This window comes from Pseudoalteromonas lipolytica (genome assembly GCF_900116435.1).
Lineage (GTDB): Bacteria > Pseudomonadota > Gammaproteobacteria > Enterobacterales > Alteromonadaceae > Pseudoalteromonas > Pseudoalteromonas lipolytica.
The window spans coordinates 1-57671 of sequence record NZ_FPAZ01000012.1 but is presented as its reverse complement, the minus strand read 5'-3'; the positions used below and the strand labels follow the sequence as shown (position 1 = coordinate 57671).

53 protein-coding genes and 2 tRNA genes (1 of these 55 running past the window's edge) are annotated in these 57671 nt (G+C 40.7%); 33 read left to right on the top strand and 22 right to left on the bottom strand.

The features are described from left to right. A protein-coding gene (gene rluC, locus BM378_RS13560; RefSeq protein ID WP_074989394.1) for a 23S rRNA pseudouridine(955/2504/2580) synthase RluC crosses the window boundary here: on the top strand, positions 1-152 show its 3' end. 817 nt of this gene lie to the left of the window's left edge; the window shows 152 of its 969 coding nt (coding positions 818-969); its start codon lies beyond the left edge, outside the window; the stop codon is at positions 150-152. Next, the gene (locus BM378_RS13555) at positions 139-831 is read left to right on the top strand and encodes an HAD family hydrolase (RefSeq protein WP_074989393.1); all 693 of its coding nucleotides are present in this window, start codon (positions 139-141) and stop codon (positions 829-831) included. The genes rluC and BM378_RS13555 overlap by 14 nt, the downstream gene beginning before the upstream one ends. Here the strand turns inward: BM378_RS13555 and BM378_RS13550 are convergent. Next, positions 767-1375, bottom strand: coding sequence for a Maf family protein (locus tag BM378_RS13550; RefSeq protein WP_036967964.1), 609 nt, complete (start codon positions 1373-1375; stop codon positions 767-769). The two genes, BM378_RS13555 and BM378_RS13550, sit on opposite strands and share 65 nt — an antisense overlap. Before the next feature lie 141 nt (positions 1376-1516). Between BM378_RS13550 and yceD the strand changes: the two genes are divergently transcribed. The 14 genes from yceD (at position 1517) to BM378_RS13480 (ending at position 13218) form a co-directional block, all read left to right on the top strand. Continuing rightward, a complete protein-coding gene (yceD, locus tag BM378_RS13545; RefSeq protein ID WP_036967966.1) occupies positions 1517-2041 on the top strand; it encodes a 23S rRNA accumulation protein YceD in 525 nt (174 codons plus the stop codon). Positions 2042-2051: 10 nt separating this feature from the next. Beyond that, positions 2052-2222 carry a 50S ribosomal protein L32 gene (gene rpmF, locus BM378_RS13540; protein WP_036967969.1) on the top strand — a complete coding sequence of 57 codons (171 nt, stop codon included), beginning with the start codon at positions 2052-2054 and terminating at the stop codon, positions 2220-2222. Between the two features lie 11 nt (positions 2223-2233). Next, entirely contained in the window at positions 2234-3262 is a 1029-nt protein-coding gene (gene plsX, locus BM378_RS13535) for a phosphate acyltransferase PlsX (protein ID WP_036967971.1), read from the top strand. A 71-nt stretch (positions 3263-3333) separates the two neighbouring features. Next, a complete protein-coding gene (fabD, locus tag BM378_RS13530) occupies positions 3334-4260 on the top strand; it encodes an ACP S-malonyltransferase (protein WP_036967973.1) in 927 nt (308 codons plus the stop codon). An 11-nt stretch (positions 4261-4271) separates the two neighbouring features. After that, a complete protein-coding gene (gene fabG, locus BM378_RS13525; protein WP_036967976.1) occupies positions 4272-5018 on the top strand; it encodes a 3-oxoacyl-ACP reductase FabG in 747 nt (248 codons plus the stop codon). A gap of 238 nt (positions 5019-5256) precedes the next feature. Next, the gene (gene acpP, locus BM378_RS13520; protein ID WP_016707440.1) at positions 5257-5493 is read left to right on the top strand and encodes an acyl carrier protein; all 237 of its coding nucleotides are present in this window, start codon (positions 5257-5259) and stop codon (positions 5491-5493) included. A 117-nt stretch (positions 5494-5610) separates the two neighbouring features. Then, the gene (gene fabF, locus BM378_RS13515; protein ID WP_036967982.1) at positions 5611-6849 is read left to right on the top strand and encodes a beta-ketoacyl-ACP synthase II; all 1239 of its coding nucleotides are present in this window, start codon (positions 5611-5613) and stop codon (positions 6847-6849) included. Positions 6850-6908: 59 nt separating this feature from the next. Further along, positions 6909-7721: an aminodeoxychorismate lyase gene (pabC, locus tag BM378_RS13510; RefSeq protein ID WP_074989392.1), complete on the top strand. Its 813-nt coding sequence runs from the start codon at positions 6909-6911 to the stop codon at positions 7719-7721. Then, complete coding sequence (gene mltG, locus BM378_RS13505) at positions 7718-8698, top strand: endolytic transglycosylase MltG (protein WP_074989391.1); 981 nt, start codon at positions 7718-7720, stop codon at positions 8696-8698. The genes pabC and mltG overlap by 4 nt, the downstream gene beginning before the upstream one ends. A gap of 15 nt (positions 8699-8713) precedes the next feature. Continuing rightward, positions 8714-9340: a dTMP kinase gene (tmk, locus tag BM378_RS13500; protein WP_036967991.1), complete on the top strand. Its 627-nt coding sequence runs from the start codon at positions 8714-8716 to the stop codon at positions 9338-9340. A 1-nt stretch (position 9341) separates the two neighbouring features. Continuing rightward, on the top strand, positions 9342-10235 hold the full coding sequence (locus BM378_RS13495; protein WP_074989390.1) for a DNA polymerase III subunit: 894 nt from the start codon (positions 9342-9344) through the stop codon (positions 10233-10235). Positions 10236-10243: 8 nt separating this feature from the next. Beyond that, the gene (locus BM378_RS13490; RefSeq protein WP_036967997.1) at positions 10244-10570 is read left to right on the top strand and encodes a PilZ domain-containing protein; all 327 of its coding nucleotides are present in this window, start codon (positions 10244-10246) and stop codon (positions 10568-10570) included. A 12-nt stretch (positions 10571-10582) separates the two neighbouring features. Then, positions 10583-11362, top strand: coding sequence for a TatD family hydrolase (locus BM378_RS13485; protein WP_036968000.1), 780 nt, complete (start codon positions 10583-10585; stop codon positions 11360-11362). A 2-nt stretch (positions 11363-11364) separates the two neighbouring features. Continuing rightward, entirely contained in the window at positions 11365-13218 is a 1854-nt protein-coding gene (locus BM378_RS13480; protein ID WP_036968003.1) for an alkaline phosphatase D family protein, read from the top strand. On the opposite strand, the gene BM378_RS13475 is transcribed toward BM378_RS13480, so the two are convergent. After that, complete coding sequence (locus tag BM378_RS13475) at positions 13215-14030, bottom strand: polysaccharide deacetylase family protein (RefSeq protein WP_074989389.1); 816 nt, start codon at positions 14028-14030, stop codon at positions 13215-13217. The two genes, BM378_RS13480 and BM378_RS13475, sit on opposite strands and share 4 nt — an antisense overlap. A 309-nt stretch (positions 14031-14339) precedes the next feature. After that, positions 14340-15779, bottom strand: a complete 1440-nt coding sequence (rsmF, locus tag BM378_RS13470) for a 16S rRNA (cytosine(1407)-C(5))-methyltransferase RsmF (protein WP_036968006.1) — start codon at positions 15777-15779, stop codon at positions 14340-14342. Positions 15780-16060: 281 nt separating this feature from the next. Between rsmF and BM378_RS13465 the strand changes: the two genes are divergently transcribed. From BM378_RS13465 to prpF, 5 genes are all read left to right on the top strand, one after another. Then, a complete protein-coding gene (locus tag BM378_RS13465) occupies positions 16061-16762 on the top strand; it encodes a GntR family transcriptional regulator (protein ID WP_036968009.1) in 702 nt (233 codons plus the stop codon). Positions 16763-16849: 87 nt separating this feature from the next. Further along, entirely contained in the window at positions 16850-17725 is an 876-nt protein-coding gene (gene prpB / locus BM378_RS13460) for a methylisocitrate lyase (RefSeq protein WP_036968012.1), read from the top strand. Between the two features lie 24 nt (positions 17726-17749). Beyond that, on the top strand, positions 17750-18874 hold the full coding sequence (gene prpC / locus BM378_RS13455; RefSeq protein WP_074989388.1) for a bifunctional 2-methylcitrate synthase/citrate synthase: 1125 nt from the start codon (positions 17750-17752) through the stop codon (positions 18872-18874). Between the two features lie 116 nt (positions 18875-18990). After that, a complete protein-coding gene (acnD, locus tag BM378_RS13450; RefSeq protein WP_074989387.1) occupies positions 18991-21582 on the top strand; it encodes a Fe/S-dependent 2-methylisocitrate dehydratase AcnD in 2592 nt (863 codons plus the stop codon). A gap of 2 nt (positions 21583-21584) precedes the next feature. After that, positions 21585-22754: a 2-methylaconitate cis-trans isomerase PrpF gene (gene prpF, locus BM378_RS13445; protein ID WP_036968023.1), complete on the top strand. Its 1170-nt coding sequence runs from the start codon at positions 21585-21587 to the stop codon at positions 22752-22754. A gap of 19 nt (positions 22755-22773) precedes the next feature. Here prpF and BM378_RS13440 read toward each other — a convergent pair whose 3' ends face one another. Continuing rightward, the gene (locus BM378_RS13440; RefSeq protein ID WP_036968026.1) at positions 22774-23682 is read right to left on the bottom strand and encodes a substrate-binding periplasmic protein; all 909 of its coding nucleotides are present in this window, start codon (positions 23680-23682) and stop codon (positions 22774-22776) included. 291 nt (positions 23683-23973) lie between these two features. On the opposite strand from BM378_RS13440, the gene bla reads away from it, so the two are divergent. The 6 genes from bla to BM378_RS13410 all read left to right on the top strand — a co-directional run bounded on the left by bla (position 23974) and on the right by BM378_RS13410 (position 32987). Further along, positions 23974-24726 carry a subclass B1 metallo-beta-lactamase gene (gene bla, locus BM378_RS13435; protein WP_218158195.1) on the top strand — a complete coding sequence of 251 codons (753 nt, stop codon included), beginning with the start codon at positions 23974-23976 and terminating at the stop codon, positions 24724-24726. Positions 24727-24990: 264 nt separating this feature from the next. Next, positions 24991-27681, top strand: a complete 2691-nt coding sequence (locus tag BM378_RS13430) for a TonB-dependent receptor (protein ID WP_074989385.1) — start codon at positions 24991-24993, stop codon at positions 27679-27681. A gap of 60 nt (positions 27682-27741) precedes the next feature. Beyond that, positions 27742-28518, top strand: coding sequence for a family 16 glycosylhydrolase (locus tag BM378_RS13425; protein ID WP_074989384.1), 777 nt, complete (start codon positions 27742-27744; stop codon positions 28516-28518). A 35-nt stretch (positions 28519-28553) separates the two neighbouring features. Then, positions 28554-31085, top strand: a complete 2532-nt coding sequence (locus BM378_RS13420) for a glycoside hydrolase family 3 protein (RefSeq protein ID WP_074989383.1) — start codon at positions 28554-28556, stop codon at positions 31083-31085. Positions 31086-31143: 58 nt separating this feature from the next. Then, positions 31144-32199: a sensor histidine kinase gene (locus BM378_RS13415; RefSeq protein ID WP_227006816.1), complete on the top strand. Its 1056-nt coding sequence runs from the start codon at positions 31144-31146 to the stop codon at positions 32197-32199. Continuing rightward, positions 32196-32987 (top strand): LytR/AlgR family response regulator transcription factor, encoded by a 792-nt coding sequence (locus BM378_RS13410; RefSeq protein WP_074989382.1) that lies wholly within the window; start codon positions 32196-32198, stop codon positions 32985-32987. Before BM378_RS13415 ends, BM378_RS13410 begins: the two co-directional genes overlap by 4 nt. 81 nt (positions 32988-33068) lie before the next feature. On the opposite strand, the gene BM378_RS13405 is transcribed toward BM378_RS13410, so the two are convergent. The 15 genes from BM378_RS13405 to BM378_RS13335 form a co-directional block, all read right to left on the bottom strand. Further along, positions 33069-33725 (bottom strand): LysE family translocator, encoded by a 657-nt coding sequence (locus tag BM378_RS13405; protein ID WP_074989381.1) that lies wholly within the window; start codon positions 33723-33725, stop codon positions 33069-33071. Between the two features lie 32 nt (positions 33726-33757). Next, the gene (locus BM378_RS13400; protein ID WP_074989380.1) at positions 33758-34528 is read right to left on the bottom strand and encodes a class I SAM-dependent methyltransferase; all 771 of its coding nucleotides are present in this window, start codon (positions 34526-34528) and stop codon (positions 33758-33760) included. Positions 34529-34868: 340 nt separating this feature from the next. Next, the gene (locus tag BM378_RS20540) at positions 34869-35060 is read right to left on the bottom strand and encodes an NADPH-dependent FMN reductase family protein (RefSeq protein WP_074989379.1); all 192 of its coding nucleotides are present in this window, start codon (positions 35058-35060) and stop codon (positions 34869-34871) included. Positions 35061-35226: 166 nt separating this feature from the next. Then, positions 35227-35922 (bottom strand): DUF4336 domain-containing protein, encoded by a 696-nt coding sequence (locus BM378_RS13390; RefSeq protein ID WP_036968043.1) that lies wholly within the window; start codon positions 35920-35922, stop codon positions 35227-35229. Between the two features lie 152 nt (positions 35923-36074). Continuing rightward, complete coding sequence (locus tag BM378_RS13385) at positions 36075-36479, bottom strand: MerR family transcriptional regulator (protein ID WP_065978471.1); 405 nt, start codon at positions 36477-36479, stop codon at positions 36075-36077. A gap of 110 nt (positions 36480-36589) precedes the next feature. Further along, positions 36590-37591, bottom strand: coding sequence for a LacI family DNA-binding transcriptional regulator (locus tag BM378_RS13380; RefSeq protein WP_036968046.1), 1002 nt, complete (start codon positions 37589-37591; stop codon positions 36590-36592). 34 nt (positions 37592-37625) lie between these two features. Beyond that, on the bottom strand, positions 37626-39158 hold the full coding sequence (locus BM378_RS13375) for an MFS transporter (protein WP_036968049.1): 1533 nt from the start codon (positions 39156-39158) through the stop codon (positions 37626-37628). A 17-nt stretch (positions 39159-39175) separates the two neighbouring features. Further along, on the bottom strand, positions 39176-40504 hold the full coding sequence (locus tag BM378_RS13370) for a GH1 family beta-glucosidase (protein WP_074989377.1): 1329 nt from the start codon (positions 40502-40504) through the stop codon (positions 39176-39178). A gap of 409 nt (positions 40505-40913) precedes the next feature. Further along, entirely contained in the window at positions 40914-42401 is a 1488-nt protein-coding gene (locus BM378_RS13365; protein ID WP_074989376.1) for a tryptophan halogenase family protein, read from the bottom strand. A gap of 9 nt (positions 42402-42410) precedes the next feature. Next, positions 42411-43937, bottom strand: coding sequence for a tryptophan halogenase family protein (locus BM378_RS13360; protein WP_074989375.1), 1527 nt, complete (start codon positions 43935-43937; stop codon positions 42411-42413). Between the two features lie 201 nt (positions 43938-44138). Then, positions 44139-47111: a TonB-dependent receptor gene (locus BM378_RS13355; protein ID WP_036968060.1), complete on the bottom strand. Its 2973-nt coding sequence runs from the start codon at positions 47109-47111 to the stop codon at positions 44139-44141. Between the two features lie 464 nt (positions 47112-47575). Then, positions 47576-47652: transfer RNA gene (locus tag BM378_RS13350), tRNA-Val, on the bottom strand. Positions 47653-47678: 26 nt separating this feature from the next. Further along, positions 47679-47755 (bottom strand) — tRNA-Val (locus BM378_RS13345). 113 nt (positions 47756-47868) lie between these two features. Beyond that, a complete protein-coding gene (locus BM378_RS13340) occupies positions 47869-48837 on the bottom strand; it encodes a DUF3080 family protein (protein WP_177222589.1) in 969 nt (322 codons plus the stop codon). Between the two features lie 28 nt (positions 48838-48865). Next, entirely contained in the window at positions 48866-50221 is a 1356-nt protein-coding gene (locus BM378_RS13335) for an MATE family efflux transporter (protein ID WP_074989373.1), read from the bottom strand. A 97-nt stretch (positions 50222-50318) separates the two neighbouring features. Here BM378_RS13335 and BM378_RS13330 point away from each other — a divergent pair, with 97 nt between their 5' ends. Further along, complete coding sequence (locus tag BM378_RS13330) at positions 50319-50948, top strand: riboflavin synthase subunit alpha (RefSeq protein ID WP_074989372.1); 630 nt, start codon at positions 50319-50321, stop codon at positions 50946-50948. Here BM378_RS13330 and BM378_RS13325 read toward each other — a convergent pair. Together BM378_RS13325 and BM378_RS13320 are read right to left on the bottom strand one after the other, a co-directional pair. Then, positions 50945-51148 (bottom strand): CPXCG motif-containing cysteine-rich protein, encoded by a 204-nt coding sequence (locus BM378_RS13325; protein WP_036968072.1) that lies wholly within the window; start codon positions 51146-51148, stop codon positions 50945-50947. The two genes, BM378_RS13330 and BM378_RS13325, sit on opposite strands and share 4 nt — an antisense overlap. Positions 51149-51360: 212 nt before the next feature. After that, complete coding sequence (locus tag BM378_RS13320) at positions 51361-52221, bottom strand: fructosamine kinase family protein (RefSeq protein ID WP_074989371.1); 861 nt, start codon at positions 52219-52221, stop codon at positions 51361-51363. Positions 52222-52332: 111 nt separating this feature from the next. Between BM378_RS13320 and BM378_RS13315 the strand changes: the two genes are divergently transcribed. Continuing rightward, complete coding sequence (locus BM378_RS13315) at positions 52333-53028, top strand: hypothetical protein (protein WP_036968078.1); 696 nt, start codon at positions 52333-52335, stop codon at positions 53026-53028. A 47-nt stretch (positions 53029-53075) separates the two neighbouring features. Here BM378_RS13315 and BM378_RS13310 read toward each other — a convergent pair whose 3' ends face one another. Beyond that, positions 53076-53438 (bottom strand): DUF3718 domain-containing protein, encoded by a 363-nt coding sequence (locus BM378_RS13310; RefSeq protein WP_036968081.1) that lies wholly within the window; start codon positions 53436-53438, stop codon positions 53076-53078. Positions 53439-53802: 364 nt separating this feature from the next. Here BM378_RS13310 and BM378_RS13305 point away from each other — a divergent pair, with 364 nt between their 5' ends. The 4 genes from BM378_RS13305 to BM378_RS13290 all read left to right on the top strand — a co-directional run. After that, positions 53803-54588, top strand: a complete 786-nt coding sequence (locus BM378_RS13305) for a hypothetical protein (RefSeq protein WP_074989370.1) — start codon at positions 53803-53805, stop codon at positions 54586-54588. Between the two features lie 114 nt (positions 54589-54702). Continuing rightward, complete coding sequence (locus BM378_RS13300) at positions 54703-56085, top strand: amidohydrolase (protein WP_036968087.1); 1383 nt, start codon at positions 54703-54705, stop codon at positions 56083-56085. 11 nt (positions 56086-56096) lie between these two features. Continuing rightward, positions 56097-57323 carry an amidohydrolase family protein gene (locus tag BM378_RS13295; protein WP_036968090.1) on the top strand — a complete coding sequence of 409 codons (1227 nt, stop codon included), beginning with the start codon at positions 56097-56099 and terminating at the stop codon, positions 57321-57323. Positions 57324-57442: 119 nt separating this feature from the next. After that, on the top strand, positions 57443-57671 hold a 229-nt coding region (locus BM378_RS13290; protein ID WP_218158194.1), incomplete at its 3' end, for a transposase domain-containing protein.

Sequence of the window (57671 nt, the reverse complement as noted above, 5' to 3'; positions counted from 1 at the left end):
AGTTAACGGGGTTAAATCGGTTGTTTTTACATGCGCATGATTTACGCTTTATCCACCCTAAAAACGAAACAACGATGCATGTTGAAGCGCCGTTAGATAAAGCTTTAAGTAATTGTATTAAAAAGTTACGTGCTGATAATGAACAGGTTTAAACTCGCTATTTTTGATTGGGACGGCACAGTCATGGATTCTGTGCCAAAAATTGTGACCTGCCTGCGAAATACTGCGCGAGATTTAGGTATTCCAGTTCCATCAGAGCAACAAGCGAAAGATGTAATAGGTTTGTCGCTAACCAAGGCCACTGAAGTACTTTTTCCTGCTTATTTGCATTTAAACGATGAACTCGTTGCAGGTTATAAAGCACAATATCGTGAATTAGATGTCACACCTACACCTCTATTCGCAGATGTAGAACCTGTACTAACGCAGTTAAGAGACGCAGGTATAGAGCTCGCTGTGGCTACTGGTAAAGGACGCGAAGGCATTGATAGATTACTTCATGAGTCGGGCCTCGGTAAGTATTTTATGAACGTAAAATGCTCAGATGATGCTATGTCAAAGCCATCCCCTGATATGCTTGAGCAAATTTTGCACGAGCAGGGCATAACGAAAAGTGATGCTGTGATGATTGGCGATAGCCAATTGGATATGGCGATGGCGAATGCCGCTGGTATAGCCTGTATTGGTGTGAGCTTTGGTGCCCACAGTAAGGCACAGTTGCAACAACATGCGCCGATTACTGTCGTTGATTCGTATTTGCAGTTACTTAGCGTGTTGACATCTCATGCTGAAGAGTCAGTACATCAACACCAAACTCAGCCAGTACTTTAGTTAATGTGATCAGTGGCAGGCCAATAAGTGTATTTGGGTCATCGCCACTGAGCTTGTCAAATAAGCAAATACCTAATCCTTCACTTTTAAAGCTGCCAGCACAATTGTAAGGTTGCTCAGCATCGCAATATGCGCCAATTTGCTCAAGTGTTAGTGTTCTAAAAGTCACGTCGAATGGCACAACCGTCGTGATTGCGTTATTTGATTCTATATCGAAGACACTCAAACCCGTTAAGAATCTCACAGTATGGCCGCTAAATGCGGATAATTGCGCAACGGCGTTTTCTTTATTGTGTGGTTTACCTAGTATTTTATTGTTGAAAACGGCCACCTGATCAGAGCCTATCACTAAGCCATTGGTAAAATGTTCAACTGCGACACGCGCTTTTTGCTCACTTAGTCGCTTAACAAGTTGCGAGGGCGTTTCATTTTCTAGCGCTGATTCATCGATATCAGGTGAAAAACTTTCAAAAGGTAGATTTAATTTAGTTAATAATTGCTGTCTAAATGGTGAGCTTGACGCTAATATAAGTGTTGGTTTCATAAAATATTCTGGGTATAAAATGTCTTTTGGCAAGGATAAGCCACAATGAATCCGAAAACAAAGCAGAAGATCGTTAAAAACCGACTAAAATTGGTTTTTTACTTTGACTAACCAACTAACTATCTATATGATGCAGCCCCTATGCAAAAGGTGAAAATTCCCATCACTCTTCATCCCAGCAAAGCAGCACAACATCGTTTAACGTATGACGGTATTGTACCGCTTGAAAAACTTTCTCGTTTAGAGCAAGTTGTGCAGGAAGAAGCAGGTGAAATAGCGGTAAAGATTCATTGCAAAATTGATGACCAGGGTTTAGTAGTGATAAGTGGTAATTTATCAGTACATGTAACCGTAACTTGTCAACGCTGCAATGGTGAATTAGGGTTGGATTTGGATCAAGACTTTGTGTATTCGCCAGTCGGTTTGGATGCAGAGTCAGATCATCTTCCTGAAGGTTACGATGAAGTAGAACTGGACGAAAATGGCGAAATCAACGTGTTTGAGTTAATCGAAGACGAACTGATTTTGGCAATTCCTATAGTGCCTACACACAACGAAGCCTCGTGCAGTTATTCATCAGAGCCTACAAGCTTTGGTAAATTATCAGCAAAAGATGACAAACCAAATCCATTTGATATTTTGAAACAACTTAAGAAAGATTCTTAGGAGAAGACTAATGGCTGTACAAAAAAGCAAAAAGTCTCGTGCAAGACGCGGCATGCGCCGTTCACACGATGCGATCAGTGGTCCAACTTTAACTGTAGACCAAGTTTCTGGTGAGACTCACCGTCGTCACCACGTAACTGCTGACGGTTACTATAAAGGCGTTAAAGTAATTTCTAACTAAGAGATTGCTATATGCTGACCAATCTAACCATAGCGTTAGATATGATGGGGGGCGATTACGGCCCCCGTTCATCTATCCCCGCCGCCGTAAGAGCGGTAAATGCTAATACCAACTTAAGACTGATCTTATGTGGTAATCAGCAAGTTATTCTTAAAGAACTTGAAGCGCTTGATTCGCTTTCTCATCCGCGATTAATCATTCGTCATTGTAGTGAAGTTGTTACTAATGCGTGTGAACCCGCTTCAGCTGTTCGTTCAAAAAAAGATTCCTCAATGCGAGTTGCCCTTGATTTAGTTAAATCGGGTGAAGCGCAAGCCTGTGTAAGCTCGGGTAATACTGGCGCGTTATTTTTTATGGCGCATTATGTATTAAAGATGCTACCGGGTGTAAAACGACCAGCCCTTATTTCAGCCGTCCCTACTGAGCGAAAAGATCCCGTTTATCTATTAGATTTAGGGGCCAATGTGCATTGCGATGCGCAAACACTTTATCAGTTTGGCATTATGGGCTCTGTGGTCGCAGGACAAGCGCTTGGCTGTGATAATCCTCGCGTTAGTTTATTAAATATTGGCTCTGAAGACATCAAAGGGCATGAGGGAATAAAGCAAGCTGCACAACTAATGCAGCAATGTAAATATCTCAACTACACAGGTTACAGTGAAGGTAGCGATATTTTCAGTGGCAAAGCCGATGTGATTGTGTGCGAAGGATTCGTAGGTAATGTGGCATTAAAAACCTGTGAAGGGATTGCCAAACTTATCATGCATAAATTAACGAAAGCCTTACACAAACATTTTTTATACAAATGTTTGGCGTTTTTATTGCGTCCAGTGATAAAAAAGCTCTACAAGCGGGTGAACCCCGACCAGTATAATGGCGCAAGTCTGGTAGGATTGCGCGGTATTGTTGTTAAAAGCCATGGTAATGCCTCTGCAAAGGCGTTCCATGCTGCTATAGATGAAGCCGTGCGGGAAGTCGAACGCCAACTCCCTGAAAAAATCGCTGCGATTTTTGAGCAAACACATCCAACAATAAAGTAGTGCAGCATTTAAAAAACTTGTTATGCTGCCTACGAAAGAATTATTTTTTTGTTTAATGATAAGAGCAAAGTATGGCACATAAAATTGCACTCGTATTTCCAGGTCAAGGCTCACAAACTGTGGGCATGGTATCTGAACTTTTAGCCGATTCTGATATTGTTAAAGCAACATTTGCAGAAGCATCAGACGCGCTTGGCTATGATCTAGCTGCACTTGTACTTAATGGTCCAGAAGAAGAATTAAATCAAACCCATCGTACACAACCGGCCTTGTTAACTGCCAGTGTGGCAATTTACCGCCAATGGTTAGCAGCAAACCCTGATGCAGACGTTGTTATGGCTGGCCACAGTTTAGGCGAGTATTCAGCGCTTGTTTGTGCAGGCGTTGTTAGTTTAAGCGAAGCCGTCAAGCTTGTTGAAAACCGTGGTTTATATATGCAAGAAGCAGTACCAGCGGGTACCGGTTCTATGGCAGCTATTATCGGTTTAGGTGATGATGAAATTAAAGCCGCATGTGAAGCATCGGCTAATGGCGAAGTGGTTTCACCAGTTAATTATAATTCACCTGGCCAAGTTGTTATTGCAGGCCACAAGGCCGCGGTAGAGCGCGCATCAGAAGCGTGTAAAGAAGCAGGTGCAAAACGTGCCTTACCGCTTGCTGTAAGCGTGCCTTCACACTGTGAGTTAATGAAACCTGCGGCAGAAAAATTAGCCGCTGATTTAGCCGCTTTAACATTTAATACACCTAAGTGTGATGTAATTAATAATGTTGACGTTAAAGCAGAGCAATCAAGTGAAGCAATTAAAGATGCGCTAGTACGTCAACTATACAGCCCAGTACGCTGGACCGAAACTGTACAAGCCCTTGTAGCGCAAGGCATTACACAAAGCTATGAATTTGGCCCAGGCAAAGTATTAACGGGTCTGGCTAAACGTATTGATAAAGCAATGGTATGCGCAGCGGTAAACACGCAAGCTACGATTGATGAAGCGAAATAAGTAGGAATAGAATGACAAATTTATTTTCTCTTGAGGGCAAAGTTGTCCTTATCACAGGTGCTAGCCGCGGTATAGGTAAAGCGATTGCGAATACCTTAGTGGCACAAGGTGCAAAAGTTGCGGGCACAGCGACAAGCGAATCAGGTGCTGCAAAAATCAGTGAGTACTTAGGCGATAATGGTAAAGGTTATGCGTTAAACGTGACTGATCCAGAGTCGATTGAAGCAACACTTGCTGCGATCAAAGCTGATTTAGGTGATATTGATGTATTAGTAAATAATGCGGGTATTACGCGCGATAATTTACTTATGCGAATGAAAGACGGCGAGTGGGATGACATTATTGACACCAACTTAAGCTCTGTTTTCCGTTTATCTAAAGCTGTTTTACGTCCTATGATGAAAAAGAAAAATGGCCGTATCATCAACATTGGTTCAGTTGTAGGCACGATGGGTAATGCGGGTCAAGCAAACTATGCTGCAGCAAAAGCAGGTGTGATTGGTTTTACTAAATCACTTGCACGCGAAGTGGCGTCTCGTGGTATCACGGTTAACGTTGTAGCGCCTGGATTTATCCAAACAGACATGACTGATGAGCTGACAGATGAGCAAAAAGCAGCCACGCTAGCAAATGTGCCAGCGGGTCGTTTAGGTCAGCCTGAAGAAATTGCAGCCGCAGTGTGTTATTTAGCATCTGACGCAGCTGCGTATGTATCGGGTGAAACATTGCACGTAAATGGCGCGATGTACATGGTTTAATGAATGTTAGCACCAAAGTGCTAACAAAAGATTATCGAAAAATGTTGAATTTTTTGTGATCTTGCTTTAAACATACTTGAATTCGCTATGAAAATAAGCGATAAATGAACAAATACCAATCAAGAGGTTTGACCAGATAAGTAATTATCAGCAAATCCTTGAATCACAGAATTATGCGGCGTAAACTACGCCGCAATCTGAAAATAACGCATTGGCGTATTTAATAAAGGAAAGAAGAATGAGCGACATCCAAGAACGCGTAAAGAAAATTATTATCGAGCAACTAGGTGTTAAAGAAGAAGAAGTAAAACATGAAGCTTCTTTCGTTGACGACTTAGGTGCTGATTCACTTGATACTGTAGAACTAGTAATGGCTCTTGAAGAAGAGTTCGACACTGAGATCCCAGACGAAGAAGCTGAAAAGATCACTACAGTTCAAGCTGCAATCGATTACGTTACAGCTCACGCTGAGTAATCAATCGCATTTTGATTTTAAGGGCAGCTTTAGGCTGCCCTTAGTCTATCTAAAGAATGATACTGAATATTTTGGTATACACCCCACCTAAAATAATTTCCTTATTGGAGGCAACCCGTGGCTAAACGTCGAGTCGTCGTAACTGGCTTAGGAATGTTGACACCGCTAGGTAATGATGTTGAATCTACTTGGCAAGGTTTGTTAAACGGTAAAAGTGGTATTCAAACTATCACGCATTTCGATACCTCAAGTTTCGGCACCAAATTCGCAGGTTTGCTGAATGACTTTGATGCATCAGCTTACATGTCACCGAAAGATGCAAAAAAAATGGATTTGTTTATCCAATATGGCATTGCAGCGGGTGTACAAGCACTACAAGATTCTGGCTTAGAAATCACTGACGAAAACGCGACACGCGTTGGCGTCGCAGTGGGTTCGGGCATCGGTGGTTTAACGTTAATCGAAGAAAACCACGTAAAACTATTAAACAGTGGTCCGCGTAAGCTTTCTCCGTTCTACGTACCGTCGACCATCATTAACATGATTTCGGGTCACTTATCGATCATGCATGGGCTACGTGGTCCTAATATCTCAATTGTTACGGCCTGTACAACAGGTTTGCATAACATTGGTCATGCAGCGCGTATGATTGCATACGGTGATGCTGATGCGATGGTTGCGGGTGGTGCTGAAAAAGCATCTACGCCAATTGGTATGGGCGGATTTAATGCAGCTCGTGCATTATCAACACGTAATGATGATCCACAAGCCGCATCTCGTCCGTGGGATAAAGACCGCGATGGTTTTGTTCTGGCCGATGGTGCAGGTGTTATCGTACTGGAAGAGTATGAGCATGCAAAAGCACGTGGTGCAAACATTTATGCAGAGCTTGTAGGTTTTGGTATGAGTGGTGATGCTTACCACATGACCTCACCGCCAGAAGATGGCGCTGGGGCAGCACTTGCTATGGAAAATGCGTTGAAAGATGCACAAGTAAATGCTGACCAAGTGGGCTACATTAACGCGCATGGTACTTCAACGCATGCAGGTGATAAAGCTGAAACATCGGCTGTTAAATCAATTTTTGGTGATGCAGCAAAAGATGTGATGGTTAGTTCGTCTAAATCAATGATGGGTCATTTGTTAGGTGCAGCGGGCTCTGTTGAGTCTATTATTACTATTTTGTCTTTACAAGACCAAAAAGTAAGCCCAACAATTAACCTTGATAATCCTGATGAAGGGTGTGATTTAGACTATGTACCGCACACGGCACGTGACGCTAAATTGGATTATGCACTGTGTAATTCGTTTGGTTTTGGTGGTACTAATGGCTCGTTGCTATTTAAAAAGGTATAATTGCCGGTAACAACGGACTAAATTAAGAAGAGCCCAGTTGTTTAACTGGGCTTTTTTATATGAGTAAATTTAAACAAACAATAATTATAACCAACGACCACACCATGGTCAGCTTTCAAGATCGTGGTCTTAACTATGGTGATGGCTTCTTCACGACGGCTCGCATTAATGATGCCAGTATAGAGCACTGGCCATTGCATAAAGCCCGTTTAATAGAATGTGCAGCGCGCTTAGCATTCCCAACTTTAGATGTCATGGCAATAGAAAATGCCTCGCTTCAGGCCATAGGCGATATGCAATCAGGCATTTTAAAAATTGTTATTACCCGCGGCAGTGGCGGCCGAGGTTACGGCTTACCTGAAGCGCCTTCGATTCAAGTTCTTATCACGGTATTACCTGCTGTTGCACATTATAAAACATGGCAAGAGCAGGGGGTTTCACTCGCTATAAGCAGTATTAAACTTGCACATCAGCCTGTGCTTGCCGGTTTAAAAACCTTAAACCGCCTCGAGCAAGTGCTCATTAAAAATCAAATGAACACACTTAATTGCGACGATGTTGTAGTGCTTGATATTAATGACAATGTAATAGAAAGCTCTGCTGCTAATTTATTTGCGATAAAAAATGAACAGATTTTTTCGCCACAATTAAATAACTGTGGGATTGCTGGGGTTTACCTAAAATCGTTATGTGCTAAGTTAGCAATTGAGTTTAAACAAATTAGCGTAGAAGAGTTATTAGCGATGGATGCGGTTTTTATGTGTAATAGCTTAATGGGTGTTGTGCCTGTTGCAGCCATTACGGATACACAGTTTGACATTACTCGAAGTAAAGCATTATTAGCGAGCCAGTTTGCCAAGGAGAATGTGTGATAAAAGTCATTGTTAGCGTGCTTTTATTAGCATTGCTATGTTGTGGTATTGGCTATCAACAACTTCAAGCAGCATTGAGTATGCCATTAAATGTTACTAACAGCACACTGTTTAAAGTGGACCGCGGAACAGGATTTAATCAATTATGCAAACAGTGGCAAAGTAAGCAATGGCTTGACAGTTGTTTTAAATTTCAGGTGCTTGCAAAGTTAGACCCGACCTTAACGGATTTAAAAGCAGGCTTGTATGAGCTTGATTCTACCTCTGTAATCGATAATATTCGCCGCATTAATCAAGGCGCTCAAGTCAGCTTTAGTTTTACTATTATTGAAGGGCAACCACTGAGAGAAGTAATTACCAACATTGCTAAGCAAACTCATTTAAAGCAAGACCTTGATGAAGAGAATTTAGCAAAGCAAATTAGCAATAAAGATGAAAATTTAGAAGGTTGGTTATTCCCTGATACGTACCACTATCATAGTGAAGACACGGCCAGCAGTGTATTAAAGCGTGCCTACTCTAAAATGCAAACAGAGCTCGATAATGCGTGGCAAAATAGAGCACACGATTTAATCTTGAACTCACCGTATGAGGCACTGATACTTGCCTCAATTATCGAGAAAGAAACAGGGCTTGCAAGTGAAAGGCCCTTAATATCGGCTGTTTTTACGAATCGGTTAAAGAGCAATATGCGCTTACAAACAGACCCAACGGTAATTTACGGCATCGGAGCCGACTTTGATGGTGATATTAAACGTAAAGATTTAACCACTTACACACCGTATAATACGTATAAAATTAAAGGGCTGCCGCCAACGCCGATTGCCATGCCATCGCGAGCGGCATTACTTGCAGCGGTGAATCCGCCTGAGTCAGAGTATGTTTATTTTGTAGCGAAAGGCGATGGGAGCCATCAATTTTCAAAAACATTGAAAGAGCATAATCGTGCTGTGCAGCAGTACCAATTAAACAAATAACCAGAATAGAGTCATATGACAGCGAAATTTATAGTGATTGAAGGTCTTGAAGGGGCTGGAAAATCAACGGCAATCGCCGTGTGCCAAGCTTACCTACAGCACAAGCAGGTTGAATTTATTAATGTACGTGAGCCAGGTGGTACCCCTGTGGCGGAAGCACTACGTCACATTGTAAAACAGGCCCATGAAGAGCAAATAACGGGTGAGACAGAATTGCTTATTATGTACGCTGCACGGTCTCAACTTGTTGCGAATGTTATTAAACCTGCAATCGATAAAGGGACCTGGGTACTGGGAGACCGTCATGATCTCTCATCGCAAGCCTACCAAGGGGGTGGTCGTGGTATTGAGCAATCAAAACTCTCTTTTTTGGCTGATATGGTTTTAAAAGGCTTAAAGCCAGACTTAACAATATATTTAGATATTGACCCTGCTGTGGGCCTTGCACGTGCGAAGGGACGCGGAGAACTTGATCGAATTGAACAAGAAGCGCTCGGCTTTTTTGAACGTACACGTGAGCGTTATTTGGCACTTGCTGAACATGATCCCAGTATTCAAACTGTTGACGCAAATAAAGCGATGCCTGAAGTGCATGCTGCCATCACCACGGTACTTGATACCTTTTTTGAGAGTTTAAAATAATATGCCACTGCCTTGGCTTGAACCCTTACAACAACAGTTAGCACAGAGCTATTCTCAGCATCGTTTTCACCATGCGCAATTGTTTAATGGTGATAAAGGGGTTGGCAAGCAGCGCTTAGTAGAGCAGCTAGCTGATGGTTTGTTATGTGCCTCAGCCAATAATTTGGTTGCCTGTGGTCATTGTAAAAGTTGTTTGTTAAATCAAGCAGGCACGCATCCCGATAAACGGGTGGTTAAAGTAGACGGGCAAACGATCGGTGTTGATGAAATTCGTGATATTACCGATTTTATCAACCATTCAGCTGCTCAAAACGGTAATAAGGTGGTTGTACTTGAGCAGTGCCATAAAATGACCACAGCCGCTGCCAATGCGCTATTAAAAACGCTTGAAGAGCCAAGTTTACGCCGCTACCTATTATTAACCTGTGAACAAATCGCGCAATTACCTGCGACCATACTCAGTCGTTGTGCTGTGCACGAAGTGAAAGTTAATATAGAAACTACGACACAATGGTTAGCCTCCCTAGATATTCCTAATTATTCTTGGTTAGGTTTGTTTTCGCAACAACCACTCCTTGTAGAACAATGGCAAAATGAACAGCAATTAGAGTCTATTGATACACTCTATAAATTTGCAACTGAGATAAAAGACAGCCATAATTTCAGTGCGTTAGTCGACATACTGAATAAAGATACAAGTTTGGTTAATGTATTTACTTTGTTTTTAACTGAGCATCTAAAAACGCAATTAGTATTGGGAATGGATTTTTTCAGCTATCAAAAAGCGCAATCTGCAATTTCTGAGTTTATTTATAACAGCTCACATGTGCTTGGTTTGAATATGCCGCTGGCCATTTCGAAACTAGCGTTTTCTTTACGTGAAAGCCATAATTAGGACATATTGTGCAAGAATTATTAGTAGATATCGAAGATTTAGAAGAATTATATCGCTGTTACATGCCTTTCATAAAAAATGGTGGTTTGTTTGTACGTACTAATATGCGGTTTGAAATGGGGCATTCATTGGCTTTAAAAGTGACATTACCAGATGCTTTAGAAGATGACGTAATTACTGGGAAGGTTGCTTGGATAACCCCACAAGGTGCACAAAGCTCGAATCCGCCAGGTATTGGTATAAGCTTTATCGACGATAAAACCAATTTAAATGCCAAGATCGAAAAACTGCTGGGTACTATGTTAAACTCTGACAATCCGACGTATACCATGTAAAAAAGTAGTACCATGATTGTAGATTCTCATTGTCATTTAGACCGTCTTGACTTCGACAAACTCGACCTTAATTTAGACCAAGTACTTGAAAACGCACGTGCAAAGCAAGTCGAACACTTTTTATGTGTTAGTGTGACTTTGGAGCAGTTTCCAAGCATGCTTGAAAAAATTAAAGATTATCCAGATGTATCCGCTTCGTGTGGCGTACACCCTCTTGATCAAAAAGATGCACTTGATAAACACCAACTGATCAACCTTGCTACTCACGATAAAGTCGTTGCAATTGGTGAAACAGGTCTTGATTATTATTACTCAAAAGAAACGCATATCGTTCAGCAAGAGAGCTTTGTTGGGCATATAGACGTTGCTAATGAGCTTAACAAACCCCTTATCATTCACACTCGAGATGCGCGTGAGGACACAATTAACCTGATGCGCGCTCATAATGCTGAAAAATGTGGTGGTGTACTGCATTGTTTCACTGAAGATTGGGATATGGCTAAGAAAGCGATTGATATGGGCTTTTATATTTCGATTTCAGGCATTGTCACATTTAAAAATGCCGTTGAACTAAAAGACGTTGTGAAGAAAATCCCATTAGATCGGCTCTTAATCGAAACAGATTCGCCTTATTTAGCCCCTGTACCATACCGTGGAAAAACAAACCAACCCGCGTATGTAGAAGACGTTGCGTATTATATTGCTGAGTTAAAAGGGCTTACTTTTAACGAATTGTCTAACGCAACGACAGATAATTTCTATTCACTGTTTAAGCAAGCAAAAAGGGCTTAACAATGACCGGCGTATCAAATTTACCTCAACTTATTATGGGGCCTATGGTACGCCGTGCAGATCCTCATCAAGTTTGTTTTCAGTTTGTAACAACCCGAAATAGTGATTATAGAATTGAGTTTGAGGGCCTTGAATCTACCTGTCAGCATGAAGTCATTCAATTAGGCGAGGCTCTCTTTCTTCACTATGTCATTGCTTTACCAATCTCACAGCCATTTGGGGTTGATTCACTGATCTATTATTCACTTCATGATCGTGATAAAAGCCTCGATTTATCTGCATTTTGCTACGAACGTGCCGACTTTCCTGCATTTGTAATTCCCAATAGACTCGATAAAATCTTACATGGTTCGTGCCGTAACCCCCATCATCCTGCTAAAGATAGTTTGGTGGCAGCCGACACGTGGCAAAATGAGCAGCGACAATCGCTAAACGCGGGTGCTGATTTACTTTTGTTATCGGGTGATCAAGTATACGCAGATGATGTTGCAGGGCCGATGTTACTGGCGATAGAAAAAATCATAACGCTGTTTGGGATCTTTATAGAGCCGCCGCTTAAGCTCAATTTACCCGTCTGTTTTAGCGAACAGCTTTATAGTCGCCATCTTTATTTGCCTAAAGTGCCTTGGCAAAATCGCAGCAAATGGGGAGTCGGTTATTGGCTTAAAAAAGATGAGCCTCATTTTTCTAGTTTAAAAGCTGAAAATCATTTAGTACATTTTCAAGAGTTCATTGCACTTTATATACTTAACTTTAGTGCTGTTTCGTGGCAGCTAATTGATTTTGCACAGACAGATTGCCCAACACTGCCGCCTAAACACGCCACGCAATTTCAGCTTGAAAAGGATGCACTCCTTGGCTTTGCGGATGGGTTGAATAAAACACAGCGGTTGTTTGCTAATGTATCAACCCTGATGATGTTTGACGACCATGATGTCACAGATGACTGGAATTTAACGGCAGGGTGGGAGCACGCTATCTATCAACACCCAGTCAGCCGGCGAATCGTTAATAACGGCTTAATAAGTTATTGGTTAATGCAAGGGATTGGTAATGATGCGGGTGAAAAAACGCTGTCTTTGTTATCTGCGTTCACAGAAAGCTTTGACGGCCAAACATGGCAGTTCAAAGAGTTCGATAAGCTGATCCTCAATTTTAATTACTGGCATTACGAGCTCAATACCATTCCTAAAGTGGTGGTGCTTGATACGCGCACCCATCGCTGGCGTAATGAGCAAAACTTTAATGAGCCTTCAGGTTTACTCGACTGGGAACGCTTAACCGAACTTGAAGAAAGCTTACTTTCGCATGATAAGGTTATTATCGTTTCTCCAGCGCCCGTATTTGGGGTGAAATCAATAGAAGCGATTCAGGCTATGTTTAATTTTTGTGGTCAGCCTTTATTAGTTGATGTTGAAAACTGGATGGCTCACGAAGGCTCTGCTAAAAAGTTACTCGATACATTTCGGCGTGAAGATACACCGAAAGAAACATTAATTCTTTCTGGCGATGTCCATTATTCATTTTGTTTTTCTGTTCAAAAGCGCTTTGGGAAACATAAAAACCGTATTTGGCAATTAACGGCCAGTGGTATTAAAAATGAGTTCCCGCGAAAACTTATTAACGTACTCGATAAGCTTGATTCAATTTTATATGCCCCGAAAAGTCCCCTTAACTTTTTTACTAAGCGCTGGCAGATGGAAGTTGATAAACATCAAACCAAAGGCGACGGGCAAAAATACCTTGTAAGTAATGCGGCTATCAGCTTGATTGAACTTAATGACGGGTTGCTTGCAAAGTATGAGCTTATTCACGCTGATAACCAAATTACTGAGTTTGATTTAAATGATCATTAATCAATTTCTTGTCGGTTAGCTTTTACATATTTAGCGACGTTACTCACGGTATCAAGCCAAAAACCATTGTCTGGGTTTTGTAAATACACGATAAGCTTCTCAAGTGCATCGCTGTCTGTGGTGTACTGACTGCTTTTACCCACCTCATGCCCCGCAAGAATAATCCAGCTGTTATTTGTACGGTGCTGCTCAAGCATGGTTTTTATTTGTTCAAAGGTAAGGCCATCAATCGCTAAGCTAGTAAGCTGAGTAAAATCAGTAAAATTAGGGTTGTTGGCGGTTTCATCTAGCCAAGTTCGACCTGTTTTGAAGTGCTTGGCAATAACAGGCACATAACTTTTTGTGTTAGCACCACGCCCTACAAATGTGTTTCCACACGGATATGCGAACGAGGTTGGTTCAATGCCCAGCGTATGCTTGATATAGTCTTGCGCTTTTAGAATATCTTGTTCTATGTCTTTGAGCGTAATTTGCTCAAGAGAAACCCCCTGTTTACGCAACCACTCAAAATTGCCGGTGCATAAATGGCTGGTAGTGTGGTTCGCTATCTCATGCCCAGACTTTACTGCCATTTGCCATTTTTCAACGCGTTCTTTGACATTAAAAGGGGAGACATAAAAGGTGGCCTTAACCTGATACTTGTCTAATAGTGCTAACCCTGTGTCTACCTGACTGTGTCTGGCATCATCAAAGGAAATACTAATGGCGTTCTTTGCCTTATTCGGATAGCTAAAGCCTTCGTACTGGCTGTTTTTCGCAATACTTTGGAAGCTAATAAAAACGGGAAGTAATACACACAGCGGTTTTAACATAGAGGATCCTTTTTAGTTATTTTATTAATGAAATCAAAAAGGATTATGTTTGGCTATGCGACTTTTGAATAAAAAACGCCCAGAACGAATCCGCATTGTTCTGGGCTTAGGGGGTGGCTCTTGCGAGCCTGCGCTAACTTTAAAAAACACCTTCTAAATTCAGTAGGGAGAAGTAGAAAGTACTTTTAAGTGTAGTTAATGAGATGAAAATTGCACTATAAATGTACAAATTTTATACTGCTTTAAAATCAAGTTGTTACCTTTGGTTACCCAAAGTAGAACCGTGTTTATGCAGTGTTTATTCGCATGTTATACCCATGTTATCAACTGGGTATTTTGCACGAGATCGCGTGGTAAAGAGTTTTTAATTTTATTTTTTTGCCATTTACCTAAACCCACGGGACAGCCACACAGCAATAACACAACTTCGCCATTGTCTTGAACCGGTTTCTCAAGACGAATATCTTTACCATTGAAGTAATCATTTGCTTGAGAAGCTGTCATTTCATAAGTGTTTTTATCGCAATCTTGGCCAAATACTGTGGCAAACTCATGCGTTAAGCGCACACCCCCTTTGTGGATCACACCAATTTGGATTCCTAAGCGGGAATATTTGATTTTATCTTGAAGTGCATTAAAAGATTCAGGAAATAGCCAAAGCTCTTTGTCACGCTGCATTAAGCTGCCTGGCAGTGATTTTAGACCGAACTGTTTTTTAATTGTTTGCATAAATGCTTGGCTTTGTTTTTTATCAAACGCCGTAAATGGAAATGCCCCTTTTTTGACTTTTTGATTCGGGTTATCAACTGAAGCTACTTTTTTGAATTTTGCGATAAAGAAGCCTTCGCTATCGTATGTTTGTGGCCATACGTGTAAGTAGCCCTCAGGGGTTGTCGCCTTATTTGCCCCTTCGAATAAACAATCAAGTGGTTGTACTTCAACACAGTTAGGAAATGTGTCTAATAAATACTCACAAACATGCTGGTTTTCAAGTGGGGTTAGGGTACAGGTTGAATAAACGAGTGTACCGCCAGGCTTCAATGCATAAAATGCACTTTTAATGAGTGCTTTTTGAACCGCTGCAATATCGATGTTAGATTCAATGGACCAATTTTTAAGGGCGTCTGCATCTTTACGAACGGTGCCTTCACCAGAACACGGTGCGTCGAGTAAAATGCTATCAAAGCATTCATACATGTAATCACCAAAGATCACACCATCAAAATGTGACAGCGCACAGTTACCCACGCCCATGCGTTTAAGTGTGGCAGCCAGTACTTTTAAGCGTGATGACGACAATTCATTCGCGACTAAAACCCCTTGATTATTCATCATGGCGGCAATTTGTGATGTTTTAGAACCCGGCGCCGACGCCATATCAAGTACCGCATCGCTGTGCTGTACTTCTGTTCTAAGTGCAACCGGGGGGAGCATTGAGCTTGCTTCTTGTACATACATAGCGCCACTTAAATGCAAGTCAGTATTGCCTATGGCAAGAGCGGATTCCTCTTCGCTTGGTCGCGTTAACCAAAACCCTTCTTCGCACCACGGAATGGCCGTTAACTCCCAGCCTTTGCGTGCGCATTGGCGCTGAAACTCTTCAACAGACATCTTTAATGTATTAACGCGTACAGAGCGTCTGAGCGGGCGCCTACAGGCAGCAATAAAATCGTCTAGGGATAAATGTGCAGGAAGGTAGCTTTTTACATCATCAATAAATGAATCGGGAATAAATGTATTAGCGTCCACGAAAGGGCTCTCAAGTCACGTGATAATGTGCTGATCATATCATTTTTGATGTGTACGGGGGACTTTTTTATAGTTTTACACGTATGACTAAACTGTCGACACTTCACCCCTATAAACACTGTTTATGGTCAATATTTTCAAAAGATATCACTTTATGTCGACATTTAGCTGTTTTTTTAGCCTGTTTTCATGGTCTGAAGGTTGACAGTTTATACGATAGCGCGCATAGTGACGTTATTAATTGTCGACAATCTAAATTCAGCACGTTTAAAGAAGTGACTATGACAGAGCAAAAAGCCAACGATAACTATAACGATATCACGATAACGACAGCGTCAGACCAGGTGTTTGTCGACATGCGCCGTGAAATAGTTCAAGGCACTATTGAACAGGGTAGTAAAATTTCTGAGCCTGAACTTGCGAAGCGTTATGGCGTTAGTCGCGCTACATTACGTGAAGCACTTAATCGTTTAGAAAGTTGCTACTTAGTTGAACGTAAAGCAAACGTGGGTTGTCGTGTTGTGGCACTGACTGCTGAGCGACTTATTGAAGTGTATCAGGTTCGTAGTGCGCTTGAAGGGCTTGCGTGTCGTTTAGCTGCCGACAATATGGAGCCACAAGAAGTGCAAGGTTTAAAGCAGTTACTTAATCAACACTTGCAAACACAACGTGTCAAAGAAGGTGAATCTTACTACCAAGAAGCGGGTGACCTTGATTTTCATTATCGCATAATCAAAGGCTCTAAAAACGCTCACTTAATTCATCTTTTATGTAATGAGTTGTATCAGTTAATCCGTATGTACCGTGTACAAATGGGCATGGCGGGGCCTCGCGTATCAAAGGCTTTTGATGAGCATCTTGCAATTATTAATGCCATTGAAAATCATGATGGGGAGTTAGCTGAAATGCTAATGAAGCGCCATATAAGCGCATCTCAGGCCAATATACAGACTAAGTTTGATTTACACGCGGCAAAAAAATAGCCGAGTTGTCGTCAAACCGTCACAGATTAATTTTAAAAATTAGACACAGCCAAAGAGCTGTGACCGTTCAAAGATAGGAGTTATCCAATGTCAGCAGGATTAAAGTTCAAACAGGCGATAGCCAACAATAAGCCACTGCAAGTGGTCGGCACTGTCAATGCGTATTGTGCCATGATGGCTGAAAAAACAGGCCACCAAGCGTTATACCTCTCAGGCGCTGGTGTGGCTAATGCATCATACGGCATGCCAGATTTAGGCATGACCAGCCTAGACAACGTACTTGAAGATATTCGTCGAATTACCAGCGCTACCGACTTACCGCTTCTTGTTGATGCCGATACAGGCTGGGGCGGGGCATTTAACATTGCGCGTACAGTTAAAGAAATGACGAAAGCGGGCGCGGCGGGTTTTCATATTGAAGACCAAGTAGCACAAAAGCGCTGTGGTCATCGTCCAAATAAAGAAATCGTTTCTAAAGATGAAATGGTTGACCGTATTAAAGCCGCGGTTGATGCAAAAACGGATAGCGATTTTTACATTATGGCGCGTACTGATGCATTCCAAAAAGAAGGCCTAAATGCAGCTATCGACCGTGCAGCAGCCTGTGTTGAAGCGGGCGCTGACGCAATCTTTGCTGAAGCAGTTCATGATTTAGCCGATTATCAAGCGTTTGCGAAAGCGTTAAATGTGCCAATCCTTGCGAATATCACAGAATTTGGTCAAACACCGATTTATACCAAAGAGCAGTTAAGTGAAGTGGGTGTTGAAATGGTGCTTTACCCATTAAGTGCATTCAGAGCCATGAACAAAGCAGCACTTAACGTGTATGCATCTATTCTTAACGAAGGCTCACAACAAAGCCAAATCGATAATATGCAAACACGTGCTGAGTTATATGAGTTTTTAGACTATCACTCATATGAAAATACACTTGATAACCTTTTCTCAGCTAAAAAATCATAACGACAACATTGAAGGAGAACACTCATGGTAGATAAAGCATTAGGCGGCGCAGGTTTACGTGGTCAAGTAGCAGGTGAAACAGCTCTGTGTACAGTAGGTAAGTCAGGCTCTGGTTTAACGTATTGTGGTTATGATATTAGTGAACTGGCTGATAAAGCCCAGTTTGAAGAAGTCTCTTTTTTACTATCGCGCGGTGAATTACCAACAACCGCAGAGCTTACTGAATATAAAGCTAAGTTAAAAACACTTCGTGGTTTACCAGACGCACTAAAAACAGTACTAGAAAACATTCCTAAAGATGCACACCCTATGGATGTTATGCGTACGGGTTGCTCTATGCTAGGTAACCTAGAAATGGAGCAAGATTTTAGTGAAGCCAATGATGCAATCGACCGCATGGTGGCTGTATTCCCAAGCATTATTTGTTACTGGTACCGTTTTAGTCATGACGGTGTACGTATTAATACTGAAACAGATGATGATTCGGTTGGCGCACATTTCTTACATTTATTACATGACAAAGCGCCATCGGCATTATTTGAGCAAGTAATGAATGTTTCGCTCATTTTATACGCAGAGCACGAGTTTAATGCATCGACATTCACAGCGCGTGTGTGTGCTTCAACTTTGTCTGATATTCATTCATGTGTGACAGGTGCAATTGGTAGTTTGCGTGGTCCACTGCATGGTGGTGCGAATGAAGCTGCGATGGATATGATTGAAAGCTTTACGAGTGCCGATCAAGCTGAAGAAGCATTAATGGGCATGCTTGAGCGCAAAGATAAGATCATGGGCTTTGGTCATGCCATTTACCGCGAATCTGACCCACGTAACGTGATCATCAAAAAATGGTCTGAAAAACTGGCAGCAGAAGTGGGTGATACTGTGTTATACCCGGTATCTGTTCGTTGTGAAGACGTTATGTGGCGCGAGAAAAAATTGTTCTGTAACGCTGATTTCTTCCATGCATCAGCGTATCACTTCATGGACATTCCAACGAAGTTATTCACGCCTATTTTCGTGATGAGCCGTGTAACAGGTTGGACTGCTCATGTTAAAGAGCAGCGTGCTAATAACCGTATTATCCGCCCAAGCGCTGATTACACGGGCCCAGAAGCACGAAGCTATACGCCAATTACTGAGCGTTAATAACACCAATCAAACCAATGACAGGGGCGGCTAAGCCGCCCTTTTATGAAAGGGCATAAAAACACTAAAAACAAGCCCAGCTTCCTTCATCGTCACCAAGTACAAGTAGAGTCATCATGAATACAGAATTTAGAAAACCATTAGCAGGCACCGGCGTTGATTATTTTGATACTCGCGCTGCTGTTGATGCCATTAAGCCAGGCAGCTACGCCACACTTCCTTACACATCACGCGTATTAGCTGAAAACTTAGTTCGTCGCTGTGAACCTGAAATGTTAAACGATGCACTTTCGCAATTAATTGAACGTAAACGTGACCTAGATTTTCCGTGGTTTCCTGCACGTGTCGTGTGTCATGACATTTTAGGCCAAACAGCGCTGGTTGATTTAGCCGGTTTACGCGATGCAATTGCCGCGAAAGGCGGCGATCCTGCGAAAGTAAACCCAGTGGTACCTACTCAATTAATCGTTGACCATTCATTAGCAGTAGAACACGCAGGTTTTGAACCCGATGCGTTTGAAAAAAATCGCGCCATTGAAGATCGTCGTAACGATGATCGCTTTCACTTTATAAACTGGACAAAAACGGCATTTAAGAACATTGATGTTATTCCACCGGGTAACGGCATCATGCACCAAATCAACTTAGAGAAAATGTCGCCTGTTATTCAAAAACGTGATGGCGTTGCATTTCCAGATACCTTAGTCGGCACAGACAGCCATACTCCTATGGTTGATGCATTAGGCGTTATTGCTGTGGGCGTGGGCGGGCTTGAAGCTGAAAGCGTCATGCTTGGCCGTGCTTCGTACATGCGCTTACCTGATATTGTTGGTGTTGAACTTACCGGTAAACCACAACCAGGCATTACTGCAACCGATATCGTACTTGCGATCACGGAGTTTTTACGTAACGAGAAAGTTGTTTCAACTTACCTTGAGTTTTATGGTGAAGGGGCTGATGCACTGACGTTAGGTGACCGTGCAACGATTTCAAACATGACACCTGAATTTGGTGCCACAGCAGCTATGTTCTATATTGACGACAACACACTTGATTACTTGCGTCTAACCGGCCGCGAAGAAGAGCAAGTTAAGCTGGTGGAAACCTATGCAAAAGAAACTGGCTTGTGGAGCGATAGTTTAAAAACGGCTGAATATGAACGTGTTTTAACGTTCGATTTATCATCCGTTGGCCGTAATATTGCGGGCCCATCTAATCCACATCGTCGTGTTGCAACCAATGACCTTGCTAAAGCAGGGATCACAGGGGTTGTTGAAAATGAAGCAGGCTTAATGCCTGATGGTGCATGTATTATCGCAGCAATTACGAGCTGTACTAATACCAGTAATCCGCGTAACGTGATTGCTGCTGGTTTACTTGCGCGCAATGCGAACGCGAAAGGTTTATCACGTAAACCGTGGGTTAAAACCTCTTTAGCACCGGGTTCTAAAGCGGTTAAATCATACCTTGAAGAAGCCAATTTATTACCAGAGCTTGAAAAGTTAGGCTTTGGCATTGTGGCATTTGCATGCACAACCTGTAATGGGATGAGTGGCGCGCTTGATCCTAAAATTCAACAAGAAATTATTGACCGTGACTTATACGCAACTGCTGTGTTGTCGGGTAACCGTAACTTCGATGGTCGTATTCACCCTTATGCCAAACAAGCATTCCTTGCGTCACCTCCCTTAGTGGTTGCTTATGCCATTGCAGGTACTATTCGTTTTGACATCGAAAAAGACGTATTGGGAATCGATTCACACGGCAACGAAATCCGCTTAATGGATCTATGGCCATCAGATGAAGAAATTGATGCAGTGATTAAACAAAGCGTTAAACCTGAACAATTTAGAAAGGTTTACGAGCCTATGTTTGATTTAAGTGTTGATTATGGTGAATATAACGACCCACTTTATCAATGGCGTCCGCAAAGCACTTATATTCGTCGCCCGCCATATTGGGAAGGTGCATTGGCTGGTGAGCGTAGTTTAACTGATATGCGTGCATTAGCTGTATTAGGTGACAATATTACGACTGATCACTTATCACCCTCGAATGCAATCTTAGCATCAAGTGCTGCGGGTGAGTACCTTGCTAAAATGGGCTTACCCGAAGAAGACTTTAACTCGTATGCTACTCACCGAGGGGATCACTTAACTGCTCAACGTGCAACGTTTGCAAACCCTAAACTATTGAACGAAATGGTTAAAGAAAATGGTGAAATAAAGCAAGGTTCTTATGCTCGTATTGAGCCTGAAGGTAAAGTGACCCGTATGTGGGAGGCTATCGAAACCTACATGGCGCGTAAACAACCACTCATCATTGTGGCGGGTGCTGATTATGGTCAAGGTTCGTCACGTGACTGGGCTGCAAAAGGGGTTCGTCTTGCTGGTGTACAAGTTATTGCTGCAGAAGGCTTTGAGCGAATTCATCGCACAAACCTTATTGGTATGGGTGTGTTACCACTTGAATTTAAAGCGGGCACAACACGAACTACATTAGGCATTGATGGTAGTGAGACCTTTAGCGTTAAAGGCGAGCCAACACCTGGTGCGACATTAACTCTGCTCATTACACGCACAAGTGGTGAGGTGGTTGAAGTACCGATGACCTGTCGCTTAGACACAGCCGAAGAAGTATCAATATACTCAGCTGGTGGTGTACTTCAGCGCTTTGCTCAAGACTTTTTAGAGTCTGAGGAGCATTAATTATGGCCTTTAAACCACAAATTAAAGTGCCTGCTACTTATATGCGTGGCGGCACCAGTAAAGGGGTGTTCTTTAATTTAACTGATTTACCTGAACCTGCCCAAGAGGCAGGTGAAGCACGCGATAATTTACTTCTGCGTGTTATTGGTAGCCCAGATCCATACGGTAAACAAACGGATGGTATGGGGGGAGCTACATCAAGCACCAGTAAAACCGTTATTTTATCGAAGAGCCGCAAGGACGATCACGATGTTGATTATCTTTTTGGTCAAGTTGCTATCGATAAGGCATTCGTTGATTGGAGTGGTAACTGCGGTAACTTAACCTCTGCAGTGGGCGCATTTGCGGTGAGTAATGGTTTGGTTGATGCCAGCAAGATTCCAGATAACGGCGTTGTAGAAGTTAAAGTTTGGCAAGTAAATATTAGTAAAACCATCATTGTACATGTCCCCATTACCCATGGTGAAGTTCAAGAAACAGGTGATTTTGAACTAGATGGTGTGACATTCCCTGCAGCCGAAGTAAAGCTTGAGTTTATGGATCCGGCTGATGGTGAAGGCGCGTTATTCCCAACGGGTAATCTCGTTGATGAACTCGACGTTCCGGGCGTTGGGGTGCTATCTGCGACCATGATTAATGCGGGTATTCCTACTGTATTTATTAATGCCAGTGAAATCGGTTATGACGGTACTGAGCTTCAAGATGCTATCAATAGTGATGCTTCAGTCCTTGAAAAGCTAGAAACAATTCGTGCCTATGGTGCGTTAAAAATGGGTTTAATTCAGCACGTAGAGGAAGCTAAATCACGCCAGCATACACCCAAAGTCGCGTGGGTTGCACCCGCTAAAAGCTATCATGCATCCAGTGGAAAAGAAGTAACAGCCGACAGTATTGATTTACTCGTTCGTGCTATGTCGATGGGTAAACTGCATCATGCCATGATGGGCACGGCAGCGGTTGCTATTGGCACAGCAGCTGCGATACCCGGCACCTTAGTAAATCAAGCTGCAGGTGGCGGACAGCGCCATGAAGTAAATTTTGGGCACCCATCGGGTACGTTAAAAGTGGGAGCCGCAGCAGAACGAGTTGGTGAAGATTGGCAAGTAACAAAAGCCAGTATGAGCCGCAGTGCGCGAGTACTCATGGAAGGGTGGGTAAGAGTGCCCGAATAAATATCTCAATAAGCGGCATTTATGCCGCTTTTTCGACTCCATAGCATTGCTGTTTCATCTTTTTAATGAAGTTTTCAAATTGGCCGCTTTGTCGTTTTTGCTTGATCTCGTCATTTAAATCTTTCAGTACTTTTTGCCAGTGCGGTGTTGATTTACTAATAGAAAAATAGAGGGGCTTATATTCAAGTTTTGGTTCAAGCGCAACCAATGATTCAATGATTTGTCTTTTGCCATTAATCGATAACTCTGATTTATAAACACTGGCTTTAAGCACTTCAAGATCTGCAACAATGAGACTAACGCGATTGCTTAGTAGTAGGTGGATAAGTTGGTACTCATTGTTTGCAACGATGGTGTCAATTTGTTTATTATCAATCATTTCATCAAGTTGCTGAGTGTTTTTGTAAGATCTGACAACGCCAATCACCTGGTCTTTAACAGAGTTTAGGTCGCCATTAAAACGAATTTGGTTTCCTTTCAAGGCAACAAATGAGAGATCCCCACCAGGAATCGGTTGGCTGAGAGCTAATAACTCGTTGCGTGTCTTGTCTAAAAAGTTATCTGAAATAACCGTGCTTTCAATAAAGTATTCAGGAAAAAGGATGTCTGCTTTGCCAAGCTCTGCCTCCCTTACTGCCCGTGCCCATGGGTAGAAGCCGATATAGACGCCATAGCCTTTTTTAAGCAAAGATTGAATTGTAAACTGGTAAAGCCAGCCTTTGTTACATAGGTGTTCATCGATATAGGGTGGCCAATCAAGAGTAACAAGCCTTAATACATGTTCGGCATTTACGTTGTAACCATAGCCGTCTTTGTAGCGTACCGCATTTTTGGTAATGACTTCTCCATCTTTTTCATAGGTCACGGGTGTAAGCATTGCAACCACTTGAGTAGAGAAGAAAAAAAAGAGCATTACTAATAATTTCATATTTTTTCTAAGCATTTGTTATGTATATAAAGCTTAGCCTCTTGTTGCAAATATACAACATCGAAAAGTAACCGTGTAAGTAGAATATACGCTTAAACGAGTTGGCAGAATTAAAAGCAGGGAATAAAGGGCCGATGCACCCGTTTTTAATCACTGCTATCAGAGGCTGAACTAGGGCGAGCATTCGTATCGAGTAAATTGAGTCCACTTTTAAAATTAGCGTTGTTTTTGGTACAAAACGATCACGTAAAAAATTATAATATTATAACGTCAAGAAGATTAGGAATTATGATGATATTTAAAAGGATATTGGGTGTATTATTTTTTGTTGTTTGCGGTGTATTTACTCAAAGTAGTTTAGCGAATATACACGCTGAGAATGAAGTCTTTATCACGAAAATAGATGAAGGCGTTTGGTTGCATACCTCTTTTTATGTTTATCCTAACGGGACAACATTCCCTTCAAATGGTTTGATTGTCAGGGAGGGGCAAAGTTTAACCCTGATCGACACGGCGTGGGGAGAGTTACAAACACAACAGTTATTAAGCGTCATTAACACAGAAATAAACTTGCCGATAACCAAGGCACTTGTCACTCATGCACATGCAGACCGAGCTTCAGGGGTTGATGTATTAGAAGCGCGTGGTATTAAAGTGTATTCTCACCCTTTGACGCAGCAATTGACAATAGAGCAAGGGACTGCTGTGCCAAACAATGTGATAGCCGAACTTGCGACAGTCGGTGCACAGGTGAAATTTGGCTCATTGAATGTGTTTTTCCCAGGCCCAGGTCATGCGATGGATAATATAATGGTATGGTTACCAGATAAACGTATCTTATACGCAGGCTGTGCGGTTCGTGCATTACAGTCTAACTCTGTAGGGAATATAGCCCATGGAGATATTCATTCATGGCTGAAAATTACTCAGCAGTTGAAGAATGATTACCAAAAATTACGAATAGTGGTTCCCGGACACGGTGAAATAGGCGGGGTTGACTTATTGAGCCACACCGAAAAACTCATTCTCAATCAACTTAAGTAACGTCAAAACGTTGGGTTTTTAATAAAATTGTTAGGAATATTTCGCAATGATTAAAAGCCCAAAGGCCCCGTTTATCCCCCTTTTTTTTACGCGTTAGAAAACCTAAATTCTGTCGCTAACCCTCTTTTATCTGAATCCAGTCTCGCTTTGTATTGTTTGAAACTCGCTTTGCCGAATTTGACTAGTAATGAAAAATGCTCCTTTAGATACTGTTAATTAAACGTAAAGACTTTAACACTAGAACACACATTAAAAAGGTCGAATATGCACACAATAAATAAAAAAGCTGTTGCTATCGCTGTCGCATTAGCATGCTCATTACCGGTATATGCACAAAATAATGATCAGCAAGATTCAAAATCTAAAGACGTTGAACAGCAGAATAGTGGGTTAGAAATTATCTCAGTAACGGCAACAAAACGTAAAACCAAATTGATGGAAACACCGGTGGCCATCACTGCACTTACAGAGGCTGAGCTTAAAAAAAATGGTGTAAATAACATAAAGGATATAGCGAACTTGGTGCCTAGCTTAGATATTTCTACAGCAACGGATCAATCTGCTCCTGTTATTTCAATGCGAGGCGTGCGTTCAACTAACTTAACTGAGTTAGGGGACCCTGCTGTTGGTGTTCATTTAGATGGTATTTATTCACCAAGAATGCAAGGTGCACTTGCGCTGATGTATGATATTGACCGTGTTGAGGCGCTTCGTGGACCACAAGGTACTTTATTTGGCCGAAACTCGACAGTGGGAAGTATCAATGTGATTTCCGCCAAGCCTGAATTTGAAAACCAATATGGGCAGTTGAATATTGAAGCGGGCAAGTTTAATAGCCGCAGTATTGATGGCCTTATCAATATTCCAGTAACTGAAGAGTTTGCAGTTCGTTTTTCAGCTAAAGGCCTCAAGCGTGACTCTTACCTTGAGGGTTACTATGACCCTAACCAATATGACACGCGCCGACTTTCTGATGAGGTTTTAAATGCCCCTGTAATCTCTGAAGATTCATACCAGGGTGTTGGACAAACAGTGACACAAAGAGAAAACTGGTGGATTGATGGCGCAGGAACCGATCCTGAGGCTCAAAAAGTTCGTCAGTTAACAGCTGCAGATAAAAGTGATTTTTATAATAATGCAGATGAATATTCTTTCCGTATAAGTACACTTTGGGAGCCGTTGGATGGCAATTTTTCAAACCACACCGTTTTCCAAAAATATGTAAACGATAGTAATAATAACCTTGATTTAGTTAACTGCGATAAGTTACGTGGAAGACCCGCTGAAATGGGAGGTGATTGTACGAATTTCCTACCGAGTGATAACACGTATCAAGCCGTAGTTAATGTGCCAGGAAAGTTGAATCTAGACATAACATACCTTCGTAATACCTTTAACTACACCATAAATGATCAATATGATCTGGTGTGGTTAGTGGGATATGAAGATATGGAAAGGTCTTCAGCACAAGATAGCGAAGTTGGTTTAGACCCTTGGGATGGCGCTACTTATTTCCTAGATGGCACCGGAGCAGAATCATTTTCTACAGAATTACAACTGCAATCAGATGAATACGGCGACTTTATTTGGATTGTGGGTGCCAATTATTTTCATGAAAAAACAACCACAGTTGGTTATTACGATAATCCAATGGATGATAAAGCATTTTGGGACCAGCCAGACCGTTCAACAGATGCGTATGCTTTGTTTGGCCAAGGCACTTATAAATTAACTGAAAAGTTGCATGCGACATTTGGTTATCGCTTTAGTGATGAAACGAAGCAGGATAAAGGCGGTCGTACCTATCGTTGTTCAAATGCTGATGGCTGTGCTGTTGGTTGGTTAAATAGAACAGAGCTTAACAATCAACCTGTCGATTATTATGAAGATCCGTCTATTTATGCGTCGTACTTTGAAAACGACAATAAAGGAAGTTGGCAGCATCATGATTTTCGTGTTGGCTTAGATTATGACATCTCCGAAGAAACAATGCTCTATGCCTACCTTGCAAGCGGATTTAAAGCGGGTGGTATTGGTGATGTTTACGAAGTGGTTAATGATAGAACGGGTGAAGTAACTCGGTTTGAAACAAAATTTGATCCCGAAGAAGTGCTGACCTGGGAATTCGGCGCAAAGTCTAGCTTTTTTGATAATTCATTGAACCTAAAAGCTGCATTTTTCTATACAGATTATACAGATATGCAATATGCGTCAGTGGGATCAATTGGTAATGTTGAGCGCTTGTCTGTTGTTGAAGATGAGGATGGGGCACCTGTAATCGGTGAAGATGGTCAGCCAATTCTTGATTATCAGAATCAGCCTGTAATTGCTTATTATACTCAAAACGTTCCGGGCTCTACGATTAAAGGTCTTGAGTTTGAATTTGACTGGAAACCCTATCCAAATGGGCGAATTACTGGTTATGTGACCTGGACTGAGGCAAAAATTACGGAAGATTGGCACACTAAATGGGATTATGATTCTGAGTATTTGTTTAATATTTCTTATGAAGAATCTAAAGACCCTGAAAATACATTGCTAACGACTAACCTTAGAGGTAATAACTTAGCAATGACGCCAAAATACACGGCTAACATTAGTTATACACATACCTTTGATTTGGGTGAATATGGATTTATTCATGGTTGGTTTAATGCCAGCTGGAAAGATAAAGCGTATACAACCGTGTGGAATCTCGATAAGCATTTGGATGATATGGATTTTGCAGTTTCAGACGAAGCAACTAAATACATAGACGATAGCCGCGATGCCTTTGCTGTATACAATGCCTCTTTAAAATATGAGCCAAAAGAGAAAAACTGGTATGCAGAAATGTTCATCAATAATGCATCTGATGAGACGATTCAATACTGGAACAATACCAGCAAGGGTATTCCTAAGGGCAGCTTTGGCATGCCTAGGTATTATGGTATAAGAGCTGGATTTTCATTCTAACCCCTCTATTTTACGCTCCCATATTTTTAATATGGGAGCCAAATTATTTAAGGCATAACAATGAAAAAACTGTTTCTTAGTGCATTATTGGGCTGCACAACTTTAGTCGCTACCCACGCGAATGCTAATTATTTTAAAGATAATTTTTCATGGGGATATGATAGCTCTGTTTGGACTGCACGTACTGGCAGTAATGGCACACCCTTTGGTTGCGCATTTAAAACTGATTTACTAAATCCCAGTGAGCATGGTTTAACGTTGTCATTAGCACAAGGCTCATGTTCAGAACTACAAAGCAACCATTTTTATGGGTACGGTAAAGTTCAGGGAAGATTAAAATCTGGCAACGTGGCGGGCACTGTTTCATCAATTTTTACCTATACATCGTGGTGGGATAGCCCTGGACGAGCGTGGCAAGAAATTGATATTGAATTGCTTCCTTCGTTAGGTAATGTTGTTCATACAAATGTGATTTACCAACCGCAAGGTGGTCAATACCAAAGTTGGGAAAAGGATATTGACTTAAGTCAGTATGGGCTAGATTACCGAGAAAACTTGCTGACTATTGGCTTTGATTGGTCAAGCAATGCCATTCGCTGGTATTTATTCGATGCCAATGGCCATGAGCAAACGATCCGAACGGTGTATAAAGAAAACGGAGATGGTCATTTAGCAGAGAATGAAATTCCAGCTTACGCGTGGCCCGTCGATAATAGCAAAATTATGATTAATCATTGGCATGGTGATAATTCTGTCGAGGCAAATTATTTCCCAGGTCAATATTATGGCGCTTCATCTTGGGTATATTACGATTTTATTGAATACATACCGCGTTGATTTTCTCTGTAATTAATTGTTTTTATAGGTTTTTGATGTCTAAATTTAAATTTTTAAAGTTACTGTTTTGCCCACTCTTTTTAACCGGCGTTGTTCATAGCCCATTGTCGTATGGTGTAGAAACGGGCAGTGTAAAATGGCCAAATGTTAATACGAAACTAAAACGCGATCCTGCAGTTGAAAAGCATATAGATAAACTGCTAGCCACGATGACAATTGAGCAAAAAGTAGCACAAATGGTTCAGCCAGAGATTGGCTATTTAACGGTTGAGCAAATGCGTAAATATGGCTTCGGTTCATATTTAAATGGTGGGAACACGGCCCCTTATGGCAATAAACGTGCTTCAATGGACATGTGGTTAAAGTACGCTGATGAGATGTATCTCGCTTCAATGGACGCATCTGTCGATGGTATTGCTATTCCGACTATTTGGGGTACCGATGCCATGCATGGCCACAGTAATGTTTATGGCGCAACGTTGTTTCCACATAATATTGGACTTGGCGCAGCTAGAGATACTGATTTGATTAAGCGAATCGGTCAAGCGACAGCTAAAGAAGTTGCAGCAACAGGAATTGAATGGAGCTTTGCACCAACCGTTGCTGTAGTAAGGGATGACCGTTGGGGGAGAACGTATGAAAGTTATTCTGAAAACCCAGATTTAGTAAAAGAATATGCTGCAGAGATGGTGATTGGTATCCAAGGAGAAATCGGCAACGACTTTTTGAAAAAGACCAAGCGAATTGCAACAGCCAAACACTTTGTTGGTGACGGTGGTACAGAGCGCGGTATAGACCGTGGCAACACCATTATCGACGAGCAAGGATTAAAAGTAATTCATAGTCCGGGCTATTTTTCAGCCATTAATGAGGGTGTGCAGTCGGTCATGGCCTCTTTTAATAGTTGGAATGGTCAACGCGTCCACGGTGATAAGTATTTATTAACAGAGGTACTGAAAAACCAAATGGGCTTTGATGGTTTCGTTGTTAGCGACTGGAATGCGCATAAATTTGTTGAAGGGTGCGATCTTGAGCAATGTGCTGCTGCCATAAATGCGGGTGTTGATGTCATAATGGTGCCTGAACACTTTGAAGCTTTTTATCATAATACGGTTAAGCAAGCGAAAGAAGGTGTGATACCAGAGGCTAGAATAAATGATGCGGTTAGACGTTTTCTGAGAGCTAAAATTAGATGGGGAGTGTTTGCAAAGGGTAAACCTTCATTACGACCTGAGTCGCAACACCCTGAATGGTTAGGTGCTCAACCACATCGAGAGTTAGCCCGAGAGGCAGTGCGAAAGTCTCTTGTACTACTTAAAAATAACAATAATGTACTGCCAATTAATGCTAAAAGTCGCGTTCTCGTTGCCGGAAACGGTGCTGACAATATTGCTAAGCAAGCTGGTGGATGGAGTGTCTCATGGCAGGGAACGGACAACACCAATGATGACTTCCCCAATGCAACCTCTATCTTTGCGGGTCTAAAATCACAAATTGAAAAGGCGGGTGGTGACGTTGAGTTTGCTGAATTTGGCGATTATTCTGTTAAGCCTGATGTCGCGATTGTCGTAATCGGTGAAGAACCTTATGCCGAATGGTTTGGTGACATTGAGTACCTAGAGTATCAATATGAAACCAAAAAAGATTTAGCATTATTGAAGACGCTTAAGGCAAAAGGTATTCCCGTTGTTACTGTATTTTTAACGGGTCGTCCACTTTGGGTAAATAAAGAGCTGAATGCATCAGATGCTTTTGTGGCTGCGTGGTTACCGGGGTCAGAAGGTGAAGGTATTGCTGATATTTTATTAACCAATGAAAAAGGCGCTATTCAGTATGATTTCACAGGGAAATTGAGTTTTTCTTGGCCAAAATATGATAACCAATATTCGTTAAATATTGGCGACGAAAATTACCAACCATTATTTGAGTATGGTTATGGTTTAACATACGATGATACGGTTAACTTACCTGTGTTAACCGAAAAAACGACACCGAGGAAAGTGGCAAGTACAGATTCGAAAGCGTTGTTTGTAAGAAGTTTATCTGACAACTTAGTGTGGACTCTTCAAGCTGGCCAAACTGATAAAGTCATTACCAAAAATTCATCGGCTACAAGTACTGATGGTATGAGTTTGTTGATGCAATCGGTGAATTTATCTTATCAAGAAGATGCGCGACAATTTATTTGGCGTTCTGGAACAGATAAAGCGACATTTGCTTTAGCGTATCAAAAACCAGAAAAAATGAGTGAGATGTATCAGTCAGGTTACTTAACACTGAAGATGCGAATTAATAAGTCACCCGGTGAACATACAGATTTACAGGTTATGTGTTCTCAGAAACAGTGTTTAAGGAAGGTTAGTTTTTCTTCATTTGATGCGATACTGAGTGATAAAAAATGGCATACCTTAGCAATACCGTTAAGCTGTAACGTTGAGGGTACTGAGTCTAAAGCGATAACTGAGGTTTTGAAAGTTGAAGCAAACGAAGCGAGTATCGCCTTCGCAGACATTGGTTTAACGATTAAACCTAACAGTGATGCTGTTGTGGTAAAATGCAGTAATTAAATTTGGAGCAAAGCAGTGGGGTTGATAGTCCGACTGCTTTGCTTTTTGGATAAATGATTTGAATACATCGAACCCTCGTAGCCAGTTATTTTGGTTATTTCAAATTTGCGGTTGGCTAGTTTACGCGATTCTGACCGAACTCATGATCAAAGTTCCCAGTAATGAACCATGGGCTATTCACATCCCTCATCTGATAATTGATACGTGCTTTGGCTTTTTAATTACTCTTTTTCTAAGAAAGGTTTTCACCTATCTTAGTTTACTCGAATTTAAGTTAAAAGTTGCATTGCATATCGTGGTCGTTATCTCTGCAACCTTAATTTGGACCCAAATAAAGTGGGTCACTTTACAATGGTTCTATGGTAACTTTTGGCTGCCAATGAGCTGGTTTGATTTTGGTACTTGGACATCCGCCTCATTGACAATGTTGTCGACATGGACTGCCTTTTATTATGGTATTAAGATTTATTTAGATAACTTAGAACAAACACAAAAAGCGGCTGAGGCAACACATTTAGCAAAAGAGTCCCAGCTAAAAATGCTTCGTTACCAGCTTAATCCTCATTTTATGTTTAATAGTATCAATGCGATTTGTACATTAATCCTAAAAAAGGAAAGCTTAGAAGCCGTTAAAATGCTTGAAAAGTTATGTGATTTATTGCGACACAGTTTGTATACCGACCCGCTCGAAAAAGTCACAATTAAAGAAGAAATCGCTATTCTTCGTACATATTTAGACATCGAGAAGTGTCGTTTTGCCGATAAACTATCTGTCAATATCTCAGTTGAAGAAGGGTGTAGTGAGCTACTTATTCCCTCTATGCTAATTCAGCCATTAGTTGAAAATGCACTCAAGCACGGTATGGCAGCTGATAAAACAATGGCTATAACAATCGTAATTGAAAAGAGTAAAAACACCCTAATAATAAAGGTTTCAGACACAGGCAAAGGCTTCACACATAATGAGAGTACTAAACGTGGAATAGGCTTGGCAAACTGCGAGCAACGTTTGAAATTAATTTATGGTAAAGCTCAGCGGATAGAAAAAGGCAATCATTCATCTGGTGGAGCTTGGGTATGTATGACATTGCCAATTAATGGTCTTATTAAATGATTCAGTTAAAAACGTTATTAGTTGACGACGAGTATAGTGCAATTGAAGGCCTACGTATTAGGTTAGAAGAATTTGCTGAGATTAACGTCATAGGCAGTGCAAGCAGTGTGGATGACGCAATTCAGTTTCTGAATGAACATGAAGTAGATTTAATTTTCTTAGATATTGAAATGCCATCAAAGTCTGGCTTTGAATTAATAAAACATTTTCAACCTGAAACCTGTCCTGCTGTTATTTTTGTCACTGCATTTCATCAACATGCAGTGCGGGCTTTTGAAGTCAGGGCAATTGATTACTTATTAAAACCAGTCAAACTCACTAGGCTAACAGAGGCCATAGACAGAGTGGTTAATAATGTAAAGCTATACCAAAAAAGTGAATTAATAGAAGTACAACAAGAAATAGACAAAGCAGAAGAATCAATATTTGAAAAATCAGCGCAGTCAGATTATAAGTTTGACGATGAAAACTTGGTTATTAGAGATGCAAAAAGCCCAATTCAAATAATACCTTTTGCAGATATTCTATGGATTGATGCGGCGGGTGACTACATGTGTGTTCACACAGAAACGGAAACCTATGTAATGCGAGCCAGACTAAAAGAGCTTGAAAGCAATACCTTGCCAGAGACATTTTTGAGAATTCATAAATCGACGATCATCAATCTAGAATATATAAAACAGCTTGATCCCTTGCGTAACTCTGAGTACATGGCAACACTGCACAACGGAAAAACACTAAAAGTAAGCCGTACTTATAGTAAACATCTAAAGGGCTTATTTAAATAATGACGCGGTTACGCTTTTGATAATAGTTGCTGACACTGCGTATATTGCGAGTGGCAGCAACGATGATTAATACTTATCACATTACTGTTTTGACCATACTGATTTTACAATATTAAAACCAATCACACCGAGAACAGCACCTGTAACTTTATCTATAAAATAAGACGCTTTAACAAATTTTTCCCTGACTCTTTGTTTGGATAGCATGTAAATAATGGCAACATCCCATATAAAAACAATCAGGGTCATCCACACACCTAAAATCACCTTAAAGGTAATGCTAACCTCTGGAGTGAGCGCGACCGTAAACAAGCTCAGATAAAATAAGAGATTTTTTGGATTAAGAATGCCTGAGAGGAATCCAGTCGCAAACTCTTTACAAAAGCAGGTGAACGAAAACGCAACCGAGCTGTGAGCTGCGATAACAACATTATTGTAAGCGCTCTTTGGTGCTTTCAACGCGTGAAAAGCGATATACATTAAAAACAGCCCACCAATCACTTTAAGTGCGATCATTAAGCCAACAGACGTTGATAAAATTGCCCCCACACCAATCAAACATAACCCTATATAAACTGCATTTGCTATCGCAATTCCGAGGGCGACGCCAATAGCGTTCTTTTGGTTTCCTTTTAGAGCACTTTTCACTACCAATACGAAATCTGGCCCTGGGCTGAGTAAAGCAAGGAAATGGGCTAGTGCCACAGAAATAAAAATACTCAGTAAACTTATATCCATATATACCTCTGTTAAAAATTATCTAGATTTAATTAGCGCTTACGGGCTTTGATTGAAAAAACCAATGGAACCTGTTGCCCGTTATGTAATAGTTGATAACCAGCGTGGGGAATATATTCTAGGCCATCAAAGCAATCATAAGGGCTGAAAGGGTATTCATCGTATGCTTCTATACTTAATCCCGCTTTTAGTAATGAGCTGATTACTTCACTTATTGAATGACTCCAACTGACTGTTTTGGATTTCGTGCCATCGCAGTTTTCGGTGTATGTTCCTTCCTCTTCAATATCAGGTGTTGATTTAGGAAAGTAACTGTAGCCATCAAAAAGTCCTTGAAAAGGATGAAATTCAATTAAGTAGAATTCACCACCAGCCTTCAAAGCATCGGCAATAACCTGTGCCCAGTTATCTAAATTTGGCAGCCAGCTAAGCACCCCATAAGACGTGAATACAATATCGTATTGTGTATCATTGAACTGACCGAACTGGTAAATATCACTTTCAATGAAATGCGCATTTAAAGCAAGAGAGTCTTTGAGTTTATTTGCCTGTTCGATAGCCGTTGATGATAAGTCAACGCCAGTTACATTAGCCCCCAATCTTGCCCAAGACAAAGTATCTTGGCCAAAGTGACATTGTAAATGCAGAAGTGACTTCCCTTTAACATCACCCAAAAGTGAAAGTTCTATGGGGTTTAGTGACGTTTGGCCTTCTATAAATGCGGGGAGATTGTAAAATTTTGATGCGATGTGCAATGGGGTCTTGTTGTTCCACGCCTCTTTATTAATTTTAATATAATCCATCATTATTCCGTTTAAATATATGCGAATATTTAGCGGGGCTCCCTCATAAGAGCAACGCTAAGCATAGAGTATAATAGCCTGTACTTTTTAATATAAGCCTTTAGTCACAGTGTGAACCCCGTTTTATAATATCATTAAGCCAGTGTTGTTTTTGGGCATCGTCAGATAATATGACTGAGCGTATTCTGCAGCTAGCTCTGCGGGTGTGTCCATTGTAAGAATGACTCTTGCAGTTTTCCCTTGAGGAGTTGAGTCGGGAGTAAGTTGCTATTTTAAAATTTAAAAGTTGAGCCCGGTAAAAATGCGCGATCAAATAAGCCCAATGAAGAGATTTGCTAAATTACTTTAAACATGGCGCAAGCGGTTGGTCATCATCATAACCACACATTAAATTTGGATCAAAATCCATTTCGGGTAGATTAAAAATACGAATGTTCGCGGACTTGCGTACTGCCTGTGCATATTTATCAGTAATACACGATGAAAAGCTGTTCTTTTTAGGATTGCCATTTACTAATATAATATTTTTCACAATTACCTCTCATGGGTAGAAAATAATTGTTATTTTAAAGTCTCCCCTGTGGTGGAGAGTCAATAGGCTTTCATTATAAAGAGTGTTTATTAGCAAATATTTATAATGTGAAATATTAATGTACTTGTATGGGGTCTTGGCAAAATTGCATTACGGGTAGCTGCGGCTATTTATTTTTTACCAACCAGTTAAAAGATTGTCGCAAAAAGTCTGTTGCGTCTTTCTTAATTATTTCACCATGCGCCATAATTAGCATATCTGCCTCCCAGGCAAATATCTTTCTAATATGTTTACTCGCTTGTGTTTTATTAAACATAAAGCTTAAGCGCCAGTCTATCGGCGTTTTTCCCTTTGGCGCTAAAATACCTGCGCCTTTAGCCAGCCATTTTTGCCAAAAGTTAAAATCGTTACCCGAAAAGTTTTCAACCAAATCGGTGACTATTAGGGTGTTAGATTGCTTATGAAAGAAGACACATTCCTCCATTAATGCTGAACCGGTGAATAATATCTGTGCAATGTCGTGTGACCAAGGGTATGACGTTTCATTATTTAATGATGCGTTGAATGAAATGTCATTGCGTTTCTTTATAAGCTCTTGCGTGCCATAAACTTTAGCGTCGCTGTATGCATTTATCCATTGTGGTAAAAACAAATGATGAAGGTGGTTAGGTGCAATTAAAAACGTTACTTTTCCTAAGCTATCTACTTGCTGCTGCAAAGCCTCTGTTAATTCGATAGGACTGTGTACCCACAACTCATTATTTGAAAGCTTGATTATGGTCATACGCGTAGAAAAGGGTAAGCCTAAAAACGTGACACTTTTGCCATTAAAGATCCAAAGGTTTTTTGCTAAATTTTCCATGTCATTCCTTATAGTTAGAAATCACTTATAAACAACGCAGGCAAGGGCCTGAAAGAGTAGGCTACAAAGCGAATTTATCTATTCAAAAACATACCAATTCAAAAACTAACCGATTAGTAAACGGATAAGCAGTTTGTTTAAAATGGTTTGATTTATTTCGTTATCGCGACCTTTTGTCCATCATACACTCTCTCGTTAAGGGGAGAGTCAAGAGGTGTTTGCTGATTGATTATACTGATACATGAATCTATTTTGGCAATTTTTGCTGCGGTTGCGTTTATTTGCTCTGTTAGACGTTCTTTTAGTATCACTAAAAACTCACTAATTTCTGACCAGTTAGCCTTTGAATCCTTAAATTTAATTAATCCCTTAAGTTCAGACAATGTGACGCCTAGGGTTTTAGCTTCAGAAATTAGCTTTAATATTTCAACGTGATCGTCTGTGTAGACACGGTACTTTCCTTGTCTTAGAGGTACTGGTATTAGACCTTTTTCTTCATAAAATCGGATTGTTTTGACAGTTAATTGTGTCTTCTTTGATACTTCACCAATAAACACCAACATCTCCTTTATCATATTTAGATATTAGTTGAATGTAACAAGTAGAAACGAAGACGTTGTCAACGCTCTACTTATTTATATTAGATAATACTCTCAAGGGGTTACCGTTAATTTGACCTTGGCGTTGAGTCTCGCATCATAAGATTGGGCGAAAAGATATGTTCTATATCGGCACGATTTTGTTTATAAATATCTCTTAAAACTAAATTAGCGGCCATTTTCCCCATTTGTTCAACGGGATTGTCAATCGTCGTGAGAGTAGGGTACAAATAACTTGTAAAATGAACATTATCGAAGCCAATAATTGCGAGATCTTTAGGAAGTTCAAAATTATGTTCTCGCGCACATTTCATCACGCCCGACGCCATTTCGTCATTAGCACACACGATGGCAGTAAATTGCTTTTTGTTTTCAAAAAAATGCTTTAAACCATTGTATCCGCCCGTTTCCTTAAAATCGCCAACGTACAGAGATTGCTCATCAAAATGGATATTGTATTCGTTGAGAGCCTTTTTATGCCCTGTCAGACGGTCCGCTGCATCTGGCTTAAACAAGGGCCCTGCTATGTAAGTTATATCGCGGTGCCCTAAGTCTAGTAGGTGCTTGGTTGCTAAATAGCCTCCCATGACATTATCAAGGCTTATGCAGTTTTCTTTCATTTGCTCAACATATCGACTGATTAAGAAAATAGGGGTTTTTCCTTTATTTAGCTCAACTAAATAATCATCAGTAACAGCCTCAACATGGGCAATAATGGCGTCACAGTTTCGAGAGATCAAAAATTCTAAACCATTTTTTTCTTTGTCTTCTTCACTGTGCCCCGGCGTGATTATGACATGCTTACCTGCCGCTCTTAGTTGGGCTTCAATGGCAGACATCATTTCTCCAAAGAACGGACCGTCGAGCTCTGAGACTAACACGCCAACACTATTTGAACAGTTTGAAGCAAGAGAACGAGCAATAGAGTTAGGCTGATAGCCTAGCTGTTTCATTGCATCAAGCACTTTTTGTTTTGTTTTTTTACTTACATAGTCGTTTTCATTCAACACGCGAGAGACGGTTGAAAGAGAAACACCTGCAAGCTCAGAGACCTGATAAATAGTTGCCATAATGATAATTTAATAAATACCTTTGTAGATTAATTTACAGACTTGCACGTCTAATTGCCAAGTCTTCTGTAATTTTTTCTGTCATCTCAGTGGTTAATGGATATAAGAGCATGAGTGCGGCCGCTAAAAGTGCAAACGCTGCGGGTAACCAGCTCATAAGCAATTTCATACCTTCTAAAGATTGAGCGATTGTTGTTTCATCCATACCGTTATAGCCGTAGCCCGCGAGTACGACTAAAACAAGCGCACCGGCGAATCCACCGCCTGTCTTTTGCACAAATGTACCTGCAGAATAAATAAGGCCAGTAGCACGGCGGTTATTTTTCCACTCAGAATAATCAGCACTATCACCGAGCATCGAGAAAAACAGGGTAGGCATCATGGCTGCAAAGAACTCGGCACTACAACCAAGAGCAAAGATCAGCGGGATGTTGTCACTTGGTAGCCAGAAAAAGGCAATTGTAAACAGGGCGCTTAGAATTAATGAAAGAATAAATAAAGTGCGTTTTCCAAATATTTCAGCCAGCTTCCCCGTTAGTAAAGCCCCAAAGATAGAGACAACTAACAAGGCAATAAAATATTGTCCGGCCATCAGCTCATTACCCACATAATATTTAAAGTAATAGGCAATCACACCGTACTTTATGCCATTAAACATCATGGTTAAAAAGCCCATGCCTAATAATATAAGCCACGGTTTATTGGTTAATAAGTCCACCATATCCTGCTGAGAGCCACTGAGTTTACTGTGATCTTGAGACAGCAATTTACGAATGACAATTGTCATTAAGCCCATTGTTACTGCAAAGAAAAGGCCTGAATAAAGTTCACGATAATAAAAAAACAACGTAGTTGCTAATAATGGAAGCACTATAAAAGGTAAGCTCTTACTTAAATCTAATAACTCATATTTTAATGAGGTCTGTTTTTTTAAAGCGGGTTGAACGCGCTCTTTCGTACTGGCAAAGGTGATCAGCATGAGTATTGTGAGTAAAGCAGCGAATAAATACATAGTGTATTGATAACCTTGCGCACTGTTTCCTTGGCCAAAGTAAGCAACTAAATCCGGCAAAAAACCCATCACTAATAGTCCACCAGTGAATGCTCCAGCAAAACGGAATCCAGAGAGTTTTGCCCGCTCTAGGTCATCCCCTGTCATGACTCCCATTAAAGCTGAATAAGGGACATTACTTACTGTGTAAGCTAATGTGAGTCCGATATAAGTAAAATAGGCGTATATTAGTTTTGCGACTGGGCTAATGTTGGGGGTGGTAAAGCACAGTACCATAAATAACGCTAAAAAAGGCGTCGACCACAAAATCCAAGGACGAAATTTTCCTAGTCGCGTTTGCGTGCGGTCAGCTATCATTCCCATAATGATATCGGTGACACCATCGGATAAACGTACGACTAGAAAAAGGAGGGCAGCGGCAGACGCTGAAATACCAAACGTGTCAGTATAAAAAACGGCTAAGTAGGCTAATGCGCCACGCCACACTAAGTTGGCGCCCGCATCACCCATTGCGTAGCCTATTTTTTCATGTAAGGGCAGAGTGTTTTTTATCATTATTGGTATCTTTATTATTAGCGGTTTTTAATTAAGTGACTGTATGCGTTGCCACTGTCTTTAATAACACGTTGCTGGGTTACATAGTCGACATACACAATACCGAAACGTTTTGAGTATCCTTCTGCCCATTCAAAATTATCCATTAAGCTCCATGCAAAATACCCCGAGACAGTAACACCTTGCTCCATTGCGTCGTTCACAGCGTTTAGATGGCTATTATAATAATCAATTCTATCTTGATCATGAACCTCTGAATTAATCATCTTGTCATCCATAGCTGCCCCATTTTCAGTAATAAAAACAGGAGGTAGCTGGTATTTTTCATGCAGCGATACTAATAATTCAGTGAGCGCTTTTGGGTATATCTCCCAGCCAATATCGGTCATTGGTGCTTGGTGAGGCATTTCTTCATAATAATCAGTTTCGCTCGCTTGATAGTGTAATCGCGTGTAAAAATTGACACCCAAAAAATCAAGTGGTTGAGCAATTGTTTCCATATCCCCTGGTAATATGTCAGGTTTATGAGCCTCAGGTAACTGCTCTATAATGTCAGGGTACGCTCCGGTCATTACCGGTTTCATGTACCATTGATTTATATAGTCATCAGCAAATGCTGTGGCAGCTAAATCGGCATCACTTTGAGTAACCGGGTAACAAGGGGTGAAGTTAAGTACAATTCCATTGAGCGCGTGTGGGCTATTTTTATTCAGAACCTTCATGGCTAATCCATGGGCAAGTAATAGGTGATGCGCTGCTTTTCGGCCAAATTCACGGCCTTTTATTCCAGGAGCATGAACACCAATTTCATAGCCTAAGTATGAACTACAGAAAGGTTCATTCAATGTCGCATATGAATAAACCTTATTACCAAATGCTTTACTTATTAAATCAACATAGCGTTCAAATTCAAAGGCGGTTTCTCGATTTAACCATCCCCCTTTGTCTTCCAAGTGTTGCGGTAAATCCCAATGGTAAAGCGTCACAAAGGCTTTTATATTACGACGTGCTAACTCATCTAGTATATCGGTATAAAACTTTACACCATCATGATTTAAAGTGCCGTCTAAGGTTATGACTCGTGGCCAAGAAATTGAGAGGCGATAAGCATCCACTCCCAAAGAGTCAATGAGAGCAATATCTTCACGCCATTTTATGACATGTTCACACGCACGTTCACCATTCGAATTATCGGCGATTTTCCCCGGGGTTGCGCAAAAAGTGTCCCAGATGCAGGGGAGGCGCTTATCCGCAGAACCTTCAATTTGAAACGAAGCCGTAGCGACGCCATAGATAAAGTCTTTGCTAAGCATAGGTGAGTTTTTTGGTAACGTGAGCTGAGTCATTTAAAGAAACCTTTGGTGAACAATTGCAAGTTAAATGGTGACTAATTCTTTTCTACTGAAAGCGCTTCCATGTTTTTTCAAAAAAAACACGCAAAATATTGGGTGTTTATGGTAGCGCTTCCATATTTAGGTTAGAGACTAATTTGGTTATGGTCAATAGTTTATTTTAATAACGGGTTTAATACGGTGTTGTTTGCATTTTAAAAAACAATAAAGCAAGTGTTACTGCTTGCTTTATAAAAGAAAAAACGATTAATAATTACACATCTCTGCTGACACTCGCTGTAATAGTATGACCTTATAAAACGCGTATACTTATCAAACATATTTAACGAGGTATGAGTACTGACACAGCATACAGACTCTATGCGAAATAAGCCTAAATAGTGCATGGCAATCAGTCAATACACTAATTGTTCTGTGAGCAATACTTACTTACAAACTCTTTATGGTTAGGCAATTGCGCAAGGCGATGTGCTATTTGCTGTTTAATACCGTGTAAAAACTGCATTAATTCTTGTTCACTCATTAAGCTGGCTACATGATGATATTGCTGTGGCTTTATTCCTTGACCAAGCATTACCTGCACCCATGAATCAACGCGAAATATGTCACCGTCATCTAAAAAAACGCGCCCTGTTTGTTTAAATAATGCAATTTTATGGCTGAGTGTTTGAGTGATCTCCATTGTTTTGCAATGACGCCAAAATTCACTATCGTCGCGGTCGGTTACCCTGTAGTGCAGCACGATAAAATCACGAATGCTCTCGAGTTCAGATTTTAATTGTTTGTTGTATTCATCAATTGCATGTTGGCTGATATGGGTGAACGGGAATAATCGTATAAAGCGGATTATACCGGTCATAATAAGGTGAATACTGGTTGACTCGAGAGGCTCTAAAAAGCCACTTGCGAGACCCAAAGCGAGGCAGTTTTTATTCCAGCCTTTTAGACGACGCCCCGTTTTAAATTTTATGACTTTTGGGTCTGTTAAAATCTCGCCACTAATATTGTTGAGTAATAGGTGTGTGGCATCCGCATCAGTCAAATAGCGACTGCAATACACTAAGCCATTACCTGTGCGGTTTTGTAATGGTATTTGCCACTGCCAGCCCGATTGGTGCGCGATTGACCGTGTATAAGGGAGAATTTCATCTGAGCCCGTTGTTTGTAAAGCGACAGCGCTATCACACGGTAATAAGTGTGACCAGTCTTCAAAGCCTGTATGCAAGGCTTGCTCTATAAGTAAGCCTTTAAAGCCAGTGCAATCAATAAAAAAATCCCCCGAAACGGTGGTGCCATTTTTTAAAGTGACACTTTCAATGAAGCCATTCGTTGCAGATTTGTTGATGTGCTCTATCTTTCCTTCTATGCGTTTTACGCTGTGTTGTTCAGCAAAGTCTCGTAAAAATAAAGCATAGCGATTGGCATCCAAATGAAAGGCATAGTTGATTGGGTTTTGCTTGTTGAAGCCAAATTTTCCGTGTTTTGCAGCCTGCAATTCGTAACAATAGTCGCCAAAATCATCTTTAACACCTTGATTTTGAGCATGTAACCAAAAGTGATGGAATTCGCCAGCCCAGCACTCTTTGCCTGTCATGCCAAACGAGTGAATATAGTCACTTTTTGGTTTGTGCCAATTTTCAAAACTGATCCCGAGTTTAAAAGTCGCCTGTGTTTGGGTCATGAAGCGCTGTTCATCTATACCCAGTAACTTATGAAAGGTGCGAATAGGGGGGATTGTTGCCTCGCCGACACCGACAGTCCCAATTTCATCAGATTCAATTAAAGTGATGGTTATTTCATTGCCTAATAATTTAGCTAACGCAGCTGCGGCCATCCAACCGGCGGTACCGCCCCCAGCAATAACGACATGTTTGGTAAAGTGATTTGTCATTCTTAACCCTTACTTAGCTAATAGTTGTTGGAGTAATAAGCGGTTGCTAGGTAAATTTTTTAAGTAGTGCCCAATCCGCTCTCGATTTAGCTTACACAGTTGCTGCGCAAATTCTTGCTGTTTTGTGCTCATATGAGCGGGTAAAGGGGTGTGAAAACCCATGCCATAAAGCACATATTGATAACTAGCCGAAGGGAATACTTCTTCATTTTCAATTAAGTCAAACCGACTTGGCGGTTGATAACACCATAATTCGAGTAATTTCTGTAACGCGGTTGGAATTGTATTCGTTTGGCGGTTATCGAGCCAGTATGGGCTATCATTGCGTTTGCTAAGCACATAATGGAGTTTTAAGAACTCGATGACTTTTTGCCAGCGGTAGTTAAAGCGCTCATTAAAACGTGCGCTTAATAAAGTCATATGTTGGCGGTTTGACGGCATTTGCTCGCTTAGCATACTAATACTTAGCTCCACCATCGCTAAAGCTGACGCTTCCAAGGGCTCAATAAAGCCTTGTGACATACCAACAGCGACACAGTTTTTATGCCAAAACTCTTTTCTGTATCCTGGTGTAAAGCGCAGTGTTCGAGTATCAAGTTGCTCCGCTAGTTTGGAACCAATAGATTGCTCTGCATAGTGTTTTAAGGTCTTTATTGCCGTTGCTTCGTCACAATATTTATCACTGAATGTGTACCCTATGCCGCGTCGAGTAGGTAATCCAATATCCCATATCCAGCCTGCTTGTTGCGCAGTGGATAACGTTGCTGACGCGATATTATCGTGTGGATCCTGATAGGGAAGGTGGGTCGTGACTGCGCAATTATTGAATAAAATGTGATTCTGATTTAAGTACTCTATTTGGTAGTGCTTTGCAATTAATAAGCCTGCACTACCTGAGCAATCAATAAATAAATCCCCAGAAATAGCTGCGTTACTGAGCGTATTTACGCTTTGAATATAGCCATGACTATCATTATTTGCATTCAGTACATCATCAACAATGTGTTTTACATTAAGCTTGTTAACACAATGATGCGCTAAAAAGTGAGCAAACTTATGTGCATCAAGGTGGTATCCATAATTTGTAACAGCTGCATAATCAGGTGTTTGGGCTTGCTTTGGGGCGAGAGCGGCCTGACAAACAAAGCTTTGCATGTTTACAGTGTCAGCGTATTTATGCTCTGGGGATAGGTATTGCCATGCCGCATGAATATCACATTCGGTATAGCCTTGAGGCACCATAAAGGGGTGATAGTAATTATCGCCTTCTAATTCTGTTTGCCAGTTAATAAATTTAGAACCTTGTTTAAATGAGGCGTCGCAATGACGTAAAAAGTCAGTTTCTTTAATACCGATGCGTTGCAGTGTGTTTCGCATCGACGGCCATGTGCCTTCTCCAACCCCAGAGATCCCAATATTAACTGACTCGATTAACGTTATGATTTTATCAGGGTGTTCGCTTGCCAGTAATCCCGCTGTTAACCAACCTGCGGCGCCACCACCCACGATGACTATGTTATTTATGTGTGTATTCATAGCATTACTTTAAATAATAAAAGCCGCTCCAAACAAGGAACGGCTTGCGGGCATAAAAAGGGTTCAGCTAAATATGCCTCTGACAACAAAGCTAATTCTCATTACCATGAGCAATAATTAACCAGCGGTTCACACTGAAACACGTACGGTGTTTGTGCATCAAGAGACTGGCTAAAAATGCATCACGATAAGAGATAGTATCTAGAAGTTATAGCGCATACCGACATTATAACGCGCGCCATTTTGTTCTAAATTCCATAACTGTGCTTTGTAGCGACCATGCTGGCGGCTATTTTGTTCTGTGATGTTAATCCCTTCTATAAAGAAAGACATTTTTTCACTGTAGTTATATGCCACATTAAAATCGACTTGATAATATTCTTCTGTGAATGCTGGTTCGTTAACATATCGTGCAGCACTGTTTAAGAACTTATCCCTCCAGTTATAGGCAATACGCGCTTGGAATTTATCATTTTCGTACATGGCTATGATATTTGCTGTATCACTTAAACCGACTAATGCAAATTGTGTTGTTGTGGGATCTGCTGCAACGTTAAAATCAATATCGCCATTTACAATGGTGTAGTTGGCTTGAACACCAAACCCAGAGTCACCGAAGAAGTGCTGAATCGCTAATTCATACCCGTCTATTTTGGCGTCTTTATTGTTGGTTGGCACTTGAGCTGTAAATTCCATTAACGGATCGTCACCATTAGGCAATATATCATATGCGGCTTCGAATTCTTCGTAGCTCATTGAGTCAAATTCAACCCCATTTTCCATTGCAGCCACCATTTGGAATAGGTTTGAATCTGTTATTGCAAGTCCTCTGGCTTGTAATTCAGCAATGGCCGCTTGTGCACGAGGGCCAGCTGAGACATCACGTAAGTCATAGTAGTTTTGTGTCATGGGTGTTAAACCAATAAAGTTGTCGACTTTTTTATTGTAATAACCAACAGATACATAACTGACATCACTGTAATACCATTCAACAGACACATCAAAATTGTCAGACTCAAGCGGGACTAACCCCGGGTTACCTGTTGATGCTGGTGCATTCGTTGTTCCCGGAATAAGTTTTGGACCTGTAGGTACGCCGACAGTCGCTGCAGAACTTAAATTATCATAAGTAGGGCGGGCGATCGTGGTGCTGTATGATGCTCTCACTTTTACATCATCAACCACGTTTATATCGAAATCGATACTCGGTAAAAAATGGTTGTAGTCAGAACTGAGAGAGTAATCTTGTTTATCTGTACCATAACGCACATTGAAGTCATTATTGCCTTCCCATGCAACAGCATTAGGTAAATCAATATTAGCAGTTGATGTGACATCTGTGGTTTCGTAACGCGCACCCACTAATAGGTTGAATGGCATATCACCTATTTCACCTTGATGTTTATATTGTACAAAGGCTGCTTTAATTTCTTCTTTTATTGTTCGGTTGGTTGCGAATGCACCGTCAGCAGCAAAGTTAAAACCGTACTGCTGTGCAGCCCAATAACCAATTTCAGATGCGCTGCCAGTAAACCCTTGATCAAATGATCCTGAGGTATCGTAGTCATCAAATTCATTTAAAAAATTAGTCGGGTTTAAATAACCATCAGGAAGTTCCCCTGGGTTTTCGATACCCCAGTTACCCATTGTATTTCGAGTAAGAGATTGTAATGAATGACTTTCCATTGAACGAGACTCAATGCCGAAGTCAATCACGCCCGTTTCTATTTCATATTTACCGAGTAATCGGAATTCATCGACCGTTGATTCTTGACGAGCAAAGTTACTATCAAGAATAGAAGTACCTACATCGCTTTGTTCCAAAGCCCCACTGCAGTTAAGGTTAGTGCGCGAGCAATCATCAAAATTGATAACCATCGAAGGAAGATCGCGGCTAAAGTCAACTTGCTGGCCTGCAACTATATTGGCACCTAATCCCGCATTTACCCAGCTGCCGTAGGGGGCATCGGGTTCACTTGTTGCTTTTGAGCTATGTGCGTCAAAAACAAAGCTGAGTTGATCATTAAAAAAGTACTCAAGGTTTAGGCCGATAGAGTCATTTTTATTTACTTGATTTAACTCTTGTAGAGCCAAACCTATATCTCGAGTTGATAAATCACGACGCTCTTCTTGGTAATAAATAGGCGTTTTTACGGCATTATCGTCAAATATTAGGTGGGTTTTATAGTTATCCATCCATATTGACTGCTCTGCGCGTGCTTCATATAAGTCTTGTTGCGAATAGGTATAATCAAGTGTTGCTGTTAATGATTCGACGGGACTATATTGTAAAGTTAATTGAGCGTTCGTACGTGTTCTTTCGCGGTCCGCAATTGTATAGCGAAGATCAGATGGCATTGAATAATACTGGCCCATAGCAGGGGCGTTCTCAACAATAATGTCATCAGCTGCTTGTGGAATTGTTCCATCGTATGCTGTTGTGCGCCATTCGTTGACAAATGCACCCGTTGCAGAGCTATCACGTTTTTGCATACTCGCGGTGAGTGATACGCCAAATTTGGCATCGGCATCAGTCCAACTAAAAATACCTGATATCTCTGGAGTGATATCATCAGCAACACGATTTGTTGTATCGTGCATTGCTTTTACACCCACGTTTGCAATTAAACCAGGGTTATCTAATGGGCGAGTTGTATTAATGTTGATTGCTGCACCAATTCCACCTGAAGCAATGCTTGCTTTACCTGTTTTATAAACTTCGACTGATTTAACACTTTCAGAGGCTAAGTTTGCAAAGTCATAAGCTCTTGAGTTAGGTGTTCCTCCTCCCGCTGGTAAGGAAGCTGCTGGCATAGTACGGCCATTGAGGGTAACCATATTATAATCAGGACCAAAACCACGCACAGTAACCTTCGAGCCTTCACCATTACTTCTATCAATTGATACACCCGTAATACGTTGTAATGATTCTGCTAGATTCGTGTCTGGGAATTTACCAATATCTTCAGACGATATTGCATCCACAACACCGGAAGAGTAGCGTTTTAGTTGCGTTGATTCTTTTATACTACCTTTAAAACCAGTAACTTGAATAACTTCAATGTCGCTGTTGTGTTCAGTTTGTTCTGCGAAGGCCGGTAAACAGGTACTTGCACCTAAGAGCAAAGATAAGCTAGTTGCTAACTTTGTTCTTTTAAAGTTATGGCTTGACATTAGGTTTCCCTCGTTCTTTATCATTGTTATTCACGCAGCAAGTGCATGCTATTGTTGTCTAAATATGCCTTTTCATAAATATGGAAGCGCTACCATAAATAACGAAAAAGAAAACGCTTCTGAAAGCGCTTCCAGAAAAGGGTAGTGCTAATTTTCGTTTACGTCAACAGTTGATTTAAAAAATTGATTAAAAAATAACACAAGCCATTTACCGTTATTTATTAATTCGTTTTCATTATTACCGTTTACTTCATGTAGTAATTAAATGATAAATAAGTGCGGTAACTAACAGAGTCATTGCGATTTTTAATTATTCTACGACTCGCTTAAAGCTTGCAGTATCTGGCGTGGGCTAGGAGCAGTGAGCGTGATATAACCAACAGTGCTAGGGAAGATATAATTAAGAGTGGGTGTGCTTTAAGCAATTGGGCTAATTATTTTTATGTAAAAATTTTGGAGAGAATTGGTACGACCGAGTGGATTCGAACCACCGACCCCTACCATGTCAAGGTAGTGCTCTAACCAACTGAGCTACGGTCGTACAATAAAGAAATATCAAATAAATCGTGGTACAACCGAGTGGATTCGAACCACCGACCCCTACCATGTCAAGGTAGTGCTCTAACCAACTGAGCTACGGTTGTATTTTGATTTAAGCGGTTGTTTAATTGGCTAAACAACGGTGGCTAATATATAGCGACTGGTTTCTTGAATCAAGCTGCTTTAGCTATTTTTGTGTTAAGTGCTGTTTTTTTATTCATAATGGACTAATTTCACACTGCTTATAAAAGTTTTGCCACCAAGTAACGTGTTGTTTTGCTGAAAATTTAAGCTCTATAAGAATGTTGCCTTCATGGCTGCTATCAACATAATGACCTAACGTTGGGTCTTGCCATATTTTTTCGTACAAAGGTAGCAGTGACTCGAGTTTACCTGTTAAGAATGATTGATAAGGTTGTAACTGCTCTAAATAAAACTTTTTAAAAATATTACTGAGCTTTTGTGCTTTCTGTTTATTTTTGTTAGCAGGGCAGAGTGCGTCTATTTCATATTGCTGCAATAACGTTGTGAGTTGCTCATTATAATGAATTTGTGTTCTTACGGCAGACACTAATAAGGTGTTGTATTTAAACTTATTTAATACTTCTAACGCGTTTATAAGCGACGCTGTATCAATTTCACTAATGTCACCGGTTTTAATTTGTTCGTTTAACATCGCGAACATGCTCATAGCGTGCTCGGTTTCTGTGAAGCCTGCCGTGTGTTCATCTAAGTTAGATGACGTAAGTTGCCAAATAACTTTAAATTCTCTTTCGTTCGTTATCATTGCTTCAAAATACTGCGGGAGCGTTTGTTGTTTTTGCTCAGAAGCTTGGGCAATTTTTGTATACAGCGGATTGTCAGGCGATAGGGTATCTAAGCACTTTTCAGCGGCTTGAATAAAATCAATTTGATAGCTAAGCACACCCGCAGCAGTGGCTGTTTTACCTAATTGATTATTATGCTCTGCAATTAACGTTGCGAGTTCACATTGACGTAACTGCGCAAGTTCTAACATGCCAATGGTGTGAGCGCTGCCTGAAACGATATCAAAATGAACGGGCTCAATGCGCGCGGGTTTAGTGAGTTCAAATTCTTTAAATGCAAGAACATTATTGAGCCTTTCGGCATATGTTTTGTTTATATCACTGGCTGAGGGTGAGCAACCAAATAGCACAAGGCTCACAGCACACACTGTGAGCTTAAATAAAGACTTAGTTTTGCTGAAAAGGTGCATAGTTAAATCGCCTATGAACTGTGTACATCAACATGATGGCCGCAGCACTGAGGCCAACGATAATACCTATCCAAAACCCATGAGGCCCCATCGCTGGCACAATTAAATCTGTACGAGCAAGTACGAACCCAAGTGCAAAACCGATCAACCAATACGACACGAAGGTAATATAACCAATTGGGGCGGTATACTTTAAACCACGTAAAATTCCATTGGCAGAAACTTGTAATGCATCAGGTAATTGGTAAATACAGGCAAGTACCATGATTGATGAGGCAAGCGCTAAAACCTCAGGATTATCTGAGTACAGTTGGCTAATAATATCTCGCGCAAAGAAAGTCACACTCGCCAATAAAAAGGCAATAATAGCGGCTAAAATATAGCTTGTACTCACCGCACTTCTTAATTGTTTGAAATGCTGTTGTCCAAACAAATTACCAATACGAATACTAATAGCTATAGATAAACTCAACGGCATCATGAAAAGTAAAGTGGTTACACTTGCCGCTATTTGATGGCCTGCGACAGCAACAGCACCTAAATGTGCAATAAACAGCGGAATACAAGCAAACAGTGTCACTTCGAAAAATGTGGCCAATGAAATAGGAATGCCGACTTTAGTGATTGCCCACATAGTGGCAGGCTGTGGTAACGAGAAATTCGCTAATAACGCCTTCGCATTAATTTTTTTATCAAAATGGCAGTATATCATTTGTGTGATAGCCATCGCCGTAAAGACTAACGCGGTTGCAATACCACAGCCTGCACCGCCATACGCATTAAAACCTAAATGACCGTGTATAAACACGTAGTTAGCAGGAATATTAACGGCTAAGCCAATTAAGCTTATGTAAAAAGCAGGTTTGGTCATGCCCATACCCTCAGTGATATTGCGATAAACACTAAAGAGTAAAAAGCCAAAAATGCCCCATTTTACAAAATGTATATACTGTTCAGCGAGCGTTGTAATCGCCGCTGTTGTATTTAAATGAGAGAGAATACTGTCTGCTATAGTAGCAAGCCCTAAGCCAATGACACTAAGCACCAGCGCTAAATATAGGCCTTGTTGAAAATAATGGCTTATGGCGTGTTTGTCATTTGAGCCCGAAAACTGCGCAATAATTCCCGTCAGTGCAAGCAGGATACCTTGAAGCGCTAACATTAAGGGGTTCCAAATACCTGTTGCGATTGATAAAGCAGCCAGATCTGTTGCACTCACTTGTCCTGCCATTACGGTATCAACAACCGTCATTAATATCAGGGTCACTTGCGCCAAAAATACAGGGATGGCTAAAGAAATTAACCGTTTGGCTTCCCAACTACAAAAAGACATAAAATACACAACTAAAAAAACAGGTTGTCATTGTAATCTATTCAAAGATCAATAAAAATCGCAGATATGTATTTTGCGAATAAAAGAAGACGCCAAGATGTTTACTGGAATTATACAAACTCAAGCCATTGTCGAACACACAAAGCTCGAGGGTGGGGTACTAAGGTTAACCTTAAAAGTCGCTAATGAGTATGCGCAAAAACTGACTATGGGTGCCAGCATTGCAATTAATGGCTGTTGTTTGACTGTTGTCGAATTTAAAGCACTTCAGGACAGTGATTTTACACTTATTCATTTTGATGTGATTGATGAGACATTAAAGTTGACTAACCTTGGTCAATTGCAAAACGGACAGTGGGCCAACTTTGAGCGCTCCGTAACGGTAGGCACTGAGCTTGGGGGGCATATTGTATCGGGCCATATTCACTGTATGGCAAACATAACGTCTATTATACATGAACAAAATAACTGCAAAATGCATCTTGCAATCGATCCAAAGTGGCAAAAATATGTATTGTACAAAGGGTTTGTCAGCGTAAATGGTGCAAGTTTAACCGTGGGTGAGGTTGATGAGCGTGGTTTTTGGTTACACCTCATACCTGAAACTCTCGCGATTACTAATTTAGATAAACAACGCGAAGGCAATCTACTCAATATTGAGGTTGACCAACAAACTTACACAATTATAAACACGGTTGAAAACTATTTGGCACGACAAGCAAATTAAAAAATTTGCTCGTCGTCACTGTCAACATGTAATTCTAATTTGTTGTGTGCGTAATCAATGTGCATGTTTAAATGAATAGGGTTACAGCAAGCGCTACATTCTTCGTAATAATCTTGGTCGCCTTCGCTGGCATCTAATGCCACGAATATATGATGTCCACAATGAGGGCAGGATATACGTTGAGAAAAGTTATCTTTCATCAGCTTTTACCTTAATCAGGCATGCCTGAATTCGTTAAATTGCAATCTTATAAAATCGTAATCTAATGGTGATGAACGCAAATTTAATAAGATTGATATAACTTACACACTAACCGCTAAACAAGCGGCTAGCACCTGTATATAAACGTGTTCTATTTACACTATAGTCCTGTTCTTGCGTTTATGACATTCGTTTTACAGCAATTTAAAGTTTATTTAAGCAGCAAATCAATTTGTTGTTTAGCTTCAGTCAGATAGTGTCCGGAAAAAATATTAGCGTGATTTAAAATAGGGTATAGCTGATAGATTAATTTACGCTGTTCATAGCCATTTTGCAGGGGGTATTGTTGATTGTATGCAGTATAAAAAGCATCAGGAAGCGGTGCAAAAAGTTCGCTCATAGCGATATCGCATTCCCGGTCACCATAATAGCAAGCAGGGTCATACAGACTAGGAACCGCTTGTATAAAGCCCATATTTCGTCGCCAAAAGTCACCATGCAGTAATGACGGTTCGACATTATGGCCGTGCAAGGTGTCTTTAATAAAAGCGATAAACATATCTTGATCAACGAGTTCAATGCCTTTCTCTTGTAAGAGCTGAAGTTGCCAACCAATCCGTTCTTCTGCAAAAAAAACATCCCATTTTTTGTGCCATCGGTTTGGCTGGACTGTGGGGCCTAAAAAGTTGTCGTGATCAAAACCAAACATGGCTTGCGTATGTTTTTGATGAAGTGTGGCTAAATGTTCGCCCATCGTATGCCAATTTGAGTGAGGAAGTTTGTCCAGTTCTAACCACTCTAAAACGATGAATGAAAATTCAATATTGCACCCTGTGGCAATGCAGTCGGGGATCATAAATAAGCTTTCTTGCGTTAAAAGCTTTAAATTAAAGGATTCGCACTCTAATCTTTCTAAATCACTTAAGTGAGCCACCTTGACAAAAAATCGGTGATTTTCATCGCGCAGTTCAAAGTATTTATCGCTGTTGGGCGATTGCAGTTGGCGTTTAAAGGTATGCTTAAAATCAAAGTGCATAGCTTGGCTTATCTGTTCATTCACTGAATTCCACATAATATCGCTCACCTTTTAACCATGTAGTTAAACTATGGCAAAAAGTCGGTGAATTAACAATCTCATAGCGTTAATATTATTAAATATTTTGCTGTGTGCGTGAGGATTTAAATGAATAAAAGTCTTGTTACTAATTTAGTGGCTTTGGCCTTCGTGTTAGTTGGATTTTTGTTTGATCAGGCAATTGTATTATCTGTGGGATTATTTGCTTTGTCTGGCGCTGTAACAAACTGGTTAGCGATACATATGCTGTTTGAAAAAGTGCCTTTCTTGTATGGCTCAGGTGTCATTACGCTAAAGTTTGAGTCGTTTAAAGCATCAATCAGGCAGTTAGTCATGACGGAATTTTTCGCGGCAGAGAAAATAGATCAAGTGATGGCTCTTGCGAAACCTCAAATAGAATTAGAGCCTGTCATTGCTGAAGTAAACCTAAGCCCAGCCTATGACTCATTAATCGAAGTTATTGAGCAATCGCAATTTGGCAGTATGTTAGGAATGTTTGGTGGACGTGATGCCTTAGAGCCAATGCGTGAGCCGTTCATAAATAAAATGAAACAGGCCGTCATTGATATTTCTCACAGTGACGAATTTAAAACAATACTCGATGAAAAGCTGTTTGCAAACTCGCACATTGGTGGCTCGTTACATAACACGGTAGAAAGGTTAGTGGATGAGCGTTTAAACGAACTAACTCCCGTTATGGTAAAAGATATCATTCAAACAATGATTAAAGAACATTTAGGCTGGCTGGTTATTTGGGGTGGCGTGTTTGGTGGTGTATTTGGCTTAATTGCTGCGCTTTTATAAAAAGTGTGTAGCAGACCTATACAAGGTCTGCTACATCAAATCTGTCATTATTTAGAACCCGAAATTACGTAGACGGTGTTATCACTGACTTTAGCGATATCTTGAATACTTGTTTTTGTTTGTTGCTCTAAATTTAAGTAGCTTGCTGATTTATTAAAGCCATAGGTGCTGGCAAACTGTGCCGTAGACATATCATTGCACTGTAACTTGTCTGAGATGACGCGTTTGTTTAAGCGTAAATCACGCATTGTTTGAGCAAGGTTTATGGGTTTATTTGACACAATAGCCATACATGCTTGTGTCCCTGCAGAATTATCTGCAGCTACAAACTGTGCGGCGTTTGCATCTGTTGCTGCCATTGAAGAACCGACAATAAGTGCTGTACCAAATGCTAATGTTAATGTATTCATCTTTCTCTCCAGTTGTTTGTCCATGTGACATGAAAGTCGTGCAACCTCGCGTGGGATACTTCACAATTCCTATTTGCTAGGCACCATTAAAGTATTACCCTAAATTTGATTGATTGCTGTTAATGAAAACGGACAAGATGTAAGCAAGTATGTAGATGTGTACCCCAATATATAACCGTTTGATTAGACATATTTTAAAGTATGAATTTTGACACAAATAACGAGAAAATAATTTCATTTTAGAGCAAACTGAGCAGGTTTAGAGAGCGTATTTTCTATTTGTTTTACGGTATTGCTACATTTACGTTTTAACTCTAATTTAAATGTTCACTATTAGACACTGAATAAAGTGTAAGGAGTTTAAGTGACCACAAAATTATCAGGCTATTATCAACAAGCCTATGCCTCACATTCTAAGCATTTTAATCAATGCTTTTATTGTGGTTGTGAGGCAACTGAGCGCGACTATTGCCCCCCTCTTCATATGATGCAAAGTATTATTGATTTAGGTGAAGACGCTGAATTTATTTCAATACCAGCGTGTTATGAATGTTTTGCGCTACTTCATAATGAGCGAGTGCTAACGATTGATGGCCGATTCACCAAAGTAAAAAAGAAAATAGCCAATAAATATGCCAAAGCGCTGCGAGTATTTCACATGTGGCACGAAAATGAGCTTGATGATATGAGTGATGAATTTGTTCATAGCATTAAAGCGGGAATGAAATTGGGCGAAGAAGCTGCACAGCGGCTTGATTTTCAGGGTTACAGTTATGCGACTGAAGATGCCCGCGTTACTATTCGCGAAAAACGCACTGAATTTGATGTGCAAGGAATAGTCTTTTACGACTTTAAAGAGGCGCTAAATTACTGTATCAACGAGCTTAGCGTCGATAAAAGTGACTTTTATAAATTAGTCGTTGAAGATTATAACGGCGATTTTAATCGTGCCTTGAGTCAATATCGCCACCGTCATGAAAAAGTAACGGCAGCCACTGATGCCAATACTTTAATCAAAAGCTTTGCTAAACAACATAAACAAAACTCTGATTTCGTAACCCGTACCGTGACGCATTTTATTAATAAAGATCCTAGCCTCACGACCGAAGGTGCATTAGAGAAGCTCTATACGAATTACATTAAAAAATAAGTAACGGAAGAAATAACGTAATTCGTCTTACTTAAACGTCACTTACCTCGTTTGTTAGCATTGCTATTAACATTTGATTAAAGTTATATAATAAAAAAAAGGAGAAACAACAAAATGCATAAATTTGCACCATCCTTGATGGTTATTTCACTTGGTATCGCGCTTGCGGGTTGCCAAGATAATGGCCCACAAGATCCAAAAGTAACCATTGATAAAAACCCATACCCAAGTACTTATAAGCCACTGGCATCAACAAGTACTCTTATTACCAATGCAACGGTACTAACAGGCACCGGTGAGCGTTTAGACGAGGCTGATGTTTATTTTGTTGATGGTAAAGTACAACAAGTAGGCAAGGACTTATCTGTACAAGCAGATAACACCATTGATGCACAAGGCAAATGGGTCACGCCCGGTATCATCGATGTGCATTCGCATTTAGGCGCATACCCAACACCGTCTGTGGCATCGCATCAAGATGGTAACGAAATGACAAGCCCAGTGACTGCTGAAGTATGGGTTGAACACTCTATTTGGCCGCAAGACCCTGGTTTTAACCGTGCTCGTGAAGGCGGCATTACGTCATTACAAATTTTACCAGGCTCAGCAAATTTAATTGGTGGCCGTGGTGTTACTTTAAAAAATGTTCCTTCACATACAATGCAAGGTATGAAATTCCCTGATGCACCCTATGGTTTAAAAATGGCTTGTGGTGAAAATCCAAAACGTGTTTATGGAAGTAAAGGGGTATTACCTTCAACACGTATGGGTAATATGGCGGGCTACAGAACAGCATGGATTGATGCAACGGAATATAAGCGTCAGTGGGAAAAATATGACAGCGATTACGCGGCAGGTAAAAATCCTGAAATTCCTCACCGTGATATTAAGCTAGACACACTAGCGGGTGTCCTTGATGGCGATATTCTTATTCATAACCATTGCTATAAAGCAGAAGAAATGGCGATGATGATCGACCTAGGCAAAGAATTTGGTTATCACTCAGGCACTTTCCACCACGGTATTGAAGCGTACAAGATTGCCGATTTACTCGCTGAAAACGGCAACTGTGCAGCACTGTGGCCAGATTGGTGGGGCTTTAAAATGGAAGCCTATGACATGGTTCAAGAAAACGTGGCTATTGTCGATGCGGTTAAAAACTCATGCGCGATTGTCCATTCAGATTCTGATACAACTATTCAACGCTTAAACCAAGAAGCAGGTAAAGTGATGTACCGTGCAAACGATGTTGGTTTTAATATTTCAGAACAACACGCTATTAAGTGGATCACAGCAAACGCTGCTAAATCACTGGGTATCGATGATAAAACAGGTTCACTTGAATCGGGTAAACAAGCCGATGTTGTTATCTGGAATCAAAACCCTTTTAGTGTGTACGCAAAAGCTGAGCAAGTATTTATTGATGGTGCCAAGGTATACGATCGTCATGATGAAAAATATCAAGCACAAAGCGATTTCATGCTTGGTCAACAGTAGGAGTAACATTGATGACAAAATTAACTAAAACATTTTCGCTCTCTTTAGTTGCTGCTGGTTTATTTTCGTCGGTAGCGAGCGCACAATCGATTGCAATTATTAATGCAACCATTCACACATCAACAGAACAAGGTGTATTAGAAGGTGCTAGTGTCGTTATTGACGAGGGAAAAATTGTTGCAATTAATCCAGAATCAATAAATGCAGACACCACTGTTGATGCTCAAGGTCAAATCGTGACCGCAGGGTTTATCGGTACGATGAACCAACTTGGCTTAGTTGAAGTAGGGGCTGTTGCGGGTTCTCGTGACGGCGGTGATGATAAAGCGAGTATTGATTTCGATCCTAGTCTTGCTTTTAACCCACGCAGTAGCTTAATTCCTTATGCTCGAAAAGGCGGGATTACTCAAGACGTAATCGTACCAAATGGTGGTGAAAGTATTTTTGCAGGTCTTGCCTCTGTTGTTGATTTATCGGGTTCTTTCGATAGTGTAAATCAAAAACAAGTTGCCCTTGTGGTTCATTTAGGTGAAAAGCGTAAAGGCTCACGTGCAATGTCGATGAAAACACTGATCGACAAGCTTGAAGGGCACAAGTCAGCTAAAAAAGATGATAAAAAAGACCCCACCACAGAGCAAAAGATCCTTGATAAAGTACTCTCAGGTGAAATGCCACTGATTGCCAGTGTACAACGCGCGTCAGATATCTATGAATTAGTGAAATTAAAAGACACGTTTGGAATTAATTTAGTAATTCATGGTGGTGATGATGCCGTTGTTGTTGCGGATACTTTAGCAAAAGCTAATGTGCCGGTGATTATCAGTTCTATGGCAAACTTACCGGGTAGCTTTGATTCAATGCATGCTAACTTAGCCAATGCAGGCAAACTCGAAAAGGCCGGTGTTAAAGTGATTATTGGTGTTGCAGGGGACTCGAGTCACAATGTTTACCAGTTACGTTTTGATGCGGGTAACGCTGTGTCGTATGGTATGACACAACAAGGTGCATTGAATGCGGTGACCAGTAATATTGCGGATGTTTTTGGCTTGAACTCAGGAGCAATAGCAACAGGCAAACGTGCGAACTTAGTAATGTGGTCTAATGATCCATTTGAATTGAAATCACACGTAAGTAAAATGTGGATCAATGGTGAAGAGGTTTCAACTGAAGCGCGTCAAGATAAATTGCGCGAACGTTACACAACCGAATCAGCGATGCCAAGAGCGTACACAAAGTAATTTTAATAAGAAAGGCCGCCTATGCGTAATGCAGATCAGTTAAGCATATTTTTATGATCACTTGACTGATCTTTTCATAGCTTCACAATCCGATATTAGAAATAGTATCGGATTTTTTTATGTCTCTAATTCAACACTTCGATGATATGTCCTCCTTTTTAGATGATGTACATACACTCGACAAACTTAAGCAGGTTCTTGACCCAGATATTCTTGAACAAGCATTTGAACATGCGGGAGTTGCCACTGTTCGCAGAAGGCGGTTACCGCTAGAAGCTATTATGTGGTCTGTAATTGGAATGAGTTTATTCCGAAACGAAACTGTGTGGGATATTGCTAACAGACTCG

Excerpts from the sequence above, each read along its gene's own strand:
- BM378_RS13555 (WP_074989393.1), top strand. The coding sequence starts at position 139 with ATGAACAGGTTTAAACTCGCTATTTTTGATTGGGACGGCACAGTCATG.
- BM378_RS13550 (WP_036967964.1), bottom strand. The coding sequence starts at position 1,375 with ATGAAACCAACACTTATATTAGCGTCAAGCTCACCATTTAGACAGCAA.
- yceD (WP_036967966.1), top strand. The coding sequence starts at position 1,517 with ATGCAAAAGGTGAAAATTCCCATCACTCTTCATCCCAGCAAAGCAGCA.
- rpmF (WP_036967969.1), top strand. The coding sequence starts at position 2,052 with ATGGCTGTACAAAAAAGCAAAAAGTCTCGTGCAAGACGCGGCATGCGC.
- plsX (WP_036967971.1), top strand. The coding sequence starts at position 2,234 with ATGCTGACCAATCTAACCATAGCGTTAGATATGATGGGGGGCGATTAC.
- fabD (WP_036967973.1), top strand. The coding sequence starts at position 3,334 with ATGGCACATAAAATTGCACTCGTATTTCCAGGTCAAGGCTCACAAACT.
- fabG (WP_036967976.1), top strand. The coding sequence starts at position 4,272 with ATGACAAATTTATTTTCTCTTGAGGGCAAAGTTGTCCTTATCACAGGT.
- acpP (WP_016707440.1), top strand. The coding sequence starts at position 5,257 with ATGAGCGACATCCAAGAACGCGTAAAGAAAATTATTATCGAGCAACTA.
- pabC (WP_074989392.1), top strand. The coding sequence starts at position 6,909 with ATGAGTAAATTTAAACAAACAATAATTATAACCAACGACCACACCATG.
- tmk (WP_036967991.1), top strand. The coding sequence starts at position 8,714 with ATGACAGCGAAATTTATAGTGATTGAAGGTCTTGAAGGGGCTGGAAAA.
- BM378_RS13495 (WP_074989390.1), top strand. The coding sequence starts at position 9,342 with ATGCCACTGCCTTGGCTTGAACCCTTACAACAACAGTTAGCACAGAGC.
- BM378_RS13485 (WP_036968000.1), top strand. The coding sequence starts at position 10,583 with ATGATTGTAGATTCTCATTGTCATTTAGACCGTCTTGACTTCGACAAA.
- BM378_RS13480 (WP_036968003.1), top strand. The coding sequence starts at position 11,365 with ATGACCGGCGTATCAAATTTACCTCAACTTATTATGGGGCCTATGGTA.
- BM378_RS13475 (WP_074989389.1), bottom strand. The coding sequence starts at position 14,030 with ATGTTAAAACCGCTGTGTGTATTACTTCCCGTTTTTATTAGCTTCCAA.
- BM378_RS13465 (WP_036968009.1), top strand. The coding sequence starts at position 16,061 with ATGACAGAGCAAAAAGCCAACGATAACTATAACGATATCACGATAACG.
- prpB (WP_036968012.1), top strand. The coding sequence starts at position 16,850 with ATGTCAGCAGGATTAAAGTTCAAACAGGCGATAGCCAACAATAAGCCA.
- prpC (WP_074989388.1), top strand. The coding sequence starts at position 17,750 with ATGGTAGATAAAGCATTAGGCGGCGCAGGTTTACGTGGTCAAGTAGCA.
- acnD (WP_074989387.1), top strand. The coding sequence starts at position 18,991 with ATGAATACAGAATTTAGAAAACCATTAGCAGGCACCGGCGTTGATTAT.
- prpF (WP_036968023.1), top strand. The coding sequence starts at position 21,585 with ATGGCCTTTAAACCACAAATTAAAGTGCCTGCTACTTATATGCGTGGC.
- BM378_RS13440 (WP_036968026.1), bottom strand. The coding sequence starts at position 23,682 with ATGAAATTATTAGTAATGCTCTTTTTTTTCTTCTCTACTCAAGTGGTT.
- bla (WP_218158195.1), top strand. The coding sequence starts at position 23,974 with ATGATATTTAAAAGGATATTGGGTGTATTATTTTTTGTTGTTTGCGGT.
- BM378_RS13430 (WP_074989385.1), top strand. The coding sequence starts at position 24,991 with ATGCACACAATAAATAAAAAAGCTGTTGCTATCGCTGTCGCATTAGCA.
- BM378_RS13425 (WP_074989384.1), top strand. The coding sequence starts at position 27,742 with ATGAAAAAACTGTTTCTTAGTGCATTATTGGGCTGCACAACTTTAGTC.
- BM378_RS13420 (WP_074989383.1), top strand. The coding sequence starts at position 28,554 with ATGTCTAAATTTAAATTTTTAAAGTTACTGTTTTGCCCACTCTTTTTA.
- BM378_RS13410 (WP_074989382.1), top strand. The coding sequence starts at position 32,196 with ATGATTCAGTTAAAAACGTTATTAGTTGACGACGAGTATAGTGCAATT.
- BM378_RS13405 (WP_074989381.1), bottom strand. The coding sequence starts at position 33,725 with ATGGATATAAGTTTACTGAGTATTTTTATTTCTGTGGCACTAGCCCAT.
- BM378_RS13400 (WP_074989380.1), bottom strand. The coding sequence starts at position 34,528 with ATGGATTATATTAAAATTAATAAAGAGGCGTGGAACAACAAGACCCCA.
- BM378_RS13390 (WP_036968043.1), bottom strand. The coding sequence starts at position 35,922 with ATGGAAAATTTAGCAAAAAACCTTTGGATCTTTAATGGCAAAAGTGTC.
- BM378_RS13380 (WP_036968046.1), bottom strand. The coding sequence starts at position 37,591 with ATGGCAACTATTTATCAGGTCTCTGAGCTTGCAGGTGTTTCTCTTTCA.
- BM378_RS13375 (WP_036968049.1), bottom strand. The coding sequence starts at position 39,158 with ATGATAAAAAACACTCTGCCCTTACATGAAAAAATAGGCTACGCAATG.
- BM378_RS13370 (WP_074989377.1), bottom strand. The coding sequence starts at position 40,504 with ATGACTCAGCTCACGTTACCAAAAAACTCACCTATGCTTAGCAAAGAC.
- BM378_RS13365 (WP_074989376.1), bottom strand. The coding sequence starts at position 42,401 with ATGACAAATCACTTTACCAAACATGTCGTTATTGCTGGGGGCGGTACC.
- BM378_RS13360 (WP_074989375.1), bottom strand. The coding sequence starts at position 43,937 with ATGAATACACACATAAATAACATAGTCATCGTGGGTGGTGGCGCCGCA.
- BM378_RS13355 (WP_036968060.1), bottom strand. The coding sequence starts at position 47,111 with ATGTCAAGCCATAACTTTAAAAGAACAAAGTTAGCAACTAGCTTATCT.
- BM378_RS13335 (WP_074989373.1), bottom strand. The coding sequence starts at position 50,221 with ATGTCTTTTTGTAGTTGGGAAGCCAAACGGTTAATTTCTTTAGCCATC.
- BM378_RS13330 (WP_074989372.1), top strand. The coding sequence starts at position 50,319 with ATGTTTACTGGAATTATACAAACTCAAGCCATTGTCGAACACACAAAG.
- BM378_RS13325 (WP_036968072.1), bottom strand. The coding sequence starts at position 51,148 with ATGAAAGATAACTTTTCTCAACGTATATCCTGCCCTCATTGTGGACAT.
- BM378_RS13320 (WP_074989371.1), bottom strand. The coding sequence starts at position 52,221 with ATGTGGAATTCAGTGAATGAACAGATAAGCCAAGCTATGCACTTTGAT.
- BM378_RS13315 (WP_036968078.1), top strand. The coding sequence starts at position 52,333 with ATGAATAAAAGTCTTGTTACTAATTTAGTGGCTTTGGCCTTCGTGTTA.
- BM378_RS13310 (WP_036968081.1), bottom strand. The coding sequence starts at position 53,438 with ATGAATACATTAACATTAGCATTTGGTACAGCACTTATTGTCGGTTCT.
- BM378_RS13300 (WP_036968087.1), top strand. The coding sequence starts at position 54,703 with ATGCATAAATTTGCACCATCCTTGATGGTTATTTCACTTGGTATCGCG.
- BM378_RS13295 (WP_036968090.1), top strand. The coding sequence starts at position 56,097 with ATGACAAAATTAACTAAAACATTTTCGCTCTCTTTAGTTGCTGCTGGT.